Consider the following 57,671-nt stretch of genomic DNA (forward strand, 5'->3'; position numbering starts at 1 on the left):
CGGGAAGCCGACACGAAAGAGCGTTTTATCGGAATCGCCGACGAGCTGGTACATATCTATATGGATACGACCGCCGTTCGCGGCGGAGCGTTTATCATTGCGCGGGCAAAGCTCAATACGTATTTCGACGAGCCGTTCCTATTCCTGCTTAAATGCGATTTCGAACCAAAGATCGCGAGAATTTCCGATGAACGGAGCCTGATATCGCATGTCGAGATGGCGATCAGCGCACGCGGGATGAAGTCGATTCAATATCCGCATATGCCGGAGGAAGGCTCGCTTGACCATTGGGAGCTGAAAATCCATCAGGCTTCGCACGCCCGTTATTTCGAGGATTTTCTGAAGTTTGTGTCCTATGAAAAGCCGCTTCCCGAAGTAATGGGCGAACAGGTGCTTGGCATGGTTCAGCAGTATATGGAGGATAAGTGGCAGGCCGAGCCGGAAAGCGCGGAAAGACGCGAAGAAGAGAATGCGATCGAGGTATGGGCTGCCAGCGAGAAGCGCGAGCTTCAGGAATATTGGACGCATGAACAGGTAAGTACGGCTTCGGCTGCGCTTGTTGAACAAAAACCGGATTTACCGTTTTCGTTCAAGCTTGGCGGGGTAACGGTTAAAGGGCTGCTCGCTGACTTTGGGATTACACTGCATTTCGCTAAACATAACGGACGTTACGTTGCGGTTATTGAAGGAGACGCGTTCCAATTCGAGAAAGGGGTTTCGCCTGTCGAATTGCTCCTGCCTCCGGATTTAGAGCAGCTCCTGCCGATTATCGGCACTAACGTCAAGGAAGAAGAACCGGCTATACAGCCGTATGTGGAGGAATCGTCCGCTCAGGATGATGACGTACCTTGGTAACGGAGGGAAAGACGATGGACAAATTATTTTTTATCGAGATTGGCATGGGCTGTGATTTGCACGGTCAGAACGTAACCAAAGCCGCGGTAAGAGCGGTTCAGAATGCGATCCATCATAACTCGATGCCAGGATTGCGTTCGGTTCTGCCGGGCGGGACGCTCGACAATATGAGGGTTCATGTCAAGCTGGCGGTTCCTTGCGACAAGGAGCTGCTTGACGTGGAGCAGGTGAAGGCCGTATTGCCATACGGTCAGGTCACCGTGGAAATTATGGATGGCGGGATGATGACGACAAGCGGAGTTTTACTGCCGGACAAGGACGACAAAAACGATCTCATCTACATTGTTAACGCTTCCGTCGAAGTTGGATATTAATAAGTTGGAAATGAATAAGAAACGTTAAATAACCGTGTCCGGATCTTACTGATTCGGATACGGTTTATTTTTTCAGGATTCACAAACGGACGGGAAGGGTAAAATACATGTAATTACGAACAGTGCCGAGGAGAGACGCTTATGGTTCTGAAACTGATCTTGTTTGCGGTGCTGCTGTTTTGTTCTGCATTTTTCGTTGCAACAGAATTCGCAGTCGTCCGTCTCCGTCCCAGCCGCGTGAACCAAATGGTCGCGGAAGGCGTCCGAAACGGGGCAGCGGTGCAAAATGTGATTACGCATTTGGACAGTTATTTGTCAGCATGTCAGTTAGGCATTACGATTACCGCGCTCGGCTTGGGCTGGCTTGGCGAACCAACCGTCCATGACCTGCTGGATCCTTTGTTTCACAGCCTGCATATCGGCGGGAATCTGGTTAATGTGCTTTCTTTTATTTTATCCTTTGCGGCCGTGACTTATCTTCATGTCGTGCTTGGAGAGCTTGCGCCAAAAACGGTTGCTATCATCAAGCCGGAGCAAATCAGCTTAACCGCGGCTCCAATCATTATCGTATTTTATAAAGTAATGTTTCCGTTTATTTGGCTGCTTAACGGCTCCGCCAACAGTATCGTCAGATTGATGGGCTTCAAGCCGACGGGCGAGCATGAAGCTCATTCGGAGGAAGAAATCAAAAGCATCATGTCGGAGAGTTTCGAGAACGGTAAAATCAATCAAAGCGAGCTAAGCTACGTCAACCGGATTTTCGAATTCGATGAACGGCTAGCAAGGGAAATCATGGTGCCGCGAACGGACATGGTTTGTTTGTTTATCGAGAATTCCAAAGTCGACAATATCTCGATCATCCGGCGTGAGCAATATACGCGGTTCCCGGTTGCGAAAGGCAGCAAGGATAATATAATCGGCATCATTAATACGAAGCAGTTCTTCATGCAGTATTTCGGCAATGACGAGACCGATGTTGCGACGCTGCTGCAGCCGGTTATGTCGGTGCCGGAAGTGATGCCCATCAAGAAGCTTCTCCGGAAAATGCAGCAGGAGCGGGTGCATATCGCTATTCTGCTTGACGAATACGGCGGGACCTCGGGATTGATCACCATCGAGGATATCCTTGAGGAAATAGTCGGAGAGATCCGTGACGAATTTGATGCCGATGAGGTAAAGGAAATTGATGCGATCGAGCCGAATCGTTTTATAGTGGACGGCAAAGCATTAATCAGCGAGGTGAATGAAGCGCTTGGCTCCCGCCTGGAAAGCCATGACGTGGACTCGATCGGAGGCTGGTTGTTTAACCAATATCCCGATTTGCAGGTTGGGGAGCCTCAGGATTACGAAGAGCTGACCTTTATTATTCGCGAGAAGGAACGGCATCGCATCCGCAAGATCGAAATCATCGTTAATATCGTTAACCTCGTTAATGAATAAGGACCAACGAGCCGTATTCCGGTTGCAGGGATGCGGCTTTTCTCCTAAAACGTTGGTTGCTTTCGCTTGTCTCAACCTTGTGCTATGATAATAAGGTTGGTTAAATCAGAAAATAAGCGAAAGAAAATTTAGGAGATGGAGGACTACATTTGGGAGATTTATTTAATGCCATTATAATGGGCATCATTGAAGGCCTTACGGAATTTTTGCCTGTCTCTTCGACGGGCCACTTGATTCTGACAGCAGATTTGTTAAACTTCCAGGATGACCGCGCGAAAGTCTTTGAGGTTGTTATCCAATTCGGCGCCGTACTTGCCGTCCTCGTGTTGTACTGGAGAAAGTTTCTAGGCCTGCTGAAATTCGATTTCAGAAAAGGCTCGGGCGTCAACGCCCTTCACTTTGTGCTTGCCATGATTCCTGCCGGATTAGTGGGCGTCTTGCTTCACGGATTTATCAAAGATTATTTATTCAGCCCCGAAACGGTGCTTATCGGTCTCGTAGCAGGCGGTATCCTGATGATCGCAGCAGACCGGATGAAAAAGAAAATTACCGCGGAAGAGCTAGATGACATTACATACAAGCAAGCTTTTGCAATCGGTATGTTCCAGGTTCTCGCTTTATGGCCGGGCTTCTCCCGTTCCGGTTCGACGATCTCGGGCGGCATGTTCTTCGGCGCAAGCCAAAAGGCGGCAGCCGAATTTACGTTTATGGTATCGGTGCCGATTATGGCGGGAGCGAGCGGCATCGACTTGATCAAGAGCCGCGATTTCCTTACGGCATCGGATGCCCCGCTGTTTATTATCGGTTTCGTTGCTGCATTTATTGTTGCGATGATCGCGATTGTAACCTTCCTGAACCTGATCAAGCGTCTTAGCCTGTCGTGGTTCGCGTATTACCGATTTGCTCTTGCCATTGTATTTGCCTTTATTATTTTGTAAACAACAAAAGGATGCTCTTCTGGCCTTGCGCCAGTGTGAGCATCCTTTTTTGCGGTTAGACCAGAAACATGGCTACAACCGTAGTAACGCAGAGACCGATAATAACGGGCTTCAAATTACGGCGTGCCAGCTCGAACGGGCTTACACCGCAAATTGCCGCGGCGGGAATAAGTGCCCAAGGCACAAGCGTACCGCCGCCTACCCAAATCGCCGCAACCTGACCGAGAGCGGTCAAGGTGGCAACGCCGGAACCGATGGCCCCTCCGAACAGATGGGCGATGGAGCCGGCAAGCGATATACCCGAGAAGCCGGAGCCGTCTAGACCGGTAACAGCGCCTACCAGCGTCAACGTAACGGAGCCTACCTCGCCATTCACGGGTACATTGTTCGCAAGGGCGACGCCAAGGTCGTTGACGATGCCTTGTGAACCGGCTGGAAGCGTATCGCCGAAGATGGCGGTGAAGCCGGAGTCGCCCAGGTAGAAGAATGCCGCGATTGGAATGACGGGACCAAATACTTTAAAGCCGAACAGGAAGCCTTCAATCAGATAATTCGTTGTTTTCTCCAGGCCTTTGTTCTTGTGGGCAAGCATTGTGATGATGAGCAGGATGAAAATCGCGGTTCCGCCGACAAGCGCGGTTGCATCGCCGCCTTGCAGGTCCAGTATAAACATGGCCACCACATCTGCGGCAAACAGTAAAGGGATCAAGATCGCAAGCGTCAGCTTAGTACCGTGTGACAGTACATTTTTGAAGGCGAGATCATCTTCGCCGGTCAGCTCTTTATCGCCCTCCACTTTGGAGATGATGCCGTCATTCCATTTCCCGGTTTTCATATCGCGGCGCATCATCCAGAAAGCCGTAACCGTCGTCACCAGACCCATTACGATTACGAGCGGAATGCTTGCTTCCATAACATCGCTAACCGGCAAGCCGGCCGCATCGGCCGTCAGCTTTGGGGCGCCTTGAATGATGTAGTCGCCGGACAACGCAATGCCGTGGCCGAACAAGTTCATCGCCATCGCGGCTCCCAATGCGGGAAGGCCGACTCTCAGCGCAACCGGCAGCAATACGGCGCCAATCAGCGCTACGGCAGGGGATGGCCAAAAAAACCACGACGTGACCATCATGATCAGGCCGATTCCCCAGAAGGCCAGAGTAGGCGTTCGCAGGAAGCGGGCAAACGGGGAAATCATCACTTCATTTATGCCAGTCCGGATCAGCACCCGGCTCATTGCGACAATTATGGATATAATGAGAATAGTGCCCATTAGTTCTTTAATGGCGTAAATAAAGCTGTTAAACACACCGCTGACGGAGTCGCTCAGCGATTCGGTTGCCAGTAGGCCAAGCACAAAGATGCCGACGATACAAATGAGCGACGTATCTCTGCGCATCACCATAAAGCCGATAATGGCGACGATGAAGACGAGATACACCCAATGCAGCGCCACTAAATCAATGGCCATAGAATCACCCTCTCATGGGATACACGGCCTCGGTAACCGCTGCCGTATTGTACAGTATGCAAAGCCGTCTATAGGCGTTCATCACGGCGTCCATGAGAATGTGCTTCACCGCCTTGAACATTTGTTGACGAATGCGGCAAACCGTATACAATTAGAGGACAGGCTTTTTTTAGCCATTTCAATCGCCAACTCGAATGATCGGAAGGAAGTATAGAACAAAATGGATAATGTTAAAATTTTGGATGCTTCGATGACTTACACGAAGGAAGAAGGGTATGTAGGCCGCATTCAATTCGAAATGCTTGGCCAGCCCAATCAATATGAAATGACCATTCACAGCCGGAAGAGAACGGAGTGGGGATACGGCCTCTTTTTCCTTCACGAATCGGGCGACGAGGATCAGCTGCTGGCGGTAGAGGACATGCTCGAGGAGGATGACGAGCTGTTTGATTATCTGGTGAACGCGGCGGAAGAGAAATTGGATCCGAAGTACAAATAAGAAAACTCCGGTTTCCCCGTATTTCAGGGTTCCGGAGGTTTTTTTGCGTTACATCGGCCGTCCAGCCTTCTCGTTTTTCTTCGCCGTGCGGCTGCGGATGTACAGCCAGGCTGCCGCGCCAGCCGCTACGGCAAGCAAAGCGTAGACAACAATCATGCCGTTATCGGCAATCGAGTCGCCAATCGCCTGCACCCGGTCGCCGACAAACGTACCGAGGATAAAATAAATGAGCGTCCAGACAAAGGCGCTTGGATACGCAAACAGCGCGAATCGTTTGTACGTCATCTTGTTGGTTCCTCCGACAAACGGCATCACATGCCGAAGCACGGGAAGAACAAGGCCAATGCTTAGCGCAAAGCCGCCGTATTTTTCGCTCATGTTCTGAGCCTGATGGATGAATTTATCCATATTCTTTTTTCTCATGAACCAGTCGAATACTTTGCTGCCCGCGAACCGGCCAATCGTGTAATTAAAAGTCATCGCCGAGCATATTCCAAGGAATACCATCAAATAGGCGGGAACAGGACTCAACAAGCCCGATGCAACAAACGCGCCGCCCGTCATCACGACAACCTCGTTAGGAACCGGAAGTCCGATTAAGCCAAGGCACAGTACCAGAAAAAGAGAGACGTAGCCGAACTGATCAATAATGGATATTAAATAATCGTAACCCATTTGTTTATTCATCCCTTACATCATCAACGTATTTGAGCCATAATCGCTTCATTTAGGCTAACATAAATCATTGCGTTCCGGTAGGTCGAATTAACTGTGTTCTTTCCCATAAACCTGAAAAAACATTGATCTTTTCCGCGGACAAGGATCATAATAGAGTGTTTCGCATTTTTACCAAGTCATAAGACGTACGGAAAGGAGAAATAATGAATACAACAACCAACAGACGTACCGTAACCGTTGCTCTGTATGTCGCGACCTTCCTTGCAGCGATCGAAGGAACCATTGTAAGCACGGCGATGCCGAGCATTACCGGCGAATTGCACGGGATCCGGCAGTACAGCTGGATTATCTCGATTTATCTGCTCGCTACGGTGATCACAACGCCGATTTACGGCAAGCTGTCCGACCTGTTCGGACGCAAAAAAATGTTTATTGCGGGAGCTGCCATATTCCTTCTTGGCTCCATGCTGTCCGGCCTTGCGGCCGCCATGCCGCAGCTGATTGCGTTCCGGGCGGTTCAAGGACTTGGAGCGGGGGCGTTGACCACGATTCCATATACCATTATCGGCGACTTATACCCCTTCGAGCAACGGGCTAAAGTCCAGGGCTGGATGTCGAGCATTTGGGGGATAGCCGGCATTACAGGGCCGCTTGCGGGAGGACTTCTCGTCGATTACGTGTCCTGGCGGGCGATTTTTTATATGAATCTTCCGTTTGGCATTGTAGCGCTTGCTCTTCTGATGATATCGATGAAAGAAGTGTCCGTGAAGCAGAAGCGCCATATCGATTATCCCGGTATCGCGGCTTTCGCGGCAGGGATGTTTGCTTTTCTGTACGCCTTGACCATTCTTCGCGAGCCGGATGCTTCCCGATCCGCCACCGAGATTATTTTGCTTTTAGCGGCTGCGGCGATTCTGCTGACGTTGTTCTACTATATCGAAAAACGATCGAGAGAGCCCATTATTCCTCTGCAGATCTTTAAAATCCGGACCATAAGCGCCGTCAACGCCATCAGCTTTTTGCTCTGCGTGATCAATGTCGTTGCAATCTTTTACCTTCCTCTGTGGATCCAAGGCGTAGCGGGAAAGAGCGCAACGTACTCCGGTATGGCGATGATCCCGCTGTCCATAGGTTGGCCCCTTGGAGCTATTCTAGCCGGCAATTTTATTGCCAAGTATGGCATGCGCCGCATTGCGGTAACGGGCTCGGTGTTCCTCATTGCCGGCAGCGCCGGGTTTATGCTCATGAATGCCCATACCCCCATCGCGCTGTTTATGATCTATACCTGCTTGTCGGGCTTGTCATTTGGCCTGTCGTTAACAAGCTTTACCGTGGCGGTAACCTCGGCCGTAAGCTGGGAGCTGCGCGGAGCGGCGGTTGGCAGCAATAACTTTATCCGTACGCTAGGACAGACGGTGGGGATAGCCATGTTTGGCCTGCTGCTCAACACCGGAAACTCGGAATCGATTGATGCGCTTAAGCTGGAGCATAGCCTTCACCGGATCTTCCTGATCCTTGGCGTCATGTCCGTCGCGGTGCTGCTGTCCATGCTTATGCTGCCGAAAGCAGGCACGGAAGGCGGCCATGCCGCATCGGATGCTGCGGATGCATCCTCATAGAACCGGAAAGGCGGATGAATGGCATGACAACTTTGACAACCTTGACAGATGATCCTTATTTGCGTTTCGTTGCGCCTTCGGCTGCTGCTTTGGATGAATCGAAGCTGGAGGGAATGAAGGAACGGCTGGAGGCTTGGAAGATAACATCGGTCATTATAATGCGTGAGGATGCGATAGCCTGGGAGTGGCATACCAGGGGGGAGGATGCGATAGGACCGCTCTTATCCTGTACGAAAAGCGTGTTATCCGCGCTTATCGGGGTTGCCATAGCGGAAGGGCGTATCCAAAGCGTAGACCAGCCCATTGCGGATTATTTCGAAGGAATGCCGGACTCGTCCATTCAAATCAAGCATCTGCTGACGATGACCTCCGGGTGGGATTGGCCGGACTTCGATAAGCCTTATAAAGCGATGAAAAAAGCCGCGGATCCCATCCGGTTTGTCTTGGAACGCTCGATGATCAGCGAACCCGGGAATGCCTATCTGTATAATTCCGGAGGCTCCCATCTCTTATCGGCTATTCTGACATCGGCCACGGGCCAGAGCGCTCTTGATTATGCCACGAGCCGCCTATTCAGGCCAATGGCCTTTCGTCAAGCGAAATGGACCTCTCATAAAGGGATCAATGAGGGAGGTACGGGGCTTCAGTTATTCGGCCGCGATTTGGCCAAGCTTGGTCTTTTGCATTTGCGGGAAGGAGAATGGTTTGGGCGGAGGCTGCTGCCTGCCTCATGGGTACAGGACTCCACGAAGAGGCATCATCGAGGACTTCTTCACTATGAACCTCCTATTTACGGGGCCTACGGATACCATTGGTGGCAGTCGCCGGCCGAACATAACGGAGCGTTTGACTGCTATTTCGCCTTTGGGCACGGCGGGCAGTATCTGCTCGTTGCGCCTGAAGAACGACTGGTTATCATGCTGCGAAAAGCACTTGCCGGAAGGAACGAAGCGGTCAAATCTCGCAATCTGATATTTGAACATATTGCGGGAGCCTTAAAAAAGTAGGCTGTCCGGTGCAACCTTTTGCTCCGGGATGCGTTTAATCTATGTCAGTTCAAACCATCCCAAAGAGAAAAGGAGAATCCAATGTTTAAGAAAGTCAGCTTAGTAGTCCTTGCTGCGCTCTTGCTGTTTGCCATTCCCGTAGCGGCGCAAGGTGCTTCCAGCGGTCAAAATCAATTGATCCTTCTTCAGAAAACAAAGCAGATGTACCATAACGGCAAGCTTTACATGGCTGCACAGCCGCTCACCGAATTGAAAGGCACGACTTATATTTCCGCTACCGCCATTGCGGGCAGACTCGGGGGATCCGTGCTCTATGATGCGAACAAGAAAGAGTATGTCCTTCGCAGCGCGACTAACGAACTCCGTTATGCGGTAAACAAGTCTTCCTATACGGTAAATGGTACCCGCGCAACGTTTACGGGTGCGCCTTTTGTGCAAAACGGAAGTCTGATGATCCCGCTTCGTTCGGTGCTTCAGCCGTTCGGAATGACATTGTCGACGATTCCGGCTCAGAAGAAGATTGTCCTGACCTGGACAACTAAGCCGGTAGCCAAATTCAACATTGTCGGCGGAGTTATTTACGCCGGCCAAACCGAAGTAACATATGGCGATATGTCGTATTCCCCAAGCGGCGCTGCCATCGTGAACGAACGTTGGGAAGGCAAACAAACCGTATTCGAAGCAGCTGGAACGTATACGGTAACCAAATGGGTCCAAGATGTGAACGGCGTATGGAGTGATCCGTATTCGGTAACGTTTAACGTGCTCCCGCCGAACCTTCCGCCCGAAGCGCGTTTCGCGACGGACAAGTCCTATTACAAAATGGGCGAACTTATTCAATACAATGACATCAGCACCGATGACGAGAATAAGATTACGAAACGCGAGTGGGTCAATAACGCCAAAGCTTTCTTTGAACCGGGCGACCAGACGGTAACGCTGAAAGTGACGGATGTTCACGGCCTTACAAGCGAGTTCTCGCAGACGATTACGATTACGAACGATTCGCTGTATACGAAGCAGGAATTCGATCAGCTGTACACCGATCAAGGAGAGAAGTTCTCGATTGACGGCGCAAGCGTGCTTAAGCTTCCTACGCAGCCGTATACGGTTGTTTCGAACGGTCAGCAAACGTTTATCCGCAGCAATAGTCCCGAATTGATTAACGACGAGGGGATTTATTACCAGGATACGGCAAACGGCAATGTCCGTTTCTTGATCCACAACCAGAATAACCGTCCTAATCCGGTTAAGGTCTATATTGTCGCAACAAACGAAAATTCCACGGCAGCTACCGTAACCGATGAGCGTATCGGTCTTGGGGGGCCAGCCCCTTACGTAACGCAAGCAGGCAAGGCCGCTACGGCGAACTACCTGCTGTCGAGAACCGTTAATCCGGTTGGAACGGTGACAACCATTCCCGCGGGACAAAGCCGTGTTGTACTTAGCCCGTTAAGCAGCAAGGAAGTAGTAAATGGCCGTGTCATTACGATGTATGCCGACGTAACGACTTCCGCGCCGATCAAATTCAGCGTTATCGTGGTAGATGCAAGCAAAGACGTGCTGCAGGCGCTTCCGCAGCTTCCGATTCTGCCTCGCGACGGCAAGCACGTACGCGGCACCTTCGAACAGGCGAACCGCAGCATCAACGTTCTGCAGACGATTGGCGACGTTCCTTCCCGCATGATTTTGGCCGACAAAGTGGTAGATACCCGCTTGTCCGGCTTTGACGTTCTGACAGGGGACGCCATGTCCAACGACGGCAACAACGGTGCTCTGTACGTCCTGAACCTGTGGCACGTTAAGCCTCACACGCTTATTGCCTTGAATCCGCGCGGTGGCCATTACGGCGGCGCATTCTTGGTAAACAACAAGCTGGTCTACGCGACAAATACAACTATTCTGAGCAATGCGAACGAAGCAGGCGTCCTTTACAGGACGGGAGATACCGAAGAATCGGTGTCGATCGTATTTACGCCGGCATCCGGCAGTAACCTGCCGATTAACCTTCTGTTCCTGCCATTGCCGGAAGTGAAGCAATAATAAAACGCAATTTTAAATGCCGATAAGAGCGAATTTGCTCTTATCGGCATTTTTTCGGCCAAATGCGTTATATATATGTTAGTTATATAAGATCTACAACCAGAATATGGAGATTTTAATAGATGAACTGATAGTTTGAGAGTTTATATGGTTAATTATATTTACATAACTATTGATTAAAGGAAATCTCTGATTTATGATGTTATATAAAGTAACGTCGGAAGATGTTTACATGGTGAGCGGAGGTGCGCTATGCATTTGACAGTGGAACAGGCGCTGAACGTGTTTCCTTTATCGGAAGGGAAGCTGGTTGCCGGAACAGCAGGGCGCAATCGGATCGTGAAATCCGTCAATGTGATGGATGCCCCTGATATTACCGATTGGATCAAGGAAGGGGAAATGCTGTTCACGACTGCCTATCTGATCAAGGACCACCCGCAGGACGCAACGGAGCTGCTGGCTAAGCTGAATCAGCGCGGATCGTCGGGTCTCGGGATCAAGCTTGGCCGATTTTGGGACGCGATTCCGGAGCAGATGATTGCTTTTGCCAATGAGCTTGGGTTTCCTCTAATTGAGCTCCCTTATCAATTCACGTTCTCCGACCAGATGAGCGGTTTGTTTAAGGAAGAGCTGCGCCGTAATACCGGCGTGCTGCAGGATATATTCGATAAGCAGGTCCGGCTGATGAGGATGGCTCTCAAGACGGATCATATCAACGAATTGTTTGATGCGGTTGCGGATATTATCGGGTTCCCGATGGCGATCGTGGGGTCGAGAGGCCAGATCGTATACAACAGCTCGCAGGTAGCCGATACTGAATTAACGGGCAGCTGGCCTTGGCCGCAGCAGCAGAAGTGGATGAAGAGCAAGCAGTGGCAGGCATTCCGCATTCCTCTTATGAAGCAGTCCCGCTGTACGGGATTTGTTCTGTTTTTTAATCCGCAGCTATTCCTTTCTACTATTGAAGAAAGTCTCTACCTGCAGGCGGCGGAGCTATTATCCTACCAAATGAATTTTAATTACGAGGATTATTTCGAGCTGTCGGTGCAGAAGGACTTCGGCGTGTTGATCAAGCGTTACCTGAGGAACGGTCTGCCGATTGATAAGGTTGTGGAGTATGCGGACCGGTGGGAGCTCGAGGTGTTCCAAAGCCATTACGTCTGCGTGCTGAGCGATGTCCCTCATGCATCGGCGCCCCAAAGGGCCGAGAAGCTCGAGAAGCTAAAGACGGATTTTTTAAGCCATGCGAAACTTCAGGAATTGAGAGGCATGCATATGGTAATGGAGGAAGGGTTATTGTCGGTATTCCCGGAGTTGGAAGGGCAGGCGGACGGATGCCTGGAGTCCGCGTTAACGATTTGCTTTGCTTCCATCCAGCGGGAGGGCGGCGGGAATCCGCGGGCGGCGGTCAGCAGCCGGAAGAAGCGGGCAGACCAGCTTTACGAGGCTTTCGACGAATGCAGGCAAACCCAAAGACTTGCTTCCGAATGGGGAGTCGCGCAACCCATTACCTCCTTTGATACCATGGACTTGGCAATCGTGTTCGAGCATGTGTCGAGGGACAGGATGGAAGCATTCTGCAACCGCTGGCTGGGCGGACTCGTAAACAAGGATCCGGACTACGCCAACGAAATGCTGCGCACGCTCGAGACTTATTTGGAGCAGGACGGCCAATTAAACGAAACGGCAAAGAAGCTCTATATCCACCGTAACACGGCAACTTACAGGATCGAGAAGCTAAGCGAGATATTAGGGGTGGATTTCAAGAAAATGAATGATCTTCTCAGGCTCAAGATCGCATTCTTATTCCGCAAGCTGTTAATGAACGAACAAACCTAACCAGCCATCCTATAACGATTCGGGCTGCAACAAAGGAGCGGTAAACATGAATTCGACCTTGATTCGCAATGCCGTCATTATGACGATGAATGCATCGGATGAGATTTTAATCGGCGATGTGCTTGTGAAAGACAACAAAATTGCTCAAATTGGTCCGAATATTCAGGATATTGAGGTAGACCGTATCATAGATGCCCGGGGGAAAGTGCTTCTGCCCGGCTTCATCCAGACGCATATTCATTTGTGCCAGACCTTGTTCCGAGGAAGAGCGGACGATCTGGAGCTGATTGATTGGTTGAGACAGCGCATCTGGCCGCTAGAGGCAGCGCATAATGAGGAATCCGTCTATTATTCGGCCTTGCTGGGTATCGGGGAACTCATCCGAAGCGGAACAACGACCATTCTCGATATGGAGACCGTCAATCATACGGAGTCGGCATTTCAAGCCATTCTCGAAAGCGGGATCCGTGCCGTCTCCGGCAAGGTGATGATGGATTACGGAACGGAGGTTCCGCTTCCTCTACAGGAGAAGACGGAGCAATCGCTCAAGGAAAGCGTGGAGCTGCTGGAAAAGTGGCACGGAGCTGCGGGCGGACGGATCGAATACGCTTTTTGCCCGCGGTTTGTGGTCTCGTGTACGGAAGAGCTTCTTGTCGGAGTACGAGATTTATCCGCTCAATACGGCGTAAAGGTACATACCCATGCGTCGGAGAACCGGGAGGAAATCTCGATCGTCGAAGCCGAGCGCGGCATGCGAAACGTGATTTATCTGGATCATATCGGTCTCGCTCGTCCGAATCTTATTCTCGCGCACAGCATTTGGCTGGATGAAAAGGAAAAACGGATTATCAAGGAACGGGGCGTGAAGGTTACGCATTGCCCGGGCTCGAACCTGAAGCTGGCATCCGGCGTCGCGCAGGTTCCCGAGCTGCTGCGGGAAGGGATCGATATCGGTATCGGAGCAGACGGAGCGCCTTGCAATAACAATCTCGATATGTTCCAAGAGATGCGCCTTACGGCCTTTATCCAGAAGGTGAAGCATGGTCCAACCGTCATGAACGCAAAGACCGTTCTTCGCATGGCGACGATGGGCGGTGCTCACGTGCTTGGCCTGGAGGACAAAATCGGCAGCATTGAAGTCGGAAAGCTTGCGGATTTGCAGCTGCTTGATCTGGAAGACTTCCATGTCTATCCTTCGTTTGATGCGGACTGGTATTCCAGAGTGGTTTACGCAGCTACGCGCGGCGATGTAGATACAGTGATGATAGACGGACAGATCGTTATGGAAGGCAGAATCATGAAGACGGTAGACAAACCGCTTGTGCTGCGCGAGGCAGACCGGACCTTGAAGGAGCTTCTGGCAAGACTCTAATCGGCTGTTCGCGCAAAACTTAAGAGAAAGCTTACGAAGCCAGTTTTGCTTCGCAAAACTTAAAGCGAAAGCTTACGAAGCCAGTTTTGCTTCGCAAAACTTAAAGCGAAAGCTTACGAAGCCAGTTTTGCTTCGCAAAACTTTTAGGAGGGGTTGTCGATGGACATGATTAACATCCTGCGTACGATCCGGTTGCAGGATCAGCCGGCAGTCCTGGCAACCATTATCGGAGTCGAAGGGCATGCCTACCGCAAGGCGGGAGCGGCCATGCTGCTTCTGTTAAACGGAGATGCCGTCGGCACGGTTAGTCCGGGCTGTATCGAATCCGATCTCGGGGAGCGTGCCCTCTCCGTCTGGGAAGCCAAGCGTTATGAAGTGGCGGAATACAACATGGAGCCGGGCGACGATCCCATCTGGGGAGAGTCTGTCGGCTGCGGCGGAGTCATCCGCGTTCTGCTGGAGCCGGTAGAAGGAAGGCTTCGGCGGATATTGATGGATATTCTGGACCTGTTGGAAGAAGGCAGGAACATTTGGTTTGTACGCGGGCTGAAGGGGGAGGAGCTGAGTTACGAGCTTGCGACGGAGGAAATTGCGCCTCCTTCTTCCGATCCGTCCTATGATTGGCAGTTTAGTCTCCGCGTAACGAACAGGCAACGAGTCATTTTGTTTGGCGCCGGTCCGGATGCCGTTCCTATCTATCATCTCTTGACGCAAAGCAGCTTTCATGTCGTTGTCGCGGACTGGCGTCCTCGTCTGCTGGCTGCTTTTCCGTACGCGGAGCATTATATCGGCACGCCGGGGCAGCTTCGCGAAAGGCTGCAGCCGAGCTCCGAGGATGCCGTAATCGTCTGCAGCCATCGTCTTCATTACGACCGGGAAATGATTGAATGGGCATTGGCTTCGCAGTCAAAGTATATAGGGGTTATGGGCTCTGTCAAAAGAATAGGCATGCTGTTTAACGGGGAAGTTCCGCCGGCTAATGTCAAGGCGCCTATCGGCTTGTCCATCGGGGCCGAAGGTCCATACGAGATTGCGGTCAGCATTGCCGCTGAATTAATCGCTTTGCGTTACCAATGGCGGAATAAGCAAAAGGCCGATCGGCAAAAGGAGGAACTCCATGAACCTATCCGCAATTTATTTGGCGGCGGGACAGAGCAGCCGAATGGGCAAGCCGAAGCTGCCGCTCGAGCTTTCGCCGGGCGTTACGCTCGGCAGCATGGCGCTTCGTGCTCTCTTGGCTAGCGGAATCGGACGGATACACCTTGTGATCCGTCCGGACGATCCGCTTGCTTGGCTGCGGGATATAAGAAGAGATAAGCTATACGTTTCCCAATTGAATATCGTCGTCTGCGAAGAAGCAAGTCTTGGCATGTCCTATTCCATTCGTGCCGGGGTAGACGCCGCGCTGTCCAGCTCCCCGAATCCCGATGCGATCGTGATCGGGCTAGGTGACCAACCTTTTGTCACGGCTGCTATGGTGCGGCGTCTTCTTGCTGTTATGGAGGAGAATCCCGCATTGGACTTTGCCGCATCCTCCGCAGATGGAATCATTATGCCGCCTGCGATTATCCGGCAGAGCATGTATCCGGCGCTTCGCGGCTTGAGAGGCGATATGGGGGCTCGCAAGTTGTTTGGATCGCCGGAGTATAAGGGGAAAATCATTGAATTCAGAGGAAAGGATGCTGAATGGCTGCTTGATGTAGATGATGAAGCTGGCTTTGACCTGGCGGTTAGACGTTTCGACCAAGCTCTTAACCATGGATGATGCGTAACCTTTTGTTACGTATTTTGCGGAAGACGTGCATCGTGCACAATGAATTTTCGTTATTTTATACCTCTTCCCAATCTAATGTCAGATATATTGACGCAATAGTAACGCGCAAGTATATTGAGACTACATCATCCGCTGCGGCATGATGATGATAGAGAGTTGGGGAGGAACGATATGAAACAAGTTGCAAAAGCACGTACAGTGGGGTTGGCATTACTCGTTTTTATGGTCGTTATATTGTCGGCATGTTCCAGTAACGGCAACAACAAAACAAACGAAACGGCAAATGGGGGCAATACACAGACATCGCCCGAACCGGCAGCAACGGACAGCGGGAAGAAGCTGCCGCGAGTCGCATTCGTTTATATCGGGCCTCCCGGAGACGGCGGTTGGACCTTCGAGCATGACAATGGCAGGAAGTACATGGAAGAGAAGCTTGGCATTAAAGCTGACACGGTAGAAAACGTACCTGAAAGCGCGGACGCCGAACGCGTTATTACCGAGCTGGCTCAAAATCATGACATTATTTTCACAACAAGCTTTGGATACATGGATCCTACGTTAAACGTGGCGAAGAAATTCCCGAAAGTGAAATTCATGCATACGGCAGGTTACAAAACAGCGGACAATATGAGCACTTACTTCGGCAAGAACTATGAAGCCAGCTATCTGACCGGCATTGCGGCAGGGAAAATGACGAAATCGAACGTCATTGGTTACGTTGGCGCATTCCCGATTCCTGAAGTGATCTATAACATCAATGCGTTTGCGCTGGGTATCCAAAGCGTGAATCCGGACGCGAAAGTAGACGTCGTATGGAGCAACACCTGGTATGATCCAACCGCGGAGCGTCAAGCGGCAATCAGCTTACTGGATAAAGGCGCGGATGTCCTGCTTGCTTACCAGGATTCCCCGGCAACCCTGCAGGCGGCTGCCGAACGCGGCGCGCTCGCAGGCGGCAACGACTCCGACATGACCCGTTACGCACCGGAAGCATACTTAACGAACCCGACTTGGAACTGGGGCCCATATTACACGAAAGTGGTTCAATCCGTGATCGACGGAACTTGGAAGAGCGAGCAATACTCCGGCGACATGGTGGATGGCATGGTTGGCCTCGCTCCGCTTGGGCCTAGCATTCCTGACGATGTGAAAAAGCTGGTTGAGGATGCGAAAGCGAAAATCATCAGCGGAGAGCTTGACGTATTCAGCGGCCCGATCACGGATGCATCCGGCGCTTCGAAGCAGGAAGCCGGTCAAACGATGAGCCTGGAGCAAATTCTGGAGATGAATTGGTTCGTCAAAGGCGTGGAAGGAACGATTCCTCAATAGCCTTGAGCCAGCCAAACGGCCGATCAACAAATCCCTTGCTTAAGGGATTTGTTGATTTATTGGCCGCCATCCAATCTTTCAGCGCAAGAATCATCACAAGCGGCCAGATAGATGGCGGCTTGTGTGACAATTCTTTTTAGGAGGAAGCGCGAATGCTCGAAACCTACTCCGTGGAAATGCAGCGCATCGTCAAGCAGTTCGGCTCCGTTGTCGCGAATGACCAAGTCGATTTCAAAGCGAAGGCAGGAGAGATTCACGCCTTGCTAGGGGAGAACGGAGCCGGCAAAAGCACGATGATGTGCATGCTCTCCGGCGTTTACCGTCCAACCAGCGGCGAGATCTATATTCACGGCGAGAAAGCCAAAATCCGCTCGCCCAAGGATGCCATGAAGCTTGGCATCGGGATGGTATTTCAAAACTTCCGTCTCGTTCAGACCTTAACGGCTGCCGAGAACATTATTTTGGGCGAGAAATCATCCTTCTGGCGCGGTCCGGGCTGGATGAAGAAAAAGCAGGGAGAGATTGAGGCGATAGCCGTCAAATTCGGGCTGACCTTCCCGGTTGACCGGCCGATCTGGCAGCTGTCGGTCGGGGAGCAGCAGCGGGTCGAGATCGTCAAGACGCTGTATCGCGGCGCCGATCTGATTATTCTCGACGAACCAACCTCGGTTCTTACGCCAGGCGAAGCGGAGCAGCTGTTCATCACGCTTGGGCAGATGAAGGCGGAAGGCAAGACCGTAATTATTACGACTCATAAATTAAAGGAAGTCATGGCGATCTCCGACAGCATCTCGATCATGAGGAAAGGCAAACTCACTCATACGATGGCGAAAAGCGAAACGAACGAACGCGAGCTTGCCAGGTTGATGGTTGGCAAAGAGCTTGCCGTGCAGAAGCCGCTTGCGAGCCGGCCGAAGGGCAAGCCGCTCCTTATCGTCGATCAGCTGGACGTATTCGCGGATCATGGGCGGAAGGCATTGAACCGGATGGAGTTCCAGGTGCATGAAGGCGAGATCGTGGGGGTTGCCGGCGTAGCGGGCAACGGGCAGAAGGAGCTGGCGGAGGTGCTGACCGGACTTCGTCCATGGCGCAAAGGCAGCATTACTTTTAACGGCGGCCCGCTGAAGAACGCTTCGGTTCGCGGAGCCATTGAAGCCCGTATCGCCCATGTTCCGGAGAACCGGATGAAGAGCGGCCTTGCCGGAAGCTTGGGCATTGTCGATAATCTGCTTTTCAAATCCTATCGCACCAGCGATCGCTCCCGCTTCGGCTTCCTTCGCTCGCGCGCGAACCGGAGCTGGTCGCAATCGCTGGTGGAACAGTTCGACGTAAAGACTCCCGGGCTGGACGCTCCCGTAAGGCAGCTATCCGGAGGCAATCAGCAGAAGCTGCTTTTTGCCAGGGAAGTTGAGCAGGACCCGCTCTTTATGGTGGCCGTTCACCCCACGCAAGGGCTGGATGTGGGAGCGACGGAAGGCGTTCACCGGCTCTTGACGGAGATGCGCGGGCAAGGCAAAAGCATCCTTCTTATTTCGGAGGACCTGGATGAGGTTATGCAGCTGTCCGACCGCATATTAGTAATCTATAACGGCCGAATGGTCGGCGAATTGGCGCGAGGGGAAGCGACCCGCGAACAGATCGGCTTATACATGGCCGGCGTTCGGGATGGGGATGACTCGGAGGAGGAGAAGGTCGTATGAGCAAGCAGCCGGTACAAAGCACTCTAACCATCGAACAACCGGATACAGCGCCGCGCCGCAGCAAGCTGCTGTCTCTTCGGATCGAACTGGATCCATCGAGAAAAGAAAGCCCGTGGTGGATGACGATCGTCTCCATTCTGCTAGCTTTGGTCTTCTGCGGCATCTTTATCGCCGCTAACGGCATGAACCCGATCACGGTTTATACGAAAATGATTACCGGAGCCTTTGGAACCTCATTCGGCATTACGGAAACGCTCGTAAAATCCATTCCGCTTCTTTTGTGCGGAATCGGTGTAGCGATTGCTTACCGCATCTCGGTCTGGAATATCGGGGCGGAGGGGCAATTTCTGGCAGGAGCGATGGCGGCGACAGCGGTAACGGTTTATTTTCCGAATATGCCCGCGTACCTCGTCATTCCTGCAATGATCGCGTTCAGCATATTAGGGGGCGGCATCTGGGGGCTGCTAACTGCAATCCCGAGGACGTATTTCCAGGTAAACGAGCTGATTACGTCACTGATGCTTAACTATGTGGCCTTACTCGCCTTGAACTACTTCGTCTTTGGTCCGTGGAAGGATCCGAAAGGCTTTAATTTCCCGGGTACTCCGGTATTTACGGACGCGCAGTCTCTTCCGGTGCTGGGGGATACAAGGCTGCATCTTGGTCTCGTGTTTGCCGTAGTTGCAGTTCTGCTGTATGCCTTCCTGATGAAATACACCCGCTGGGGTTACGAGCTGCGCTTGATTGGGGCCAACCCGGAAGCGGCTAAAAATGCGGGGATCAAAATCAGCCGCCATATCCTGCTCGTGATGCTGATCAGCGGAGGCATGGCCGGCCTTGCCGGGATGGCGGAAGTATCGGGCGTCACCCACCGGCTCATGTACGGAATATCCCCGGGATACGGGTATACGGCGATTATCGTCGCTTGGCTTGCGAAGCTGAATCCGGTAGGGCTAGTCATCTCTTCATTCCTGTTTGGCGGCCTTATCGTCGGCGGCTTCAGCGTTCAAACGATTGGTCTTCCGTCCTCCATCTCATCGATGATTCAAGGGGCGATCCTGTTCTTCCTGATTGCAGGGAGCATGGCCAGCAAATTCCGTATCCGGAGAAACGCATAGAAGGGATGGTGTAGACCATGGATTTATTCGTACAAATCATTGTAGCTGCCATCTCTTCCGGCACACCGCTCCTATTCGCCACGCTTGGAGGCATTCTGATCGAACGGTCAGGCATTATCCAGCTCGGGGCGGAAGGTCTAATGCTGATGGGAGCCGTCATAGCCTGTATGACATACCTGCACACGGGCAATCTTGTCCTCACCTTGCTGGCTGCCTGTGCGATAAGCGCGGTGCTTGGTATCGTGCACGCCTTTATGTGCGTGACGCTTCGGGCCAATCAGATTGTCAGCGGCTTGGCTCTAACGTTATTCGGCACGGGGCTTAGCGCTTATCTTGGCAAAAGCATAACCGGACAGCCGGTAGCGGGCGCGGTTCCGAAGGTGAACTTGAATGGGCTTGACGATGTGCCTGTAATTGGCGGAATATTCGCTCATCTCGATGTTTTAACCTGGTTCAGCTTTATTCTGGTTATCGTATTGCATTTATACATTCACCGCACCTCATGGGGACTTCATCTAAGAGCGATTGGGGATAATCCGCCAACGGCCGATGTGATGGGGATCCGGGTTCAAACGTTCCGTTATGGCTATATCATCGCCGGCTCCATGCTGATCGGCCTTGCGGGCGCAGACCTGCTGATGGTGTATTCGCCAACATGGATTGAAGGCATGACGGCGGGCAGAGGCTGGATCGCCGTTGCTCTCATTATTTTCGCAAGATGGAATCCGATCCGCGCGTTGTTCTGCGCTTATTTCTTCGGCGCACTCGATACGATCGGTTTCCGCATTCAATTGATCGGCAGCGAGATTCCGTCCTATTTCCTCAAGATGATTCCTTACCTTGTAACGATTCTGGTGCTGATGTTCCTCGGGTGGCGTAACCGCAATAAACCGTCGGGCTCGCCGGAGTCGCTCGGCACGCCGTATATTCGCGAACAAAGATTTTAAAGGAAGGGGATGGCGTTATGGCTGCAAATGCACAAGGAGTGGCTGAAGCACCTTTCGTCTGGCATCCGGCAACAACCGCGGAGGCCGTGCAGCTCAAGGCATCGCTTGGCGCGGAAGGCGTATTCGCCGCAGGAGGCACGCTGCTGCGCACGCAATGGGAATCGGGTCTGGCGGCCATGCCGAACCATCTGATTAATATCGGGGCAATTGTGGAGCTTCAAGGCCTTCAATTGGACGTCGGGAGCGGAAGAGGCTCCTTCGGAGCCATGATGACTCTATCGGATATACGGACCAGCCCGATAGTAAATACGAGGTTCCCGCTTCTTACGGAAGCTGCGCGCAGTATCGCCGCTCCGTCCATCCGCAACCTGGCCACGATCGGCGGCAATGTGCTGTCTATGGTAGGCGACTCTTTACCGGCCTTGCTTATCTATGATCCGGTTTTGCATTGGCATGACGGCTCAAGCGGACTGGAGGAGCCTTTATCGGATTGGCTGTCCACCGCGGCGGCGCATCCGGCCTGGAAGGAACGGCTGCTCCTGTCGGTTTCCCTGACCGAGCCTGCCTTGGATTCGAATACGAAGCGATTCGTCGCTTACCATAAAGTCGGCAGAAGGGATGCTTTTACGCCTTCGGTCGTAACCGCCGCATTCAGCATACAGCTTGATCCGGACAATCGGCTGAGAGACGTTCGGCTCGCGTTTGGCGGCGGGCAGACGATCCCGCATCGTCTGGAGACGGTGGAACAGTTTTTGATTGGGAAGCCGGCCGACAAGAAGATCATTACGGAGGTTTATTCCATGATTGTCGAGCATTACGAGCCCAAAGGAGATGCATTCGTTCCGGTCAGCTACAGGAAGAAGGCAGCGGCGAATCTGATTGCTTCGGAACTATGGAAAGCGGCAAGGTGAAACTTCCGGCGTCGCAGCAAAAGAGAGGACGGGTGGTCAACTATGCTCTTGAACAGAGAAGGAAGCGGGGATCGCTGGCGTGTTCGTCCTGACGGGCCTGGTAAAGTAACCGGCAAGCTGGCTTATCTAACCGATATGACAGCACCGGATATGCTGATTGGCCGCGTGCTGCGAAGTCCTCATGCGCATGCGCGGATTACGGCAATCCGAATCGAGCAGGCCGCGGCTTTGGAGGGCGTGCATGCCGTCATTACCCATAAAGACGTACCGGGGCTTAACCGGTTTGGAATCGCGCATCCCGATCAGCCGGTCCTATGCGAGGACCGCGTACGGTATGTCGGGGATGCGGTCGCAGCCGTAGCGGCGGATACCCTTGAAATTGCTGAGCAGGCGATTCGGTTAATCGAAGTCGAATATGAGCTGCTGCCGATTGTGGAGGATGCGGAATATGCGCTTACGGACGAAGCGCCGCGGCTTCATCCGCAAGGAAATCTGCTTCACCGGAACGGATTCCAGCGCGGCGACGTTGCCGCAGGCTTTGAGAGCTGCGCCCATGTCGTGGAAGAAACCTATTATACGCCGCGGCAGATGCATACGTACATGGAGACGGAAGGCGGCCTGTTTATACCGGGCGAGGACGGACGGCTCACCGTTTATTCGCCAACCCAGCATGGCTTTATGGACCGCATGCAGCTGGCCCGCATTCTTGCGATTCCGCAAAGCGAGATTCGGATCGTGTCCAGTCCAATCGGCGGTTCCTTCGGCGGAAAAGACGAGCTGAACGTTCAGCCTTACGGAGCGCTGCTCGCGCGGATAACCAATCGACCGGTAAAGCTGCATAACTCCAGATGGGAATCGGTTCGGGCCGGCCTCAAGCGGCATCCGATGAAAATTACGATGAAGACCGGCGTGGACGGAGACGGCCGGCTGATGGCCCACCAAGTCCGAATTATCGCGGATACGGGTCCTTACGCCACGCTTGGCGCGGAAGTGCTGAACTTCGCCGTTGAGCATGTGATAGGTCCTTACCGGTACGAGCATTTGGACGTGGAAGGCTTCTCGGTCTACACGAATAACGGGATGTCGGGCGAGTTCCGGGGCTTTGGCGGCAACCAGGCGATATTTGCCCTGGAAGGGCAGTTCGACCGGCTGGCGGAAAAGCTAGGCATGGATCCCTGGGAGCTCCGTCTCCGGAATATGCGGAGAACCGAGGACCCCGGTCCGTTCGACCAGCCTATCGCCATGACGGAAGGCGCGAAGCAGGTCTCGGCCGCGATGACTTCCAGTCCGCTATGGCAGGAGCGGTGCAGTCCCGCGGCCAAGGCAGTCCCGGATGAACCATGGATCCGGACCGGAATCGGAGCGGCATTTACGATGCATGGAGCGGGACTAGGCTTCGGCATTCCCGATCCGGCCGGCGGACGGTTGACGCTCGCCGCGGACGGCAAGATCGAAGCGGTATTCGGCTACGAGGAATTCGGGCAAGGCCTGATCGCTTCACTTGAGCAAATGCTGATTGAGCAGTTCGGCTTCGCTGCCGAGGACATCCGAATCATTATCGGCGATACGGACGTGGTGCCGGACAGCGGATCAACCACCGCATCCCGCGCCACGAGCATGATGTGGAAATCGCTGCAAAATCTGCGTCCGCTGTTCGAGGAAGCGATTCTCGGCAAAGCCGCGGATATCCTGCAGCTTCCCGCAAGCCGGCTGAGGTTTGGCGAAGGCGGCATTTACGCCATTGAAGCCAGCCCCGGGTGCCCCGAATCTGGCCATTCTGGCCATGCGCAATGTCTGATGACCTATCCGGCACTTGCGGCAGCTGTCGGAGAACCGATCACGAGCACAACGCAGTTCCATTTCCCAACCTCGGCAACGGAAAAGGTAGGCGCCCATTTCCTGTATACGTATTCGGCGGTTGCCGTCAAGGTTGAAGTGAACCAGCTGACCGGGCGGGTCCGGGTGCTGCATCAATACCACGCGGTAGCCGCCGGGCCGGTGATCAATCCGCAAGGCTTTCTTGGGCAGATCGAAGGCGGCAGCAGCATGGCCATCGGCTTTGCCCTTACGGAAGACGCTGTGATGATCGGCGGGCAATATTTGACGAAAAACCTGGATACGTACCTGGTCCCAACGATAGCGGAGCATCGCGGCACTATTGACGTTCATCCCATTGAAGAGCTGCCGGAAGAAGACCATTTCGGTCCCCGGGGCATTGGCGAGGTAGGATCGGTAACGCTGGCACCGGCGATCGCCGCAGCCATTTATGACGCGATCGGCGTTCGGGTAACGAAGCTGCCGATCGATTCGGAGCTTCTGCTCGCGCAATCTTTTGAATCATTCCTAGACAAGGCGGTGAGCGGAGAATGAAAGATTCGGCAAAGTCCATGACTCCGCTTACGGCAAGTTCGATAACGTGCACGATTAACGGTCAGGAAGTCAGCTTGAACGTACCGCCGGCCAAGCGGCTGCTTCACGTGCTGCGCGATGACCTGGCGATGACGGGAACGAAGCGTTCCTGCGATATCGGCCGATGCGGCGCCTGCATGGTTATGGTGGGCGGCGTTCCCGTTAACTCTTGTCTTACGATGGCCTATCAATGCTCGGGCAAATCCATTACAACCATCGAAGGGGTCTCGGCGGCAGCCGGCGGCATCGACCCGATCCAAAGAGCCTTTCTCGAGGAAGGCGGCTTCCAATGCGGCTATTGCACGCCGGGAATGATTATATCGGTCAAGGCGCTGCTCGATCATACGCCGGATCCGACGCCGCTGGAGATTGAAGAAGCGTTGTCCGGCAATATATGCCGGTGCACCGGTTACGGAGGCATTAAGAGAGCTGTGCAAAAAGCGATAGAGTGGAGGAAGGAAGCCTATGAATCTGAATCTATCGGCGATTAACGAAATGCCGAAGGAAGCCTTTGTTGAAGCCCTTGGCGCTATCTTCGAGCATTCCCCTTGGGTTGCCGAATTGGCTTTTGAAGCCCGCCCCTTCCGATCGGTGGAGGAGCTTCATGACGCGATGGTGAAGGCTGTCGTTCACTCTTCGGAAGAGAAGAAGCTCCAGCTGTTCCGGGAGCATCCGGATCTGGCTACCCGCATCAAAATCGGCGATTATTCGACGAAGGAGCAGCAGGGAGCGGGACTCGACAGGCTGACGCCGGAGGAGTTCGAGGTGTTCTCGGTCAGGAACCGGGCATACACCGGCAAGTTTGGCTTTCCTTTTATCCTGGCCGTCCGCGGCAAGGACAAATCCGATATTTTAGCCGCTATGAAAGCTAGAATGAATAACAGTCCGGAAGAAGAAGCCGACGAGGCCTTATGGCAAATCGCCCGCATTACGAAATTTCGGTTGCACGACCTCATTACAGAATAGAAGGGATTGATATTCATGCTTAAACTCCGCAGCGGTCGTACTCTTTATTACGGAAAAGGCGACGTTCTTGCTTATCGCACTTATGCTAAACCTTTATCCGTTACGTCAGTTCCCGAATCCGCCTATACCGGTGACAGCAATGTCATCTTTGCCCATAACATGACGTTTGCCGTAAGCAGCGAACAGCTTCTCACTTCGTTTACCGAAGGCGACAACTCGCTGGTCGTGGCTACCGACTCGATGAAAAACTTCATTCTGCGCAACACGGCCGCTTACGAAGGAAGCACGACGGAAGGCTTGCTGGCGTATATCGCCCAGAAGTTTATGGACAGGTACCCTCATATCGATGCCGTGGAGCTGAGCGCGGACCGGATCCCGTTCCATACGCTCAAGGTTGCCTCTCCGGCAGGAGAAGGACTGGAGCAAAGTCCGCTTGTCTACCGCCGATCGCATAACGATCATGCCAGCGCCTCGATGAAGCTGGGCCGGAAGGACGGAGCGCCAATGATCGAATCGCATGAATGCGCCATTACCGACCTTCAGCTGATCAAGGTAAGCGGCAGTTCGTTCTATGGTTTTGTGCGAGACGAATATACCACGCTGCCCGAGAGCTACGACCGTCCGTTATTTATATTTCTGGATATCTTCTGGAAGTACGAGCAAGCCGGCGATGCCGTTGATGCCGGGCTTGGACGTTATGTGCCTGCCGAGCAGATCCGGGACATCACCCATAACGTCTTCCATGAGATGAAGTCGCCTTCCATTCAATACCTGATCTATCAAGTCGGCCGCCGCATACTTTCCCGCTTCCCGCAGCTCGCCGAAGTCCGCTTCGAGTCGAATAACCGGACCTGGGAGACTATTGTGGACAACACGGAGAATGATCCGGCCGGCGTCTATACCGAGCCTCGGCCGCCGTATGGCTTCCAAGGCTTTACAATGACGCAAGAAGATCTAAGAACGGACGGAGAGTGAGCCTATGAGCGGCGGACGCTTAACAACCCATGTGCTCGACACGTCGAAAGGCAAGCCTGCCGTGGGCATCCAGGTTGAACTTTATTTGATTGAGTCAGCCGCAAGCTCCGCGTTGCCGGAGGGCCGCGTCTTATTGCGGACGGCAGCCACCAATGAAGATGGACGGCTGGATGCTCCGCTGCTGGGAAGCGAAGAAATGCTGGCCGCCGTTTACGAGATCGTTTTTTGCGCGGGGGACTACTTCCGTGATGAGAAGAGGCGACATATTCTCGATGCGGAACCGGTGTTCGACCGGATTCCGATCCGATTCTCCGTCACGGACGCGAATTCCCATTATCATATTCCGCTGCTTGTCGCTCCAGGCGGCTACAGCACCTACAGAGGAAGCTGAACAAAAGGAGGCTGCAGGATGAACCTGGCCTATGACCGCATCATCCGAAACGGGCAGGTTGTTCTCCCGGACGGTACCTATCGATTGGATATTGGCATTTTCGGCGGGAAAATCGCGGCGCTCTCCGAATCGCTGGAAGCTTCCGCAGCGGACGAAACGCTGGATGCCGACGGTAAATACGTCCTTCCCGGCATGATCGATATCCATGTTCATTTCAATGAACCTAATTTCGGCCATTGGGAAGGCTTCGCAACCGGTTCTTCGGCCCTTGCCGCCGGCGGCTGCACCGCTTACGCGGATATGCCGCTTAACGGCAATCCGCCGACGGTTACCCCGGAGGCTCTTGCCTTGAAGGGAGAGCTGGCCAAAGGAAACTCCGCTGTCGATTATACGTTCTGGGGCGGTCTCGTCCCGGGCAAGCTGGATCAGCTGGAGAAGCTGGCGGCGGAAGGCGTACGCGGCTTTAAAGCTTTTATGTCCAATCCCGGAGGAGAAGGCGAAGGCCGCTTCCGCGAGGTCGACGACTTGACGTTATATGAAGGAATGAAGAAGATCGCGGCATTGGGAGGTTTTGTTGCCCTCCATGCGGAGAGTGACGCCATTACCTCCGCGCTCGCGGAACAAGCCGTACAGGAAGGGAGGACCGATGCCCGCGCTTTTGTAGCCTCCCGCCCGGTTATTGCCGAGCTGGAGGCCGTCAACAAAGCGCTCCTGTTCTCCGAGCAAACGGGCTGCGAGGTGCATTTTGTCCATATCAGCAGCGTGGAGGCAGTTGAGCTGATCGACCGGGCGAAGAAGCGAGGGGTTCCGGTCACGGTCGAGACATGCCCGCATTATCTCCTGCTGACGGATGAAGATATGGCGGAAATAGGTCCTGCCGCCAAATGCGCGCCTCCTCTTCGCAGCGCCGAACAGAAGGAAGGGCTCTGGCGCCTGCTGGCGGCCGGCAAGCTGGATGTCATCGCGTCCGATCATTCCCCTTGCCCGCCGGAGCTGAAGCTCGGCGAATCCCTTACCTTCTTCGAAGCTTGGGGCGGAATTGCCGGCGCGCAGAGCAGTCTGGAGCTTATGCTTGACGAAGGTTTTACCAAGAGAGGAATCCCGCTTCACAAGCTGGTTGATCTCTTGTCCGCAGGACCCGCGAAACGTTTCGGTCTTTATCCGCAAAAAGGTCGGATAGCCGTTGGTTCGGATGCGGATCTTGTCCTCGTGGATGCAAAACGTTCTTATACCCTAACGGAAGATCGATTGCGGCAAAGGCATAAAATCAGCCCTTACCTTGGGCGGGAAATAACCTGCAAGGTGACGGCAACGCTAGTACGCGGGGTAACCGTATATACCGAAGAACATGGCGTTAATCCGGTGTATCAGGGTCAGCTCTTGCTGCAGCCTGTTCAAGCGGCTCAACAAACCCCATAACAGGAGGCTGTAACGATGAGGATACCGATGGAACAAGAAGCAGCCTCTTTTGTATCCCGCCTTCTGGATGAGCTTGCCTCCTTTGGGGCAGACGAACAAGGGGGCGTTACGCGGCTGTTATATACGCCAGAGTGGCTGCAGGCCCAGCTGTTCCTGGCAGGGAAGATGAGATCGCTCGGCATGGATGTAAGGTTCGACCGGGTAGGCAATCTGTTCGGGAGGTTGGAGGGCAGCAGCAAGGATGCGCCGGTTATTCTGACCGGCTCGCATGTCGATACGGTGCGTTCCGGCGGCCATTATGACGGCGCATACGGCATAGCGGCCGGAATTGCGGCAATCACCTATTTGAAGGATACGTACGGTCAGCCGGTTAACACGCTGGAGATCGTCTCCTTCTGCGAGGAGGAAGGCAGCCGTTTTCCGCTTACCTATTGGGGCTCCGGCAATATGACCGGCGTCTACGATTGGCAGAGCGGCGGGATCGTGTTCGATTCGGACGGCGTCAGCCTTCAGGAAGCGATGGAAGCAGCGGGCTTCGGCAAGCCGGAGCAGGATGCTAGCAAGCGGGAAGATATCGGAGCTTTTGTCGAGATTCATATCGAGCAGGGTCCGGTTCTTGAGCGCCAGCGCAAGCGTATCGGTATAGTTGAAGCGATAGTCGGGCAGCGGCGTTACGTCGTAACGGTGAGAGGGGAAACCAATCATGCCGGCACAACGCCAATGTCCATGCGTCATGACACGCTCGTTGGAGCCGCCGAGATGATCCTTCAGCTTGAAGCCGATGCGCTCGTGTGCGGAGAACCGCTTGTCGCTACGGTCGGACGGATTGAATGCATACCGAATACGCCAAACGTCGTGCCTGGCGAAGTAAGCTTTACGGTGGACGTTCGTCATATCGATGAAGACGTCATTGCGAAGTTCTGCGATAACGCCATCGCTAAATTCAAGGAGATTGCCAAATGGCGGGGTCTCGAGCTCTCGATCGTGCCTTGGCTGGAGGCAAAGCCCGCGCCGATGAACAAGGAGCTGAGCGATAAGCTTGAGCGGATCTCCAATGACTTGTCTCTTCCATACCGCCGGATGGTCAGCGGAGCCGGTCATGATGCGCAGATGTTCACCGCCCATTGTCCTACCGCGATGCTGTTTGTGCCAAGCCAATCCGGCATCAGCCATTCGCCGCAGGAATATACGTCGCCTGAAGAGCTGGCCGAAGGGGTATCCGTATTGGCCGCTTTATTATACGAGTTAGCATACGAGGGGATATTGCCATGAAACGATACGCCGAACTAGCCCCATCACAGCGAACGATTATGACGCCGGGTCCGGTGGAAGTGGATCCAAGAGTGCTTCGGGCACTCTCTTATCCGATTCTGGGCCAATTCGATCCTGAATTTACGTCTTATATGAACGACACGATGGAGATGCTCCGTTCCTTGTTCCGTACAACGAATCATTGGGCCTTCCCGATTGACGGAACCTCCCGCTCCGGGATTGAAGCGGTGCTTACCAGCCTGATCGAGCCGGGAGACAAGGTGCTTATTCCGATTTACGGACGCTTCGGCAATCTGCTGTACGAGATCGCGGAGCGGGTTGGCGCCGAAGTCGCTTTTATCGAGACGGAATGGGGAACCGTGTTCGATCCGGGGGACGTCATAAACGCCATACACAGGGAAAAGCCGGCGCTTGTGCTAATGGTACACGGGGAAACCTCGACCGGACGTATGCAGCCGCTTGCCGAGATCGGCAAGGCATGCCGGGAGCTCGGTATTCTCTTTGTCGTTGATGCGGTAGCAACGATCGGCGGCGTTCCGGTGAATACGGATGAATGGTTCATCGACGCGGTCATTGGCGGAACGCAAAAATGCCTGTCCGTACCTGCCGGAATGGCTCCGATTACGTACAATGACATCGCGGCGGCCAAGATTAACGCCCGCAAGTCTATTGAACGGGGACTGCGGACAACGCAAGCGTCTAGCCTCGATAACAGCTCTGCATGCCGCCCTGTCATTCGGAGCAATTACTTCGACCTCGCCCAGCTGCAGGATTATTGGAGCCCGGCCCGGCTTAATCATCATACCGAGATGACCTCCATGCTGTATGCGCTGCGCGAGGGGCTGCGCCTGGTGCTGGAGGAAGGTCTGGAGGAGCGCTTCGCCCGCCACCGGTTGAACGAATCCGCTCTTATAGCCGGATTAGAGGCGATGGGCCTTGCTTTGTACGGCGACCCGTCCTGTAAGCTGCCGGTTGTAACCTGCATTACGATTCCAGGCGGGGTCGACGGCGAATCGGTTCGCGGTATGCTGCTGAACGCCTTTGGCATCGAAATCGCCAGCTCCTTCGGCAGTTTGAAGGGGAAAATATGGCGGATCGGCACCATGGGCTATAGCTGCCGCCGGCAAAATGTCCTTCAATTGCTAGGCGCGCTGGAAGCGGTATTAACCCGTCACGGAGCAAAGCTTCACGCGGGAGCGGGCTTGCAGGCCGCGCTGGATGTTTACGATCAAACATAGTAAAATGACGGAACAACCTACGTTTCGCGAGCTGTAATATAATTATATTTTGAGAAACGGTGTCCACCTTTTTGCGTTAAGCAGAGAGGGAGATGCCGTTTTCACATACCGTTATCCATAAACGTCCCCGGAAGGAAGGTGTACATCATGAATCCGCAACAAACCGAACGAAACGAACGCATGAAGGAACTGCCCAAGATCGATCTGCATGTGCATTTGGACGGCAGCGTAAAGCCGGATACAATCCGGGAGCTGGCGAAGGAGCAAGGAAAGCCGCTTCCGGCAGGCGCGGAAGGCGATCTGACCCCATGGATGCAAATTGATGAAACCTGTAACAGCCTGGTTGAATATTTGAGCAAGTTCAATTTCGTCCTGCCGTTTATGCAGACGGCCGAATCGCTTGAGCGCATTGCGGAGGAGGTGGTCGAGCAGGCGGCGGCTTCCGGGTGTCTCTACATTGAAGTTCGATTTGCCCCTTTGCTTCATACCCTTGAAGGCCTATCGGCAGGCGAAGCGATTCTGCATACGATTGCCGGACTGCAGAAGGGCGAACAAACGTTTGGCGTCAAAGCTAGAGTGATCGTCATCTGTATGCGCCATGATTCGGTAGAGAGAAACCTTGAGGTTATCGAGGCGGCCCATGAATATTACGGAAAAGGCGTGGTTGCCGTCGATCTGGCTGGCGACGAAGCGGGATTCCCTCCGGAACTCCATCAAGAAGTGTTCGAGCTGGCGAATCGCTACGAGCTGCCGATCACGATTCATGCCGGCGAAGCGGGCGGCGCGGCTAACGTAAAAGAATCCATTACCAGACTAGGTGCCCGCCGGATTGGCCATGGCGTTCGCATTACCGAGGATCCGTCGGTTATCGAGTTGGTAAGAACAACCCGAACCCCGCTCGAAATGTGTCCGGTCAGCAATATTCAGACCAAAGCGGTAACGGGCTGGGATGCTTATCCGATCCGCAGATTCCTGGAGGAGGGACTTCTGGTTACGGTGAATACGGATAACATGACGGTGTCCGGCACTACGATGAATTACGAATTCGAGATGCTTGCGGAGCATTGCGGCTTTACGATCGAAGAGCTTGCGCAGCTGACCGTTAATAGCGCTGAAGCAACCTTCCTTCAAGGCGAGGAAAAGGAAGAGCTTAAAACGGCAGTTCATAACGCATTGCAAAAGCTAGGCTATACCCTCTAATCTTTTTTTGCGCTTAGCGGCAGGGATCATAGAGAGAATGGCGAACCTCCCAATATAGGGAGAAAACGTTTTCTATTCAGCCAACTCCTGCCTATTACAGCGTCCGGAAAAGAAAGGGGTATAAGTATGAGTCAGTCGGCAATCGGAACAAAGATGATCACCCAAATCGGGATTCTTGTGCATGATATCGAGGCGGTAAGCGAAGCGTATGCGAATTTCTTCGGAGTAGAAAAGCCGGGGTGGAGCTGGACGGATACCCCGGACAAAGCCCAAACCGAGTTTCAAGGCGAACCTTCCGAAGCGCGGGCGAAGCTGGCCTTTTTCGATATGGACTCCCTTCAGCTCGAGCTGATCGAACCGGATATGCACCCGAGCACCTGGCGGAATTATTTGGAGGAGCACGGGGAAGGACCGCATCATATCGCGTTTGTGATTGAAGGCATGAAAGAGAAGATTGCCATCATGGAGAGCAAAGGCATGAAGCTGCAGCAGAAGGGCGAATATACCGGCGGGCGTTATGCGTATTTCGATACGGTTCCGCAGCTTAAGGTATTGGTCGAACTGCTGGAGAACGATAAATAACAACGGGGGGAGGACGGCACGATGCATAAATTGTTAGCGGTAGTCGGGGATTACTATCATCCCGAGGCGGTTGTTAAAGAAGGACTTGAGGAAAGCCTGGCATCCTGGCTGGCTAGCGGCAACGTAAGTCTTGCTTACACGACGGTCGACCGTCTGACGACAGCGCTTCGGGATAAGCCGGACGCGGTCATTCTCTTCAAGGACGATAAAATCAATCCGGCCGACGAGAACCCGGCGCATTGGCTGGATTCCGAGACGGAGCAAGCGATGCTCCAGTACGTCTATGAAGGCGGCGGCTGGTTCTCCTGGCATTCCGGGCTTGCGTCTTATCCGGAGGACGGCGCATACATCTCGATGACACGCGGATATTTCAAGTACCATCCCGAGCAGAAGCCGGTTCGCTTTGAACCTGTGGCGAGCGATTCCTCGGGTTCAACCGACCATTTTGTCATTAACCCGGCGTTAGGCTTCGAATCGGTGGAAGAGCACTATTTCGTCTATTGCGACGAAGCCAATACCCATGTGTTCATGCGAACCTTCTCGGAGGACGGAGAATCGATCGGCGGCTGGTCGCATCCTTACGGCAAAGGACGGGTATGCTGCCTGACCCCGGCCCATAATCTTCACTCTCTCATCCTAAGCGAAATGAAGCAATTGGTTGAGGCCTGCATTCGATGGTGCGCACGGGCATAAAACCGCATATCCGCGATTAAGCTCCTTCTATAGAGGAGCTTCTTCTTTTTCTGCTATAATGTCGGTATGTACATAAGGTGGTGCTCGTAATGGAAAAAATGATCGATGATCAATGCGACGATTCGTGCCATGGCACGGAGCTTCACAGCGATAGTCTGGCAAATGCCAGAATGGAAGAGCCGACCGCCATTGACCTGGCGGAGATGTTCAAGGCGCTTGGCGACCCGACCCGGGTGAAAATGATTTACGCGCTGCTTGACCGGGAGCTCTGCGTGCATGATTTATGCCAGGTGCTCGACATGGCGCAATCGGCTGTCTCCCATCAGCTGCGGTATTTGCGCAACGTCCGGATAGTTAAACGGCGCAAGGCCGGCAAGACGGTCTATTATTCGCTGGACGATGACCATGTGAAGGAAATCTTTATTCAGACGCTCCAGCATGTGCAGCATTATGCCTGATTGACCCCAAATCCGGAAGGCTTAAGGAGTGTTGTGCGCTATGAAAATCGTGGTTGTCTCGGATACCCATATGCCGCGTATGGCGAAGGCTCTTCCGCCCAGGCTTCTTGCCGAGCTTGCGAACGCCGATCTCATTCTTCATGCGGGCGATTGGACCAGCTTAGACGTATACAGGGAGCTGTCAAGGTTTGCACCGGTTAAAGGCGTCGCCGGCAACAATGACGGGGAAACGATCGTCAAGAAGCTGGGCTATAAGAAAATCGTAAACGCCGGCGGGAAGCGGATTGGCCTTGCGCACGGCCATCTTCCCTACGCAAGCAAGAAGGCGGAGCAGAACGCCGCCTTGTCATTTGCCGCGGGACAGGTGGATGCGATCGTATTTGGCCACTCCCATGTTCCATTCCTGAAGGAACAAAGCGGAATTCTGCTGTTTAACCCCGGCTCGGCGACGGCAAAACGCAAGCAGCCTCAATATTCGTTTGGCATTATGAGCATTACGGAAGGCGAACTGAAGGCACGGCATATTTTTTACGATAACAAAGTCTGAAGTGCCGCAAGGGAGGCTGGTATAATCGTCTACATCCTAATCGGGCTGGCGGCCCTAATTGCGCTGATCTACGGTTTGTTTATTCTCCCTACGCAATGGCTGAAGGTCGAGAGAGTCCGTTATAAGACGGGAGCAGGTATAAAAGTTCTTCAAATCAGCGATATTCATATCGAGCATATTCGTATTCCGGCCAGCCGGTTAACCCGTTTAATAAAGGCGGAGAAACCCGCGTATATTGCGATTACCGGTGATTTTACCGAGCTTGCCCCGTATCTTCACAAGCTGCAGCGCTACATGAAAGAGCTGGCATCCGCAGGCGTACCCATCCTGGCGGTCTACGGGAATCACGATCATCATCTGGCTCCCGACGCGCTGAAGCAATTAACGAAGATACTCGAGGGCGCCGGGGTCCGCCTGCTTCACAACGAAGTGCTGGATCAAGGGCATTATCAGTTTATCGGCATTGATGATTGGACCAGCAAAAAAAGCGATCCCGAACGTGCGTTCGCGAAGGCTGATTCCGGCAAACCATCGATTGTTTTAACGCATGATCCGAATGTTGTCCTGCATATCAAGGATTCGTTCGCTTACCTGATGGCAGGGCATTTTCACGGGATGCAGTTTCATCTTCCGTTCCTGTTCAAGTATTTGAAGAAGGGCGCATTGCCTGCGGCGGGAATTTATAAAGGGATGCACAAGATGGAGAACGGCATGATTTATATTTCGAAAGGAATCAGCCAGACCGGCACGAATGCCCGATTCCTTATTCGAAGCGAGGTCACCATCCATCAATTGTAGCAGACGGGGAGCGGGAAGCGTGACGGACCGGGAGCAACAGCCGAAATCTTGCAAAATCGAACGCATCGCATCCGTAGCAGGCCTTACGGACGATCTGGTGCGGCTCGAAGTAGAAGGAAAGTTTGTTAACGTCCCCCGAAGCAAGACTTCGGAAAACCTGGTTCTTGGCGATCGGGTGAGCTGGAGCGGGACAGTCTGGGTGAAAATACGGGAAGAGGAGGTGAAGAACCGATGAAAATGAGCGTTACTTCTGCCGCAACGGCACTTTTCAAACAAGAATGGGGTTTCCAGAACAACGACAGCGTGCGGATCTTTGTCCGTTACAGCGGCGGCGGAGAAGACGCCTTCGCATTTGGCATTATGAAGGATACCGCCCGTTATCCGGCCGTATCGACGGTGGAGGACGGCATTACGTTCTACATGGAGGAAAATGATGCGTGGTATATGGAAGGAAAGGATCTTACCATCGACTGCCGCAATGACAATATCGTATTTCTTCGTTAAGCTCTCGCTTAAACGATACAAAGAAAGACGCTTCAACCCTGTAACCACATGGTCTTGAAGCGTCTTTTCTTCATATTGCCCCGGCCCGATTGCTATAAGGGCAGCTATAGGAATGGAAGCTTGAAGGGTTTCTTGACGAGCGGATACAGCCACTTCACTCCGCTGGGCGTTAACGTGTCCGCAATCAAATGCGATAAGTACCCGGCGACGGCAATCTGCATAACGCCTTCCAGCTGAAGCTGCTGCTCCAATCCCCACGCAATGGCGCCCCACGCGACAACCGCCCATATCGTATGGGTTAATCCGCGGTGCTTCAGCCAAGGCACCCAAACGACAAAGATGCCAAAACCGATTAACCAGGTCATGCCCATCGTTATTCCGCCATAGATCAATGCGGCGCCTACCGCGCTAACCAATGCGTTGCGGATCGTGCCGCTGCGTACGACAAGTCCTAACAGCAGAAGGGCGGCGCAGGCAATGCCAAGAGGGATGTTTATGTAATGATCGCTCAAGTATAGATACGCCGTGACGGCGGTCAGCAGCCAGCCGCTTCCGAGAAGCAGGCCGTGCAGCCATTTGGAAATTTTGCTTGCTTTCGAGCTTAATAGGCTAGGCCCGTCAAGATCGGCGCTTAAGGCTGAGAATGCGGCTACGGCAATATAAGTTGCTGCATTAACGAGAGTAAACGGATAATGAGCCGCTGCGGCTGAGCCAATCGCAACGCCGATAGTAAGATGAGTCGTGCCTTTCATTGGACCTCCTGTGACTGTTTTGCAGTGATCAAACATATGTTCGCATAACCATTATAGCGTATATGTTCGGCAATTGCCACATGAGTTAACATAAATATTCATACGTTAACTCATCGTCAAGGAGCGATCCTAATTCAATTGTACGTCCATCGTAAAAACCTGCACGGAGACTGCGATACGTTTTGTATATTTTTCCATATAACAACCTCCTTTATTTGGATGCCGTAATGTATGCGAATGCTAACGGTCCTTCCGCGGACGGCGGTCAATCTCTTCCGATACGACAAAGGCGAGCTCTTCATTGCCAAACAGCGACAACACCTGCAAAACGGTAGCATCGTCAATATCGCCCGCTTCTTCCTTAGGCGCGGTTAATGGTAATGCTGCAAGCAGGCGGGGATTTCCGTCCTGATGCGGATACGCCCGGGAATAGAGTTCTACCGCATCCAGACCATAATTCACGCACCACTGGGCGAACACAAGAATCATCGTATCTTCATCCCGTTTATATCTTTCTATGATAATCTGTTCCATTTCTTTTGAATTCATTGCTATTTCTCCTTTAAGAAGGTAATATAATTTACGAAAAAATATTCATAATAGACGGATTGTAATATGAAAATAGCCAGATTACAAATGCTATTCTTATGGAGGAATCTATTATGCCTTCCTGCTATTTAACGGATCTGGACGGCACGCTGCTTCGTTCGGATCAGACTTTATCGGCTTATACGATAACTCAGCTTAAGGAAGCGCTGAATGCGGGCGTAATTATCAGCTATGCGACAGCTAGAAGTTATGCGAGCTCTCATAAGGTTACTTCTTCCATTCCCTGGCGTTATCCGGTTGTGCTGTATAACGGCGCCGTTATTTTCGATCCTGAAGGGAAGCGGGTGTTAGGCGGCAATTGGCTTAGTCCTCAATTATCGAATGATATACTGGAAGCGGGACGGCAGCATGGACTCGCTCCGCTCGTATTCGCGTTGAATGAAGACGATCAGGAGAAAGTGCTGCATGAGAAGCTAACCCGGCCGGGAGACCTTTCCTTTTATGAGAGCAGACCCCAAGACCCGCGTTTTACGGAACTAGAGCATCTTCATGTCGATGATTCCTTCCGTTCTCTTATCATCAGTTACATCGGACTGTATGAAGAGCTTGAGCCGTTGAAACAGACGGCAGAGCGATTGTTTGGCGGGCTTGTTCACATGGAGTTCATAAAAGACGCGTATATTAAAGATCATTATTTTCTCGAAATGAGTCATCCCTTGGCGAATAAAGGCGAAGGGGCGAGGTTATGGGCAAAGCTCGTCGGAACGGAGCTGTCGGATGTTACGGTATTTGGCGACAATCTGAATGATCTAGGCATGTTCCGAGCGGCAGGAACCCGAATAGCCGTCGCGGATGCGCATGAACAAATCTTGCGATTGGCGGACCGCATCGCCGGCACCAATAATGAGGATGCGGTCGCCCGATATATAGCAGTAGAACGGTCTCGATTGACTACTTGGGAATAAAGAGGGGAATTATGAGAAGACTTCAAGGCCTGATTGCAATGATGTTCATTATTCTCGTTTTGCTGGCACCTATGCCCGCTTTTGCCGAAGAAACCTTGCAGACGCCAGGGGAACAAACCAGGCAGCCCACCGATCAGACGGTAGAGCAGCTGCCGGAAACGCCTCATTCCGAGGCGGCAATCTTGATTGATGCCAAATCCGGCGCCGTGTTGTTTGCCAAGAATGAAACGGAACGCTTGTACCCGGCCAGCATAACCAAAATTGTAACCGGCATCATTGCGCTGGAGCAATCGGATCCTTCCGACATCGTAACCGTCTCCAAGACGGCGCGGGGCGAAGACGGCACCCGGATCTACCTGGCGGAAGGCGAGCAGAAGCCGATGCTGGATCTTATCGAAGGTATGCTCATTAACTCCGGGAACGATGCGGCCACCGCGATAGCGGAGCATATCGACGGTACCAAAGAGCAATTTGCCGTTCGTATGAATGAATTTGTGCGCAAGCTTGGACTCTGGGATACGAATTTCGTCAATCCAAGCGGCTTGCCGGATGATAATCAATACACGACAGCGAGAGATATGGCCAAGATTGCGCAATATGCGATGCAAAACGAGCAATTCCGGCAGGTGGTGGCAACCAAATCGAGGCCGTGGGTCGGTCAAGAATGGGTCTCCAAGCTAGAAAACCACAACAAGCTGCTGGGCAGCTACGATGGCGCCATTGGCGTGAAGAACGGCTTTACGCAGGCGGCGGGCTATACCTTGGTTTCCGCGGCGCAGCGCGGCGATATGGAGCTTATTGGCGTTATTCTGAAAGGCGCTACCGATTCGGGCGTTTATAAGGATATGACGCAGCTGCTTGATTACGGGTTTGCCCATTTTTCGAGCATGCAGGTTATGGCCGCCGACGAGAAGCGGACGTTCGTAACGCGGGACACAGGGAAGCCGGCGGAATTTATGGCCGACAAGCCGCTATACGTGACGGTCAAGGACGGGGTTGTTCCTGACGTAGTTGTAGACTCAAGCGGCAAAGCTTACGTTCAATCTTCGGAGGTTTATAATCCGGCCGAAACAGCGGGGACTTTGGTTCCGATCATTCCGCTTGCCGAACAGGCAGAGGTTCAGATTGCCTCGGTTAAGAATTCGGATCCCCTCAAAGGCAGCGGACAATCCGATAATTTCACAGGCTGGCATCTGGGAGTTGCGATTACCTGGTCCGTCATGCTTCTATTCATGCTGTTAGCAGGAAGAATCATGTATGTAAGGCAACGCAGAAGAAGACTATATAAATAAAGCGTAAAGAGCCAGGACTTATAAGAAGTCTTGGCTCTTTTTAAATTCCAGCCGTTTCACTTAGGGTAGGCAAAATTTGTCGAATTCGATTACAATAGAGGTATTCGGACAGGAGGAATAGCAATATGAACGCAAAGACACGCATTATTTTGGATGTAGACACGGGGATTGACGATGCACTGGCCATTTTGTATGCCTTGCTCTCGCCGGATATTCATGTGGAAGGACTAACAACCGGCTTTGGAAATATTCATGTGGAACAAGCTACGGAAAATACGCTCAGGCTCATTAAGCTGGCGAATTGCGGCTACGAGGTGCCGGTCGCGGCAGGGGCTTCCGGTCCGCTGAAGCGTGAATATGCCGGTCCGGTGCCGCATATTCACGGCTATAACGGGATTGGCGACGCGGAGATTCCGCCAACGGAGCAGCAGCCTCTGAAGGAATCGGCAGCGGAATTTATCGTCCGTAAAGCCCACGAACTGCCGGGCGAGCTGGTTGTGATTACCGTCGGCCGCATGACCAACCTGGCTCTGGCCTTGTCGCTGGATCCATCCATTGCGGGCAAGATCCGTCAAGTTGTCGTAATGGGCGGAACCGTCTTCGCTCCGGGTAACGTCACTCCGGTCAGCGAAGCGAATCTGTGGGGCGACCCGGAGGCGGCTCAGCAAGTGTTCCGTTCCGAGGTGCCGCTTACGATTGTAGGTCTGGACGTTACGCTGGAAACGAGATTATCCAAAGGTCATCTGGCCCAGCTTCGTCAGCTTGCACCGGATAACAAACAGCCAATCGTCGATTTTTTACATACATCGCTCGAGAAGTATTTCGATTTCTATCTCCAAACCAATCAATACCTCGGCGAATGCCCGATGCATGACCCGCTTGCGGTGCTGGTCGCGGTTAATCCGTCTCTTGTGAACACAAGAGTCATGCATGCGGATATCGATTGCGGACACGACTTGACGGCAGGCATGATCATTACGGACCGCCGGGTCATTCCGGCAATTGGAAGAGAGATTACATTCTGTCTGGAAGTGGATGCCGACCGTGCTCTGCGGCAAATGCTGTCCGTGTTTCTTGCACCTTAAGAACGGATAAGTTGATATCGACAAGGAAAGAAGATGGCTCATATGGAACAACGTTATTCCCGCGAATCCAGATGCTACAAGACGTCCAGGATTTTCCCGACGGATGTGAATAACCACAACACGTTATTTGGCGGCAAGCTGATGGCCTATATCGATGATATTGCGTCTATTGCCGCGACCAAGCATTGCCGGCGCGCCGTCGTAACCGCGTCAACCGACTCCGTCGATTTTCTGCAGCCGATCCGGCCGTCGGATTCCGTATGCCTGGAGTCCTTTGTTACTTGGACGGGCCGTACGTCCGTGGAGGTGTTTGTTAAGGTCATTAAAGAAGATCTATTAACCGGGGAGCGCATCGTTGCGGCAACCTCTTTCCTGACGTTTGTCGCTCTGGATCAGAATAAGCACCCGGTACCCGTGCCCAAGGTTATTCCGGAGTCCGAGGAGGAATTCAAGCTGTACGAGACGGCTCCTCATCGTGCGGAGATGCGGCGGATCCGCCGCGAGGAGAGCAAGAAATTCGCGAACTTTTTGACGGTTGCCCATCCGTGGGATTAATAGAGGACAGAAAAAATGCGCATTCAGCTCGAATGCGCATTTACTACATAGTGGATACAGCCGTATACGAATAAGGCTAAAACCACGCATAATCCAATGATAATGAATACTGCTTTACGACCATTCATTTAAGCACCAGCTTTCTTATGCACATCGATCTTGGGTCTATTATATACGAATATGGTAGTAAAGTCATGGCAAGGCAAGTCTTGCTTCATTCCGCGATGTTACATATACTTTTAGAATCGGGTTATGCTTGACCCGGCTTTAAGGAAGTCTGGCAAGAGGGGAATGACGACAAAATGGAGCAAGCTTCCAAACCGCAGCAGGATGCCACAAACATTCCGCAGGAGGAGTTTTTCGCTGCTGCCGCATTATTTTGCCGCGCATATCCAGTATTCGTCGCGGAGATTGACCGTGTAGAAGCCGAACGCGGAAGATTAAACGACTTCCAGCTTATGCGTGCGGTGAACAAAGCCAAAGAAGGTCTTGTTATTTTGGGCTGGGATTGCCGAAAAGCCGTTAATGCGCTATTTGATACGTATGTGGAGATCTATAAGCATAGCAGCAAGGATGACGCCAACGAATGGGCGGAATCAACCTTCGGCTGCAGCAAGACCCTAATCTACGAGCCTCCTCTTGAAGAGGAAGAGATACTGGAGCAAGGCTTGTCCCTGGAATTTCGCATTGAGCAGCTTACGGCACTTATTCATGAACAAGAGGCAACTCTGCTGCAAAATTACAGGGATCTCTACCGGCTTAAGATCGCTGCCGCCCATGAGGCGGAAGCCGATAACAGCCAGGGAGAATCGGAGCAAAACAGCAATCAGCTTGAAGAGTAAGGAGAAAAACCGCTGTCGGCTCCGGCAGCGGTTTTTCCTATCCGGTTTGCGTAAACGATTTCATGCGAAGGGTTGTATGCTATACTTAGAAAGCGATACCTGCTCAGACTTGGTTGAAAAAGATTAGGAACGGACAGTCAGGGAGAGGAGACGGGAAACATGATCAGAACTATGCTAGTGACAGGCGCGGATCGCGGGGTTGGCTTGGCGCTTGCCGCCAAATGGCTGGAGGACGGCAACCGCGTATTCGCGGGACAATATGCGGACAGCCCCGGATTGCAAGAGCTGCTGCAGCAATACGGCGAGCAGCTGACGGTGTTCCCGCTGGATGTGGCAAGCGACGCAAGCGTGAAGCAAGCTCATGAATGGGTACGGTCCCGGACGGATAAGCTTGATGTTCTTATAAATAATGCCGCGATCCTGGGAGATATTCGAAATACTATTCTCGGAGAGCTCCAATATGAAGAAATGCTGAGTGTATTTAACGTGAATGCTCTAGGCAGCTTGCGCATAAGCCAGACGTTTACGCCTCTTCTGCTGCAAAGCGATTCCAAGCTGATCGCCAATATTTCATCGGAAGCAGGCAGCGTTACTGATTGCTGGCGCGATGCCTGGTACGCGTACTGCATGTCCAAGACGGCGGTGAACATGCAATCGAAGCTTATACATAACGGACTCAAGCCGCAGGGAGGACGCGTGCTGGTCATTCATCCGGGCTGGGTGAAGACGTTTATGCAAGGCAAGCTGGATGAAGCGGCCGAGCTGACACCCGAGCAATCCGCGGCAGGAATTACGAAGGTGATCCAGTCGGCATTAGCAAGAGATGCGGCTGAAATGGAATGCGAATACGTAGATTACGAAGGTAGGAAATTGAATTGGTAAAGACACTTTTAGAAGCGTTTAACGCAGCGGAATACCCGGTAGTCGGACATGGAAAACGCAATGTTCAGGTTCTTAAGGATACCTTTGACCATCTGGACGGCGAGATGGATAGCGATATTTACGGTACGGGAAAAGTGATCGAAGATTTTCAAGCGAAAATAGCGGCTTTTCTAGGGAAACCTTCGGCAGTCTTTTTTCCTAGCGGTACGATGGCCCAGCAAATCGCGCTTCGGCTATGGTGCGAGGAGAAGAGCAGCCGCAAGGTTGCTTACCATCCATTATGCCATCTGGAGATTCACGAGCAGGATGGTCTGAAGGAGCTTCATCATTTGGAACCCGTACTGCTGGCCGATAAAGACCGCTTAATCACGCTTGATGATGTGAAGAGCATGGATGATGACATTGCTTGTATGCTGCTTGAACTGCCCCAAAGGGAAATAGGAGGACAGCTGCCCGCCTATGAGGAGCTTGAGGCGATTGCGGACTATTGCCGCGAGAAAGGCATCAAGCTTCATCTTGACGGTGCTAGACTTTTTGAGATTTTGCCTTATTACGGGAAGACGGCGGCAGAAGTGTGCAGCTTGTTTGATAGTGTTTACGTGTCCTTTTACAAAGGCATCGGCGGTATTGCGGGAGCAATTCTTGCGGGCGAGGAAGAGTTCACGAAGCTATCGAAGATCTGGAAACGGCGCCATGGCGGAGATCTGATCAGTCTCTATCCGTATATTCTAAGCGCGGATCAGGCGTTTGACGAACGGCATCCGAAGATGGAGCAGTATTACCTTTCTGCCATAGAACTAGCCGGCCTGTACAATAGCGGAATTGAAGGCATTAGAACACGCCCGATAGTGCCGGTATCGAACATGTTTCACGTTCATGCCGCCATGCCGAAAGAAACCTTTGAGAGGATCTTGCTTGAGATATGCGAAGAGTCCGGGATTGGCTTGACGGGCAATGTCCGTGACGCAGGGAAAGGGGCCTCCTATTATGAAGTAAGCTTGGGAGACCGTTATCCCGCGATACCGAAGGAACGGTTGAAGCAAGCCTTTGAGCTGCTTCACGAGAAAGTAAAACAAACGGCGAAATGAATATGTTACTATTTTCTATATAGCGGTGAAGGAGGAAGCGAGAATGTCGGATTATGATGAGCTCTCGGAAAGACGAAGGAATAAGCTGAAGCTGATGCAGTTCGATAAGGATGAGCATTCCTTGGTCGAATCGGACAAGCCGAAGGAAACCTTCGAGGATGTTGGCGGACTGGAAGAAGTAAAGAAGAAGATCCGCATGAACTTTATACTGCCTTTGCAGCAGCCGGAAATCTTCAAGGCTTACGGCAAAGAGGCCGGCGGCAGCCTTCTCTTGTTCGGACCTCCCGGATGCGGCAAGACGTTCCTTGCCCGGGCGGTCGCCGGCGAGATTGACGCGAATTTCATTCATATCGAGCTGCAGGCGATCCTGTCGATGTATGTCGGTCAAAGCGAGCATAACCTGCACGACGTATTCCAGAAAGCCCGGGAAAATAAGCCATGCGTTATCTTTATCGATGAGCTGGATGCAATGGGCGGCAGCCGTCATCAGATGAGGCAGCATCACGAGCGCATGCTCGTCAATCAGCTTCTGACGGAGCTGGACGGACTGCAATCCGGCAACGACCAGGTATTCGTCATTGGGGCAACCAATACGCCTTGGTATCTGGATTCTGCCTTGCGCCGCCCCGGAAGGTTCAATCATCTAGTGTTTGTACCGCCGCCTGAAGAGGAGGAGCGTTCCACCATCTTGCAGCTGAAGCTTGCAGGCAAGCCTACGAGCTCGCTCAATCTGGGCAAGCTTGCCGCAGAGACGAAGCTGTTCTCCGGAGCCGACCTGGAGCAGGTTGTGAATGATGCCGTAACCTCTGCGATGGAGAGAACGTTCGAGACCGGCGACATTCAGCCGATTACGCAAGATGATCTCCGGAAAGCGCTGAAGGAGCGGAAGGCGACAACGATCGAATGGTTTGCGACAGCGAGAAACTATGCCACCTTCAGCGACGTGAACGGGGATTACAAGATTGTGCTGGATTACGCGAAAAAGCATGGGATAAAATAAACGATTCGGGAGGAGGATGAAGTAGTGGAAGAAGAGACATTAACCCCATCCTCTCTTACTGGCTATACGAGCGTGTACCAGCTGATGTCCTGGAAGAAATATAAGGAAGCCTTGCTTGAAACGGAGAAGCTGCTAAGGGAAGATCCTCATAACCCGGATCCCTACGCCTTATATGCTCAAATTTGCATGTTAATGGGGGATTACGAGAAAGCCCGTCATTGGGTGGAAGAAGCGTTAAAACGGGACCCCGAGCATCATCTAGGCTGGTATGTCCGCGTTTCGTTGTTTTATGAGACCGGCAACGAGGCTGCTTTTCACGAGGCAGTCCATGAAGCGCTGCGAATTGATCCTTACGAGGCTCATTATTATTACTTGCGGGCTAATCAGCTGAACAAGAAGGGCAAGTTCAAGGAAGCGAAGGAGCAAATCGAGGTTGCTCTGGAGCTCGAACCCGAGAATCCGCAATATCTGTCCATTCTTAGTTACACGGAAGCTTTGCTCGGGAATGATGCCGTATCCAGAGATGTCGAGCGGGAAGCTCTCCGTTATGGCGCGGAAGAACCGATTGTGCTGATGTACTTGGCCTGGTCTGCCGCCAGGCGAGGGGATTACAAGCTGCATGAGACTTATATGCGGAGCGCGGTGCGGTTAAATCCGGACGAGAAGCAGTACCAGGATGAGTACCTGGAGTCGCTTCAGAATCAATATGTGCTCTACCGGATTTGTTTGTGGCCTAATAAATTATTCCGTAAAATGAAGCCTTGGCAAATTTTCGTGCTGTGGGCGGTATGCTGGTTATTGTTCAAGCCGCTTGTCCTTGTCTTTATTATCCTTCATCTCGTCGCCCACTGGTCGACCAAAGCAATCGTTCATGTGAAGATCTTTGGCTGGCGCAGACGGCGGACATAAGCCTAATACGGAACCCGTGCAAAAACCGGATCGATTCTCTAAAGGAGAATGATCCGGTTTTTTTTAATTTCCGGTTAGATCTAGTTGCTTGTGGGATCTCAAAAATTCCAGATACTGCCTTGATGCGCGGGATAAGTATCGTTTTTCATTCCAGGCGATGGAAAATTCGCGTACGCAGACCGGATCTTGAATGTTCAACAGCTTAACATTGGGATCCTCATTCGTATTGCGCGGCACAAAGGCTATGCCAAGTCCCGCTTGGACAAGGCTCCATAATGCAGAGGGTTCATCGACCTCGCAGATGATAGTTCTGAATATACCCGCGGCTTCGCAATAAGCTTCGTTAATTTGCCGGAACGGATGACCCGCATGATATTCGATATATGCCTCATTCGCTGTTTCGATCAAAGTAATCGTGTCTCTGTCCGCGAGCGGATGAGTGATTGGCACGGCAAGGCAGACTTCCGCCTTCAATACGATTTGCTCTTTGATCCAAGATTGGTTCAGAGGCGCCGCAATGAAACAGAGGTCTACGTCGCCGCGCTCCAAGAGGCCGATCATGTCGCCCGAAGAGGCTGGAGGGATCTGGGTCACGCGAAAAATAATGTCCGGATTCTCCTTGCGAAATTCGCTAATGGTGGAAGAGAGTCGATTAAGCGTTGGGGTAGCAAGCCTTATGGTTCCTTGCTCCGTGCCCAGCATATCTGCCAATTCCCGACGTCCTTCGTCAAGCGCGCCAAGCGCGATTTCAACCTGTTGCAGAAATGCCTTGCCGTAGCGATTTAACCGGATTTGCCGGTTATTTCGGTCAAACAGGGGGACGCCGACATCCTCTTCGAGTCGCGATATGGTCTTGCTAAGCGCGGGTTGAGCGATTCGAAGCACTTCGGCAGCTTTGGTCATATGCTCGTATTTCGCAACCGTACGGAAATAATGAAGCTGCAACAGTTCCAATAAGTAAACCTCCCAGTCCTTTATCCTCTTTTTTTCCATATACCTGAGTATATAATAACATACAATATTATATATTATCCTTTATCGATTGGCAGGGGTATATTGGTAAATATAAAGAGAAACAGGAGGGAAATGCCATGTCAGCGGAACAACCTGATGTCACGCAACCAGCAATAGGAAACGTACTCATTAAGCTTCTTGCGTTCACCCTGATTTTATCTTCCATGAGCGCGACGATGTTCAATATTGTTCTTCCCGAGATCCGGACCGACTTTGAACTCTCCGTCGCTCAAGTCAGTTGGGTATCGACAGCCTATTTACTCATCTATGCAGTAGGTTCCGTTATTTACGGCAAGCTGCTCGATCGGTATCAGGCTAGAAATTTGATTACCTTTGGACTCCTCGTATTTGCTTCAGGCTCATTGCTAGGGCTGCTTGCGGTATCATTCCCATTCGTACTGATGGCCAGAATACTGCAAGCGGTTGGAGCATCCGTTATTCCGGCACTAGCCATGTTAATTCCCGTCCGTTATTTTCCGCCGGAAAGAAGGGGGCATGCCTTGGGAATTTCGGCTACCGGATTAGCGCTTGGCAATGCGATTGGACCCATTGTCTCTTCGCTCTTGGTGTCATTCGTTCATTGGAGATGGTTGTTCGCGATACCTTTGCTCATTCTGATCACCTTGCCGTTCTATCGTAAGCATTTGAGCTCGGAACTAAAAGAAGGCGGCCGTATGGATTGGCTTGGAGCAGGCCTGCTTACGGGGACGGTAGCCCTGCTGCTGCTGGCCATTACGCAAGGGAACCTTTGGCTGGGCATCGGAAGTGCCTTGATGCTTATCGGTTTCATCTGGCGTATTCGTACAGCGGCTGATCCGTTCATCTCCAGGGCGCTTATGAGGGATCGCATCTATTTAATGGGGTTAATGATCGCGGCGATCGTGATGAGCATCAGTTATTCATTGCCGTTCCTAACCCCTCAATTGCTGGCGGATATCAATCGGTTGGAGCCCGGCGTAATTGGCTTTGTCATGGTTCCCGGAGCATGCTTGTCCGCTTATTTAGGTCGGAAAGTAGGGAAATTGGCGGATTCCAAAGGCAATTCCTTCGTTTATCACACAGCGTCGATATTATTATTCAGCTGTTTCCTTCTGTTATCGATATTTGTTGGGAGTCCGGCGATTCTGATCGGATTCATTTTCACCATTGGCAATGCAGGCCAGATGTTTATGCAAATCGTACTATCCAATACCATCTCGCGCAGCATTCCTAAGGATCAGATTGGAGTTGGAATGGGGTTGTTGACGCTGTGCAATTTCCTGTCCGGTGCGGTCTCTACGGGGATATACGGCAAAGTGATGGATCACAGCGCCCGGTCGAGTTGGATACCTTGGCATTCCAACGAAGCTTCTTTTGTATTCAGTAATTTATATCTTGTACTGGCTCTTCTTCACATTGGCCTGCTTTTTCTGTATCGAAGTGTATATGCAAGCGGGAAAAAGACGAATTCGGCTGGACGAATGCTTGGTAATCACCGATAAGGAATTGACGGATCGATCTACTTGAGGGACCGGTTCGCTTTTTATTGAAAAAAGCATTGACTCTCCTCTTAGGGGAGACTATAAACTTCATGATGTGAACGGCCGTTCCAAAAGTTAGGGAAACAGGAGGTTGAGCATGTTATTGTCGGTGAAAGAGGTCTCCGAGATGGCCCATGTGACCATCAAAACGCTGCATCATTATCATAAAATCGGTCTCCTTAAGCCAACTGAAATCAGCGAAGCCGGTTACCGGTTGTACGGTGAAAAAGAGCTGCAGCGCCTGCAGGAAATTCTATTTTACCGCGAGCTGGAATTTTCATTGGATCAAATTAAGGAAATTATGAATTCCAACCCGGATCGCAAGAGCATTCTCGAGAAACAGGAAGCACTGCTAATCAGCAAGAGTCAAAGGCTTCATACCCTTATTGATACGATTAAATTAACGATAACGTCGATGAAAGAAGGAATAACTATGGAGAACAACCAATTATTTGCCGGCTTTGCTAACGAGCGGCAATGGAATGAAGCCCTTGAAGAGCAGAGTAAATACCTGGAGGAAACCTACGGCATGGAGCCGTTAAAGGTTCAGGAGGCTGATGTTCAAACGATGAATGAGCAGGCTGCCGAAGCGGTGACCTTCATGAGCAACATGGCTGAATCGTTAAGAGCCGGATTGAAGCATAACGAAGCGAAGATAGCTGATTATATAAAGAATCATTTAGATTTCCTGAATAGACACGGGCATAAACTCTCAGCCTTGGATTTTGCTTCGCAAACGAAATTTTTCCTGCAGGATGATTTCCATTTGAGTATGCTGGAGGCTCAACAAACCGGGCTGGCCTATTATCTTGCCGCTGCGGCAGAGGCCTATCAAGCACAAAGCAAGCGATAAAAGGGAAAAAACTGTAAGCGTTTACAATAATAAAAAACCAGGTTGAATCAGATAATGATTCTGCTTGGTTTTTTTTTGCGCGTTATACGGAATACGCGTTTAAACGTGGAAACAAACAATGATTACATTGATATTGATCATCAAACTTTTAATGATTGCAATGACAAGTTTAGCAAAATCAAACCAGATTGATTAATCAAGAATCAAATCTAACAAGAATCAAATCTAATGATCAAAATCTAAAGATCAAAATCTAAAGATTAAAATTTAAGAGCAAAATCTGAAGATTAACATTTAAAGAGCAAAATCTGAAGATAAAATTAAAAAGATCTAAGCAAAATCTGAAGATAAAATTTAAAAGATCTAAAATAGCGCAGACAAGCAACTGGCAACTAAATAAGAGCAAACTGGCCCAGCTTTGGTTTTCCTTATTATCTTTTTCACAAAACCCGTATTTTATACATATGTCTTAAATCCGCAATATCTACAATTTCGTAGTTAACGCCCGCTGATAATGCCCCCATCGAAACGTTTCATTCCACTCTAAAGTCTGAAACGTTCTACCTCGAAGGTTTAACCTATACAACGACGGCCATCGTTGAACAGACCGTTCGAGACTACACTTACTATAACTCAATTCGAATTCAAACGAAACTAAACAACCAGTCGCCGGTTGATTTCCGACGACTGGCTGCTTAAACTTGAAAGGTGTTTTGATCCCTGTCTCAAAAACGGGGGTCAGTCCCTTTGTGACTGATGCTTTTTTTTATGCCCTTTTAAGGGTAAATCTGGAGACATCACTCTTCATCAAACCGGTAAACACAAATATGAATAATTTTCTTCACATTTATTAACGATACTAGTTTTGAAAATAAGCCCGCTGATGAGCGGACTTATTAGGTTTATTTCTTCATTTCATCCTCTTTATCTTCATCCAGTAGCATTCCTTCCCGTGTTCCTTTGCGAAATTCCGAAAAAGTGGATCCAATGGCTCTTCCAAGCTGAGGCAGTTTGGAAGGTCCGAACAGTAGCAAGCCTACGACAACAATAAGGATAAATCCTGTGACTCCAATACCGTATGGCATATAAATTCCTCCTCGTGTTTTCGTTAGAAGTTCATCTTAAATGCAACGTTTTTCTTATCACAACGATTCTTAGAAGCCCCTGCCTGATCCATCGCTAAGAGAAAAAGGAAACTAAGGATAGCTCCAAACCATACAAGACCTAGTCCCTGAAATACAGCGATACAGCGGGTACCTCTCTTCCCAGTTCCTGACCTTCCAAAAACGTATCGATTACTAGAAATAAGAGAAGTCCAACTGTGAAAAATCCATAGGCGTTGTAAACCTACCCTGGCAACAAGCGTTCATACAGAAAATCTACCACATGAACGGATTGTGTCTTGCGGTAATCACCATGCTTCGCTATGCCGAGCTTCATTTGCAATAAACATCCTGGGTTGCTGGTCAGTATGAATTCAGATTCAGTGGCATTGGCATGTTCCATCTTGTGTTCGAGTATTTGTCCGGCCATTGCGGGCTGCGTCAAATTATAGATACCTGCCGATCCGCAGCAGCGGTCGGCTTCCTTCATCTCGGTGAAAACCGTGTTCTCCACTTGCCGGATCAGCTCTCTTGGCGCCTTGGAAGCTCGCATCACGTTGCGCAAATGACAGGAATCCTGATAGGTCACACGCACGGAAGTCATTTCGCCCTGATCAGCATAACGTAATTGACGACCATGCAATACAAGTATTTCCGATATGTCGATTACCCTCTCCGCGAACCAAGCCGCGTCCTCCCGCCACTGCGGATCATCATGCAGCAAATGATCATACTCGACAAGCAACGCGCCGCAACCTCCGGCGTTGGTCACAATATAATCAATTCCAGCTTCCTTAAAACAACGTATGTTACGGCGGGCAAGTGCTCTGGCTTCCTCCGATTCCCCGCTATGTGCGTGAAGCGCGCCACAGCAATTCTGGGATTCGGGAATGATAACCTCGAACCCCGCTTCATTCAGCAACTGGACGGTCCTGACGTTCGTCTTCGTAAACAGCACATCCATGATACAACCCCTGAACAAAGCGACAGTCGCGATTTTATTCCCCTTGGCTGGATGAAGTACGCCCATCTGCTCTATAACGCCGCGAATAGCTGCTTTCGGCAGGATAGCTTCCATCTCACGAATATAGGCAGGAAAAAGCTTCATGACCCCCGAAGTGCGTGCCATCTTGGGTATGCCTGACTTCTGATAAATTCCCATGACATTGCCGAGCAGCTTCATCCGGCTTTGCTTTGGGAATATACTCCGGAATGCAGTACGGCGTATCGCCTTAACCCACCACCGATGGCTTTTCGTATGGTCCTCAATCGCATCCCGTGCCTGCTCAATTAGTTGCCCATACTTCACATCGGCAGGACATGCGGGTTCACACGCACGGCATCCAAGACAATGGTTCATCTGCTCTTCGAAAAGGCGATCCGGTTCAATCACACCATCGACTACCGCTTTCATTAGTGCGATCCTTCCTCGCGGCGATTCGGCCTCGACACCCGTCTCCCGGAATGTCGGGCATGCAGGCAAGCAGAAGCCGCAGCGCATGCAGTTGGTGAGCTGCTCGTAATCGAGCGTAAGCCGCAGCTTCTCTGTCATCGAAATACTGGCTTCCCATGCCACAGGTTTCCGATGGTTCGAGTTATCCACGGTCAATCACCACCCTTTTGCGTGTTTCTTTGGCGAACATTTTGCCCGGATTCAGGATGTTGTTCGGATCGAACACCTTCTTGATTCCTTTCATCATGGTTAGACCAGCATCACCCACTTTCCATTCAAGGTAAGGTGCCTTTACGATACCGACACCGTGTTCACCTGTTATCGTTCCGCCGAGCCTGATAGCTGCTTCGAAAATTTCTTCAAAAGCCTCCTCTACCCGGTGTACCTCCTCCGGGTTTCGGGCATCCGTCATCGCGGTCGGGTGAAGGTTTCCATCGCCCGCATGTCCGAAGGTGCAAATTTGTACGTCATATTTTTTCGCGATCCGATTGATTTCTAATACCATTTCGGCGATTTTCGAGCGAGGGACGGTAGCATCCTCCAATATCGTCGTCGGCCGCAGTCGAGCGAGCGCCGTGAAGGCACTTCGCCGCGCAGTCAGCAATTTGAGCGACTCTTCCTCATTTTCCGCTACACTAATTCGGTCTGCCTGCTCTGCCCGACATATCTCCTCAATCCGAGCTATATCCCTTTCCACCATCTCCGCATCGCCGTCCTGCTCAATTAACAATATCGCCTCCATATCCCGGGGAAGCCCTAGTTTAGCATAATCATCCACGACTCGAATCGTTGGGTTATCAAGAAACTCCAAAGTCGCCGGAATAATACGGTTTTCGATGATTTTCGAAACCGTCCTAGCCGCTTTATATATATCCTTGTACATGGCAAGCATCGTTTTTTTATATTTCGGAGGAGGAATGAGCTTTAAAGTCGCTTCTGTAATCACCGCAAGCGTCCCCTCTGAACCGACAAGCAACTTGGTCAAGTCGTATCCTGCCACGTCCTTCATAAGTTTTCCGCCAGTGCGGATGATGTCGCCATTCGCCAAAACGGCTTCCAGACCGATAACATAATCCTTTGTTGTCCCATACTTCAAACCTCGAAGTCCACCGGAGGATTCCGCAATGTTGCCACCAATCGTCGAGATGACCATACTGCTCGGATCTGGAGGGTAGAAGAGCCCAAGCTCTTCTATCCGGGTGATAAATTGCTTGGTAATCATTCCGGGCTGAACAGTTGCTGTCAAATTTTCCAAGTCCACTTCGAGCAAACGGTTCATTCTGTGCATGACCAGGACTATTCCGCCTTGAACAGGTACGGTGCCTGCGCTAAGATTCGTCCCAGAACCTCTGCTCACGATTGGGATACAATAGTTATTCAGCACCTTTATAATACGGGAAACTTGTGCCGTATTTTCGGGATACATAACGGCATTCGGTAATGCTTGCAGCATAGGCGTCCCATCATAGGAATGTGTCACCAACGAATGAGAGTCGTCTTTGAAATAGGCTTCTCCAACAATCTCAATTAATTGTCTTCTCACCTCATCATTAAGCATTGTTAAGCCACCTTCACGGTTAAAATTAGTCAGGTTATGTTCCAGAAAAAAATTAACCCCTGCAAACTAATACGTAGGGCTTAAGACAGCTTGATGAGCTGGCCGCCGTCTATGACCAGACAGTGTCCCGTCATGTAACGGGACTCGTCGCTCGCCATGAACAGGGCCGCATCGGCAATATCTTCCGGCTGGCCGACCCTTCGCATTGGAATCGTCTTTACATAGGTCCCTATCGCCTGCGGATTCTCTATTAGCGGCTTAGTCAGCCTCGTTTCGATAAAGCCGGGGCACAGCGAATTGACGCGGATGCCGTATTCGGCCAGCTCGAGCGCCATCGACATCATTAGTAGATTTAGACCGCCCTTCGACGCATTGTAATGGGCTTGATCAGACTCAGCTGCCAATCCGTTCACACTCGACATCTGAATAATCGAACCACCGGTTCCTTGATGCACCATATCCCTTGCCGCACGTTGAGATACGAGGAAGGCGCCCTTCAGGTTCACGTTCAAGTGCCGGTCCCAATCCTCCTCCATAATCTCGAGAAAAGCGGATGGCTTGCAAATGCCAGCGTTATTCACAACAATATCGAGCTTGCCCCATTGAGCGGTCACTTTATCGATCATCGTATCAACCTGGGACTTGCTTTGAACGTCCGTAACGACCTCTAACACCTCTGCACCTTCAGCGCGAAGCAATGCGCTTATTTCCTCCAGTGCCTCCGTTTCATTGTCCGCAATCGCCACCTTCGCGCCTTCCCGTGCAAAACGCAGGGAGACGGCACGGCCGATGCCGTGCGATCCACCTGTAATTAAGGCTACTTTATCATTGAGGCGCATGTCCTTGCCTCCTCCCTTAACTAAAGACGGCCTAAAGCCCGATCTACGGCTAGCAGTGTTACTTCGATATCCGGCAGGCTGTGAGCCGTCGAAATGTACCATAAGCCGTTCGGTCGCAGCAGTACGCCTTCGCTAAGCATAAGTTCAGCAAATCGGGCATACTTGCCTGCATCTCTTTTATTGAAGGTGTCAAAATCCGTAACCTCCCGCTCATCGGTAAACATCAGATGGAAGACCGGACCGAGCTGATTGATCACGCCTGGAATACGATGCTTGCTCAGCAACGCGCGAATACCGGCAGATAAGGTGACTAACAGCTCTTCCATACGCTTGTAGGCGGTCCCCTCATTACTTGCAAGCTCTCGGATCGTAGTCAACGCAGCGGTAATGGCCACACCGTTCCCGTTCAATGTTCCCAGATGACTGACATCGGATGAGTCGATATATTTCATAAGCGCGGATGTACCGGCTACAGCGCTGATTGCAATCCCCCCGCCCATCGCTTTGCCGATAGTGACCAGATCCGGCTTGATGCCGAACCTTTCATGCGCGCCGCCAAGACTTAATCGGAAGCCTGTAATGACTTCATCCAAAATAAAAACGATCCCCAGCTCCTTCGTTAACCGGGCGATGAGCTCCAAATAACCGGGCTTTGGTTGAATACAGCCCGAATTACACATAACCGGCTCCGAAATAACGGCAGCGATCTCGGAGGCTCGGGTCCTTAACGTCGATTCCAGCGCGGCCGGATCGTTCCATGGAAGCAGGATGATATCATCCAGACTGTTATCGCTTTGCCCCATCGTGCCCGGAGGTACTGCGGAAGTCTCTCCACCGGCGGCCGGCCCGCTTAATCCGGCTCCGGGAAAAGAGGTAAAAATCGAATCCGACCAGCCATGATAATGCCCATGAAAACGGACAATCTTACTTTTCCCCGTATGGGCACGGGCGAGGCGTAACGCAAGCATAACCGCTTCGGTGCCCGAGCCGCTGAATGCGACCTTCTCCGCGCAGGGAAGCACTTTCACCAGCAGATCGGCCAGCTCGATCTCGCCTTCGTGCTGCAATCCGTACGTGTACCCTTTGCGCATCGAGGCTAAGATCGAATCTGTTAATCCGTCATGAGCATGCCCGAGAATCAAAGGGCCGTAGGCAAGTAAATAATCGATGTAGGTATTCCCGTCTACGTCCTGCAGGCGGGCGCCTTTGGCAGATTCAGCGTACAACGGAACCGGCTTCATCGAAGCGCGAAGCGAGCTCGCGACGCCTCCGGCAAGATGCCGCTGCGCTCGCTGGTAGTTGGCTTTGGAACGTTCAATATTTAACATATGGGATTTACCTCCCTAACTAGATATAGACGAATCCAAAGGAAAGATAGGACGTTTGATATGTTTATATGGAAAATGGGACAGGTTGGAGCTGCAGCAGCCCGGCGTATCGACGGGTAAGACAGCCTTGCAAATGGACCCGAATGCGGTCTTCCAGGCTACGGCCGATTTGACGACAATCACATGAAAATCCTCTGCTTGTAGCCCCACTGAGCGGACATGCCCCGGATCCCAAGGGGCGGTTCGCTTCTCGGTTACAATGAGAGTAAGTTTACCAGCTTCGATCACGGCCGTTTTCCCCATATCCGCCCACTGGCCGGTCATATAAGGACCGATATGCGTATATTTGCCGTCGAACAGTGTCCGGACGATCCCGTGTATCCGAACGGGCTCACCGTGCAGGCGGTCGCTTCTTCCTCCGATACGGCCGTCGTAAACGGCTCCGACCCCGAGGCTGTACGCTTCTGCAGCGGCCTCTTCGTCATGCATGACGATAAGCGTTTTTTTCGAAGGGACGGTCAGAAGAGCCAGGGTATGGGTCGCGTCTGCAGGCGCTCCGCCACCGACATTATCCGAGCCTTCCACCAGAATGACGGGGCCTTCCGCGATCTCCATCGCTTTGGACACCGCTTCCTCCACCGGCAGATCCGCGTAGGCGAACCGTTCCCTGCAGTCCCAAGCCATCCGCTTTAGCTCATCGGCATAACGTACCGCCAATTCCGGATCCTTATCGGTTGTCACCACGAAGGATACACCAGCGTCCGGCACGTCACAGTAGGGGAATCCCCCTGCCACCGTAACATTTAATACCCGCGGTTCAAGCTCCATGGCAAATGCCCGGTTCATCCATTCCTTCATCGGACCTTCTTCATGAGTCAGCATCATCTGAGGAACAACCAACATGCCAGGCTTCGCCATTGCAAGCGTAGGTACGATTTCACCGCGGATCGTCCGGATCAGAAGTGCAGCCGCTTCAACCGCCCTCTCATACGCATCGATATGCGGATACGTATCGTAGCCCACGAGAATATTGGTATTGCGTACCATTTCCGGACTTATGTTCGCGTGCAGATCCAGCGTCGCCGCAATCGGCTTAGTTAGCCCGAGCCGTTCCCGCACCCGCCGCAACAGCTCGCCTTCCACATCAGGAAGCCCCTCAGCTGCCATAGCTCCATGCAGAATAACCAGCACGCCGTCCGATGTGGTGTCGAGCGAACCGGCGACTGCTCCGATCAGGTAATCTGCCGCATCCGCTGCTATCATCCCGCTCGGTACTGCTCCTGCATACAATCCGCAGGCAAGCTCTATACCCTCACCGCAAACCGCATCGATTACGCCTCCCATCGAAGTGCGTGTGTCCCTGTATCGGCTAAGGAATTCATCATTGCCGAGCACCCATTCGGTGCTGAATGCCTCCAATCCCGTCCTGCCCGGGGCAAATGTATTCGTTTCATGATACATCCCAATTACTGCAAGCTTCATGCTGATTCATCCTTTCTTAAGGAAGCAGTCCGCACCAGTCAATGAGAATTTCCGCATACCAGCGGATCAAGCGCTCGTAAGAAACAAGTTCAAGGCATTCGTCTGCCGCATGGGCATTCTTCCCGCTCGGACCTAATATTAATGCCGGCGTACTGCTGTATAGATTAAACATAAAGCCGTCACATGCGAACGGAGAACCCTGAGGCGGACCGATGGGAGCCCCAAGCACCGCTTCGCCGGTTCTGGCGGCAATCTTCATGAAGCTGTCGGTGCTGTCATCCCTGCGCATTTCACTGCCGCTTAAGTAACGAATCAGCGGCTTAATCTGCGGACGGCAATTGACAAGCGTCGGGTAATGAACCAGCTGGGCCTCGTAATAATCCCATAATTCAGCCAATATATCCTCTCCGGTCACTCCTGGATAAGCTTCGATCCAAAAATTAAGCTCTCCCGTTGCGGGAAGCTTCTCCTGCAGCTCGCGGCTTGCATCTCCGGAGTTAATGCTAAGCAGCGTTACCTCGGGTTCCCGGCCGCCTTTCCATAAGGGATGAGGTGTCAATCTAGTGAGATGGTATTCTCCGAATGCTTTCAGCATGGCGGCGAACTCGACCGTTGCGTCCAATGCGCTTACGAGCTCCTCCCCTGAGAAGCCGATCCCGCTTTTCCCTTCGAAACGCGCTTTCCAGATGCCTCCGCCCAAATGTGCCGTATACAGCCGCATATTGGAGGGCTCTGGAATGATCGCCATATCGGCATTTAATCCCCGCAGTCTGCCGGCCAGTGACCCGTTTGCTCCCCCGTGCTCTTCATCAACGACGCTCTCGATGTGTACCGCCCCCGCAAGGGGAACGTTCAGCGAGATCAGACACTTCACCGCCATCATGGCGGCTGCCATGCCGCCCTTCATGTCATATGCGCCGCGGCCGTACAGATAGCCGTCATGCACTTCACCGCCAAAAGGCGGGTAATTCCACCGCTCTGTACCCTGGTAAACCGTATCTGCATGCCCTGAAAATAGCAGCGATCTGCCAGTACCGCCAAAAAAACTCCCCGCTACATTTGGACGGTTCGTATACACCCTGCTGTCCATATAAGCGGGATGAACCTTTAAGGCGGGCACCTCCATAAGCGAGTACCTATCTACCTCAGCCCCTGCTTCTTGTAACCACTCGGCCAGAAACCGCTGATATTCCGCTTCATCCCCATCAGGAGGGTGGTTAACGCTTGGTATTTGAACTA

At 52.0% G+C, this 57,671-nt stretch carries 56 protein-coding genes and 1 pseudogene (2 of these 57 only partly in view); 45 read left to right on the forward strand and 12 right to left on the reverse strand.

The window, feature by feature from the left end; translation table 11 throughout:
* The 4 genes from FHT67_RS11660 to bacA all read left to right on the forward strand — a co-directional run.
* On the forward strand, window positions 1–855 hold the 3' portion of the coding sequence (locus FHT67_RS11660; protein ID WP_167198229.1) for a DUF3900 domain-containing protein. Its footprint begins 282 nt before the window's first position; only the last 855 of its 1,137 coding nucleotides appear in the window; the start codon falls outside the window, past its left edge; its stop codon occupies window positions 853–855.
* 14 nt (window positions 856–869) lie between these two features.
* Window positions 870–1,229 (forward strand): Lin0512 family protein, encoded by a 360-nt coding sequence (locus FHT67_RS11665; RefSeq protein ID WP_132305452.1) that lies wholly within the window; start codon window positions 870–872, stop codon window positions 1,227–1,229.
* A gap of 141 nt (window positions 1,230–1,370) precedes the next feature.
* Entirely contained in the window at window positions 1,371–2,669 is a 1,299-nt protein-coding gene (locus tag FHT67_RS11670; RefSeq protein ID WP_132305450.1) for a hemolysin family protein, read from the forward strand.
* Window positions 2,670–2,818: 149 nt separating this feature from the next.
* A complete protein-coding gene (gene bacA, locus FHT67_RS11675; RefSeq protein ID WP_167198232.1) occupies window positions 2,819–3,607 on the forward strand; it encodes an undecaprenyl-diphosphate phosphatase in 789 nt (262 codons plus the stop codon).
* 55 nt (window positions 3,608–3,662) lie between these two features.
* Here the strand turns inward: bacA and FHT67_RS11680 are convergent, their stop codons facing one another.
* Window positions 3,663–5,075 carry a hypothetical protein gene (locus FHT67_RS11680; protein ID WP_132305446.1) on the reverse strand — a complete coding sequence of 471 codons (1,413 nt, stop codon included), beginning with the start codon at window positions 5,073–5,075 and terminating at the stop codon, window positions 3,663–3,665.
* Window positions 5,076–5,295: 220 nt separating this feature from the next.
* On the opposite strand from FHT67_RS11680, the gene FHT67_RS11685 reads away from it, so the two are divergent.
* A complete protein-coding gene (locus FHT67_RS11685; RefSeq protein ID WP_132305444.1) occupies window positions 5,296–5,574 on the forward strand; it encodes a hypothetical protein in 279 nt (92 codons plus the stop codon).
* A gap of 48 nt (window positions 5,575–5,622) precedes the next feature.
* On the opposite strand, the gene FHT67_RS11690 is transcribed toward FHT67_RS11685, so the two are convergent.
* A complete protein-coding gene (locus tag FHT67_RS11690; protein WP_243711594.1) occupies window positions 5,623–6,261 on the reverse strand; it encodes a DedA family protein in 639 nt (212 codons plus the stop codon).
* Window positions 6,262–6,455: 194 nt separating this feature from the next.
* Here FHT67_RS11690 and FHT67_RS11695 point away from each other — a divergent pair, with 194 nt between their 5' ends.
* The 28 genes from FHT67_RS11695 (at window position 6,456) to FHT67_RS11825 (ending at window position 35,363) form a co-directional block, all read left to right on the forward strand.
* Window positions 6,456–7,871, forward strand: coding sequence for an MDR family MFS transporter (locus FHT67_RS11695; RefSeq protein ID WP_167198235.1), 1,416 nt, complete (start codon window positions 6,456–6,458; stop codon window positions 7,869–7,871).
* A gap of 23 nt (window positions 7,872–7,894) precedes the next feature.
* Window positions 7,895–8,878 (forward strand): serine hydrolase domain-containing protein, encoded by a 984-nt coding sequence (locus tag FHT67_RS11700; RefSeq protein ID WP_243867061.1) that lies wholly within the window; start codon window positions 7,895–7,897, stop codon window positions 8,876–8,878.
* 81 nt (window positions 8,879–8,959) lie between these two features.
* Window positions 8,960–10,921, forward strand: coding sequence for a stalk domain-containing protein (locus FHT67_RS11705; protein WP_167198238.1), 1,962 nt, complete (start codon window positions 8,960–8,962; stop codon window positions 10,919–10,921).
* Between the two features lie 252 nt (window positions 10,922–11,173).
* The gene (locus FHT67_RS11710) at window positions 11,174–12,760 is read left to right on the forward strand and encodes a PucR family transcriptional regulator (protein WP_132305438.1); all 1,587 of its coding nucleotides are present in this window, start codon (window positions 11,174–11,176) and stop codon (window positions 12,758–12,760) included.
* 46 nt (window positions 12,761–12,806) lie between these two features.
* Window positions 12,807–14,132 (forward strand): 5'-deoxyadenosine deaminase, encoded by a 1,326-nt coding sequence (locus FHT67_RS11715; RefSeq protein WP_167198241.1) that lies wholly within the window; start codon window positions 12,807–12,809, stop codon window positions 14,130–14,132.
* Between the two features lie 159 nt (window positions 14,133–14,291).
* Window positions 14,292–15,374 carry an XdhC family protein gene (locus FHT67_RS11720; RefSeq protein ID WP_167198244.1) on the forward strand — a complete coding sequence of 361 codons (1,083 nt, stop codon included), beginning with the start codon at window positions 14,292–14,294 and terminating at the stop codon, window positions 15,372–15,374.
* The gene (locus FHT67_RS29965; RefSeq protein WP_243867130.1) at window positions 15,295–15,897 is read left to right on the forward strand and encodes a nucleotidyltransferase family protein; all 603 of its coding nucleotides are present in this window, start codon (window positions 15,295–15,297) and stop codon (window positions 15,895–15,897) included. Before FHT67_RS11720 ends, FHT67_RS29965 begins: the two co-directional genes overlap by 80 nt.
* Window positions 15,898–16,077: 180 nt before the next feature.
* Complete coding sequence (locus tag FHT67_RS11725; RefSeq protein ID WP_132305430.1) at window positions 16,078–17,235, forward strand: BMP family ABC transporter substrate-binding protein; 1,158 nt, start codon at window positions 16,078–16,080, stop codon at window positions 17,233–17,235.
* A 152-nt stretch (window positions 17,236–17,387) separates the two neighbouring features.
* Window positions 17,388–18,935 (forward strand): ABC transporter ATP-binding protein, encoded by a 1,548-nt coding sequence (locus FHT67_RS11730; protein ID WP_167198247.1) that lies wholly within the window; start codon window positions 17,388–17,390, stop codon window positions 18,933–18,935.
* The gene (locus FHT67_RS11735; RefSeq protein WP_132305426.1) at window positions 18,932–20,053 is read left to right on the forward strand and encodes an ABC transporter permease; all 1,122 of its coding nucleotides are present in this window, start codon (window positions 18,932–18,934) and stop codon (window positions 20,051–20,053) included. Before FHT67_RS11730 ends, FHT67_RS11735 begins: the two co-directional genes overlap by 4 nt.
* A 17-nt stretch (window positions 20,054–20,070) precedes the next feature.
* Window positions 20,071–21,000, forward strand: a complete 930-nt coding sequence (locus tag FHT67_RS11740) for an ABC transporter permease (protein ID WP_132305424.1) — start codon at window positions 20,071–20,073, stop codon at window positions 20,998–21,000.
* 17 nt (window positions 21,001–21,017) lie between these two features.
* A complete protein-coding gene (locus tag FHT67_RS11745) occupies window positions 21,018–21,911 on the forward strand; it encodes an FAD binding domain-containing protein (RefSeq protein ID WP_167198251.1) in 894 nt (297 codons plus the stop codon).
* A 42-nt stretch (window positions 21,912–21,953) separates the two neighbouring features.
* The gene (gene pucD, locus FHT67_RS11750; RefSeq protein ID WP_167198255.1) at window positions 21,954–24,281 is read left to right on the forward strand and encodes a xanthine dehydrogenase subunit D; all 2,328 of its coding nucleotides are present in this window, start codon (window positions 21,954–21,956) and stop codon (window positions 24,279–24,281) included.
* On the forward strand, window positions 24,278–24,811 hold the full coding sequence (locus FHT67_RS11755) for a (2Fe-2S)-binding protein (protein WP_208403222.1): 534 nt from the start codon (window positions 24,278–24,280) through the stop codon (window positions 24,809–24,811). Before pucD ends, FHT67_RS11755 begins: the two co-directional genes overlap by 4 nt.
* Window positions 24,786–25,286, forward strand: coding sequence for a 2-oxo-4-hydroxy-4-carboxy-5-ureidoimidazoline decarboxylase (gene uraD, locus FHT67_RS11760; protein ID WP_132305416.1), 501 nt, complete (start codon window positions 24,786–24,788; stop codon window positions 25,284–25,286). Before FHT67_RS11755 ends, uraD begins: the two co-directional genes overlap by 26 nt.
* Before the next feature lie 15 nt (window positions 25,287–25,301).
* Window positions 25,302–26,261 carry a factor-independent urate hydroxylase gene (gene pucL, locus FHT67_RS11765; RefSeq protein ID WP_167198257.1) on the forward strand — a complete coding sequence of 320 codons (960 nt, stop codon included), beginning with the start codon at window positions 25,302–25,304 and terminating at the stop codon, window positions 26,259–26,261.
* A 4-nt stretch (window positions 26,262–26,265) separates the two neighbouring features.
* Window positions 26,266–26,652, forward strand: coding sequence for a hydroxyisourate hydrolase (uraH, locus tag FHT67_RS11770; RefSeq protein ID WP_167198260.1), 387 nt, complete (start codon window positions 26,266–26,268; stop codon window positions 26,650–26,652).
* Between the two features lie 18 nt (window positions 26,653–26,670).
* On the forward strand, window positions 26,671–28,071 hold the full coding sequence (locus FHT67_RS11775) for an allantoinase (RefSeq protein WP_167198262.1): 1,401 nt from the start codon (window positions 26,671–26,673) through the stop codon (window positions 28,069–28,071).
* Window positions 28,072–28,086: 15 nt separating this feature from the next.
* Window positions 28,087–29,343 (forward strand): allantoate deiminase, encoded by a 1,257-nt coding sequence (gene allC / locus FHT67_RS11780; RefSeq protein ID WP_167198264.1) that lies wholly within the window; start codon window positions 28,087–28,089, stop codon window positions 29,341–29,343.
* Window positions 29,340–30,581, forward strand: a complete 1,242-nt coding sequence (locus tag FHT67_RS11785) for a pyridoxal-phosphate-dependent aminotransferase family protein (RefSeq protein WP_167198266.1) — start codon at window positions 29,340–29,342, stop codon at window positions 30,579–30,581. Before allC ends, FHT67_RS11785 begins: the two co-directional genes overlap by 4 nt.
* Window positions 30,582–30,728: 147 nt before the next feature.
* Window positions 30,729–31,781 (forward strand): adenosine deaminase, encoded by a 1,053-nt coding sequence (gene add, locus FHT67_RS11790; RefSeq protein ID WP_167198268.1) that lies wholly within the window; start codon window positions 30,729–30,731, stop codon window positions 31,779–31,781.
* Between the two features lie 126 nt (window positions 31,782–31,907).
* Window positions 31,908–32,363, forward strand: coding sequence for a VOC family protein (locus tag FHT67_RS11795; protein ID WP_132305402.1), 456 nt, complete (start codon window positions 31,908–31,910; stop codon window positions 32,361–32,363).
* A gap of 21 nt (window positions 32,364–32,384) precedes the next feature.
* The gene (locus tag FHT67_RS11800) at window positions 32,385–33,056 is read left to right on the forward strand and encodes a ThuA domain-containing protein (protein ID WP_167198270.1); all 672 of its coding nucleotides are present in this window, start codon (window positions 32,385–32,387) and stop codon (window positions 33,054–33,056) included.
* A gap of 89 nt (window positions 33,057–33,145) precedes the next feature.
* Window positions 33,146–33,514: an ArsR/SmtB family transcription factor gene (locus FHT67_RS11805; protein WP_132305398.1), complete on the forward strand. Its 369-nt coding sequence runs from the start codon at window positions 33,146–33,148 to the stop codon at window positions 33,512–33,514.
* 40 nt (window positions 33,515–33,554) lie between these two features.
* Window positions 33,555–34,061: a metallophosphoesterase family protein gene (locus FHT67_RS11810; protein ID WP_132305396.1), complete on the forward strand. Its 507-nt coding sequence runs from the start codon at window positions 33,555–33,557 to the stop codon at window positions 34,059–34,061.
* Window positions 34,062–34,136: 75 nt separating this feature from the next.
* On the forward strand, window positions 34,137–34,859 hold the full coding sequence (locus FHT67_RS11815) for a metallophosphoesterase (protein WP_132305394.1): 723 nt from the start codon (window positions 34,137–34,139) through the stop codon (window positions 34,857–34,859).
* A 19-nt stretch (window positions 34,860–34,878) separates the two neighbouring features.
* A complete protein-coding gene (locus FHT67_RS11820; protein WP_132305392.1) occupies window positions 34,879–35,094 on the forward strand; it encodes a DUF3006 domain-containing protein in 216 nt (71 codons plus the stop codon).
* The gene (locus FHT67_RS11825; RefSeq protein WP_132305390.1) at window positions 35,091–35,363 is read left to right on the forward strand and encodes a HesB/YadR/YfhF family protein; all 273 of its coding nucleotides are present in this window, start codon (window positions 35,091–35,093) and stop codon (window positions 35,361–35,363) included. The genes FHT67_RS11820 and FHT67_RS11825 overlap by 4 nt, the downstream gene beginning before the upstream one ends.
* Window positions 35,364–35,467: 104 nt before the next feature.
* Here the strand turns inward: FHT67_RS11825 and FHT67_RS11830 are convergent, their stop codons facing one another.
* The gene (locus tag FHT67_RS11830) at window positions 35,468–36,115 is read right to left on the reverse strand and encodes a metal-dependent hydrolase (RefSeq protein ID WP_132305388.1); all 648 of its coding nucleotides are present in this window, start codon (window positions 36,113–36,115) and stop codon (window positions 35,468–35,470) included.
* 240 nt (window positions 36,116–36,355) lie between these two features.
* Entirely contained in the window at window positions 36,356–36,664 is a 309-nt protein-coding gene (locus tag FHT67_RS11835) for a hypothetical protein (RefSeq protein ID WP_167198272.1), read from the reverse strand.
* Window positions 36,665–36,762: 98 nt separating this feature from the next.
* Between FHT67_RS11835 and FHT67_RS11840 the strand changes: the two genes are divergently transcribed.
* From FHT67_RS11840 to FHT67_RS11880, 9 genes are all read left to right on the forward strand, one after another.
* Window positions 36,763–37,629, forward strand: a complete 867-nt coding sequence (locus tag FHT67_RS11840; protein ID WP_243867062.1) for an HAD hydrolase family protein — start codon at window positions 36,763–36,765, stop codon at window positions 37,627–37,629.
* A gap of 11 nt (window positions 37,630–37,640) precedes the next feature.
* The gene (locus FHT67_RS11845; RefSeq protein ID WP_167198273.1) at window positions 37,641–38,921 is read left to right on the forward strand and encodes a D-alanyl-D-alanine carboxypeptidase family protein; all 1,281 of its coding nucleotides are present in this window, start codon (window positions 37,641–37,643) and stop codon (window positions 38,919–38,921) included.
* Window positions 38,922–39,046: 125 nt separating this feature from the next.
* Complete coding sequence (locus FHT67_RS11850; protein WP_167198275.1) at window positions 39,047–40,006, forward strand: nucleoside hydrolase; 960 nt, start codon at window positions 39,047–39,049, stop codon at window positions 40,004–40,006.
* Between the two features lie 42 nt (window positions 40,007–40,048).
* A complete protein-coding gene (locus FHT67_RS11855; protein ID WP_167198278.1) occupies window positions 40,049–40,561 on the forward strand; it encodes an acyl-CoA thioesterase in 513 nt (170 codons plus the stop codon).
* Between the two features lie 302 nt (window positions 40,562–40,863).
* Window positions 40,864–41,403: a hypothetical protein gene (locus FHT67_RS11860; protein WP_132305376.1), complete on the forward strand. Its 540-nt coding sequence runs from the start codon at window positions 40,864–40,866 to the stop codon at window positions 41,401–41,403.
* A 159-nt stretch (window positions 41,404–41,562) separates the two neighbouring features.
* Window positions 41,563–42,285, forward strand: a complete 723-nt coding sequence (locus tag FHT67_RS11865) for an SDR family NAD(P)-dependent oxidoreductase (RefSeq protein ID WP_167198280.1) — start codon at window positions 41,563–41,565, stop codon at window positions 42,283–42,285.
* Complete coding sequence (locus tag FHT67_RS11870; protein ID WP_167198438.1) at window positions 42,273–43,373, forward strand: beta-eliminating lyase-related protein; 1,101 nt, start codon at window positions 42,273–42,275, stop codon at window positions 43,371–43,373. The genes FHT67_RS11865 and FHT67_RS11870 overlap by 13 nt, the downstream gene beginning before the upstream one ends.
* Before the next feature lie 43 nt (window positions 43,374–43,416).
* Complete coding sequence (locus tag FHT67_RS11875) at window positions 43,417–44,373, forward strand: ATP-binding protein (RefSeq protein ID WP_132305370.1); 957 nt, start codon at window positions 43,417–43,419, stop codon at window positions 44,371–44,373.
* A 24-nt stretch (window positions 44,374–44,397) separates the two neighbouring features.
* Entirely contained in the window at window positions 44,398–45,282 is an 885-nt protein-coding gene (locus FHT67_RS11880) for a tetratricopeptide repeat protein (RefSeq protein WP_167198283.1), read from the forward strand.
* 63 nt (window positions 45,283–45,345) lie between these two features.
* Here the strand turns inward: FHT67_RS11880 and FHT67_RS11885 are convergent, their stop codons facing one another.
* Entirely contained in the window at window positions 45,346–46,236 is an 891-nt protein-coding gene (locus FHT67_RS11885) for a LysR family transcriptional regulator (protein ID WP_167198286.1), read from the reverse strand.
* 137 nt (window positions 46,237–46,373) lie between these two features.
* Between FHT67_RS11885 and FHT67_RS11890 the strand changes: the two genes are divergently transcribed.
* From FHT67_RS11890 to FHT67_RS11900, 3 genes and pseudogenes are all read left to right on the forward strand, one after another.
* Window positions 46,374–47,777 carry an MFS transporter gene (locus tag FHT67_RS11890; protein WP_167198288.1) on the forward strand — a complete coding sequence of 468 codons (1,404 nt, stop codon included), beginning with the start codon at window positions 46,374–46,376 and terminating at the stop codon, window positions 47,775–47,777.
* A gap of 136 nt (window positions 47,778–47,913) precedes the next feature.
* The gene (locus FHT67_RS11895; protein ID WP_167198291.1) at window positions 47,914–48,669 is read left to right on the forward strand and encodes a MerR family transcriptional regulator; all 756 of its coding nucleotides are present in this window, start codon (window positions 47,914–47,916) and stop codon (window positions 48,667–48,669) included.
* A gap of 501 nt (window positions 48,670–49,170) precedes the next feature.
* Window positions 49,171–49,368: pseudogene (locus tag FHT67_RS11900) on the forward strand (IS3 family transposase); the annotation flags it as partial.
* 203 nt (window positions 49,369–49,571) lie between these two features.
* Here FHT67_RS11900 and FHT67_RS11905 read toward each other — a convergent pair.
* The 7 genes from FHT67_RS11905 to FHT67_RS11935 all read right to left on the reverse strand — a co-directional run.
* Window positions 49,572–49,754: a twin-arginine translocase TatA/TatE family subunit gene (locus FHT67_RS11905; protein WP_132305360.1), complete on the reverse strand. Its 183-nt coding sequence runs from the start codon at window positions 49,752–49,754 to the stop codon at window positions 49,572–49,574.
* A 262-nt stretch (window positions 49,755–50,016) separates the two neighbouring features.
* On the reverse strand, window positions 50,017–51,324 hold the full coding sequence (locus tag FHT67_RS11910; protein ID WP_167198294.1) for a (Fe-S)-binding protein: 1,308 nt from the start codon (window positions 51,322–51,324) through the stop codon (window positions 50,017–50,019).
* Between the two features lie 43 nt (window positions 51,325–51,367).
* A complete protein-coding gene (gene glcD, locus FHT67_RS11915) occupies window positions 51,368–52,783 on the reverse strand; it encodes a glycolate oxidase subunit GlcD (protein ID WP_167198296.1) in 1,416 nt (471 codons plus the stop codon).
* Window positions 52,784–52,863: 80 nt separating this feature from the next.
* Window positions 52,864–53,622, reverse strand: coding sequence for an SDR family NAD(P)-dependent oxidoreductase (locus tag FHT67_RS11920; RefSeq protein WP_167198299.1), 759 nt, complete (start codon window positions 53,620–53,622; stop codon window positions 52,864–52,866).
* Window positions 53,623–53,642: 20 nt separating this feature from the next.
* The gene (locus FHT67_RS11925) at window positions 53,643–54,950 is read right to left on the reverse strand and encodes an aspartate aminotransferase family protein (RefSeq protein WP_167198302.1); all 1,308 of its coding nucleotides are present in this window, start codon (window positions 54,948–54,950) and stop codon (window positions 53,643–53,645) included.
* Window positions 54,951–54,965: 15 nt separating this feature from the next.
* Window positions 54,966–56,432 (reverse strand): M81 family metallopeptidase, encoded by a 1,467-nt coding sequence (locus FHT67_RS11930; RefSeq protein WP_167198305.1) that lies wholly within the window; start codon window positions 56,430–56,432, stop codon window positions 54,966–54,968.
* A gap of 16 nt (window positions 56,433–56,448) precedes the next feature.
* Window positions 56,449–57,671: the 3' portion of a M20 family metallopeptidase gene (locus FHT67_RS11935; protein ID WP_167198308.1), read on the reverse strand. Its footprint extends 82 nt past the window's final position; 1,223 of the gene's 1,305 nt are visible here — the last part of the coding sequence; its start codon lies off the right edge, out of view — the gene reads right to left on this strand; the stop codon is at window positions 56,449–56,451.

The organism is Paenibacillus sp. BK720 (assembly GCF_011761545.1).
Lineage (GTDB): Bacteria > Bacillota > Bacilli > Paenibacillales > Paenibacillaceae > Pristimantibacillus.

Excerpts from the sequence above, each read along its gene's own strand:
- FHT67_RS11865 (WP_167198280.1), top strand. The coding sequence starts at position 41,563 with ATGATCAGAACTATGCTAGTGACAGGCGCGGATCGCGGGGTTGGCTTG.
- FHT67_RS11735 (WP_132305426.1), top strand. The coding sequence starts at position 18,932 with ATGAGCAAGCAGCCGGTACAAAGCACTCTAACCATCGAACAACCGGAT.
- FHT67_RS11825 (WP_132305390.1), top strand. The coding sequence starts at position 35,091 with ATGAAAATGAGCGTTACTTCTGCCGCAACGGCACTTTTCAAACAAGAA.
- uraH (WP_167198260.1), top strand. The coding sequence starts at position 26,266 with ATGAGCGGCGGACGCTTAACAACCCATGTGCTCGACACGTCGAAAGGC.
- FHT67_RS11795 (WP_132305402.1), top strand. The coding sequence starts at position 31,908 with ATGAGTCAGTCGGCAATCGGAACAAAGATGATCACCCAAATCGGGATT.
- FHT67_RS11725 (WP_132305430.1), top strand. The coding sequence starts at position 16,078 with ATGAAACAAGTTGCAAAAGCACGTACAGTGGGGTTGGCATTACTCGTT.
- FHT67_RS11875 (WP_132305370.1), top strand. The coding sequence starts at position 43,417 with ATGTCGGATTATGATGAGCTCTCGGAAAGACGAAGGAATAAGCTGAAG.
- uraD (WP_132305416.1), top strand. The coding sequence starts at position 24,786 with ATGAATCTGAATCTATCGGCGATTAACGAAATGCCGAAGGAAGCCTTT.
- pucD (WP_167198255.1), top strand. The coding sequence starts at position 21,954 with ATGCTCTTGAACAGAGAAGGAAGCGGGGATCGCTGGCGTGTTCGTCCT.
- FHT67_RS11920 (WP_167198299.1), bottom strand. The coding sequence starts at position 53,622 with ATGCGCCTCAATGATAAAGTAGCCTTAATTACAGGTGGATCGCACGGC.
- FHT67_RS29965 (WP_243867130.1), top strand. The coding sequence starts at position 15,295 with ATGGGCAAGCCGAAGCTGCCGCTCGAGCTTTCGCCGGGCGTTACGCTC.
- FHT67_RS11805 (WP_132305398.1), top strand. The coding sequence starts at position 33,146 with ATGGAAAAAATGATCGATGATCAATGCGACGATTCGTGCCATGGCACG.
- FHT67_RS11685 (WP_132305444.1), top strand. The coding sequence starts at position 5,296 with ATGGATAATGTTAAAATTTTGGATGCTTCGATGACTTACACGAAGGAA.
- FHT67_RS11910 (WP_167198294.1), bottom strand. The coding sequence starts at position 51,324 with ATGACAGAGAAGCTGCGGCTTACGCTCGATTACGAGCAGCTCACCAAC.
- FHT67_RS11720 (WP_167198244.1), top strand. The coding sequence starts at position 14,292 with ATGGACATGATTAACATCCTGCGTACGATCCGGTTGCAGGATCAGCCG.
- FHT67_RS11705 (WP_167198238.1), top strand. The coding sequence starts at position 8,960 with ATGTTTAAGAAAGTCAGCTTAGTAGTCCTTGCTGCGCTCTTGCTGTTT.
- FHT67_RS11755 (WP_208403222.1), top strand. The coding sequence starts at position 24,278 with ATGAAAGATTCGGCAAAGTCCATGACTCCGCTTACGGCAAGTTCGATA.
- pucL (WP_167198257.1), top strand. The coding sequence starts at position 25,302 with ATGCTTAAACTCCGCAGCGGTCGTACTCTTTATTACGGAAAAGGCGAC.
- FHT67_RS11830 (WP_132305388.1), bottom strand. The coding sequence starts at position 36,115 with ATGAAAGGCACGACTCATCTTACTATCGGCGTTGCGATTGGCTCAGCC.
- FHT67_RS11810 (WP_132305396.1), top strand. The coding sequence starts at position 33,555 with ATGAAAATCGTGGTTGTCTCGGATACCCATATGCCGCGTATGGCGAAG.
- FHT67_RS11785 (WP_167198266.1), top strand. The coding sequence starts at position 29,340 with ATGAAACGATACGCCGAACTAGCCCCATCACAGCGAACGATTATGACG.
- FHT67_RS11835 (WP_167198272.1), bottom strand. The coding sequence starts at position 36,664 with ATGAATTCAAAAGAAATGGAACAGATTATCATAGAAAGATATAAACGG.
- add (WP_167198268.1), top strand. The coding sequence starts at position 30,729 with ATGAATCCGCAACAAACCGAACGAAACGAACGCATGAAGGAACTGCCC.
- FHT67_RS11665 (WP_132305452.1), top strand. The coding sequence starts at position 870 with ATGGACAAATTATTTTTTATCGAGATTGGCATGGGCTGTGATTTGCAC.
- FHT67_RS11925 (WP_167198302.1), bottom strand. The coding sequence starts at position 54,950 with ATGTTAAATATTGAACGTTCCAAAGCCAACTACCAGCGAGCGCAGCGG.
- allC (WP_167198264.1), top strand. The coding sequence starts at position 28,087 with ATGAGGATACCGATGGAACAAGAAGCAGCCTCTTTTGTATCCCGCCTT.
- FHT67_RS11775 (WP_167198262.1), top strand. The coding sequence starts at position 26,671 with ATGAACCTGGCCTATGACCGCATCATCCGAAACGGGCAGGTTGTTCTC.
- FHT67_RS11710 (WP_132305438.1), top strand. The coding sequence starts at position 11,174 with ATGCATTTGACAGTGGAACAGGCGCTGAACGTGTTTCCTTTATCGGAA.
- FHT67_RS11680 (WP_132305446.1), bottom strand. The coding sequence starts at position 5,075 with ATGGCCATTGATTTAGTGGCGCTGCATTGGGTGTATCTCGTCTTCATC.
- FHT67_RS11930 (WP_167198305.1), bottom strand. The coding sequence starts at position 56,432 with ATGAAGCTTGCAGTAATTGGGATGTATCATGAAACGAATACATTTGCC.
- FHT67_RS11890 (WP_167198288.1), top strand. The coding sequence starts at position 46,374 with ATGTCAGCGGAACAACCTGATGTCACGCAACCAGCAATAGGAAACGTA.
- FHT67_RS11905 (WP_132305360.1), bottom strand. The coding sequence starts at position 49,754 with ATGCCATACGGTATTGGAGTCACAGGATTTATCCTTATTGTTGTCGTA.
- FHT67_RS11740 (WP_132305424.1), top strand. The coding sequence starts at position 20,071 with ATGGATTTATTCGTACAAATCATTGTAGCTGCCATCTCTTCCGGCACA.
- FHT67_RS11730 (WP_167198247.1), top strand. The coding sequence starts at position 17,388 with ATGCTCGAAACCTACTCCGTGGAAATGCAGCGCATCGTCAAGCAGTTC.
- FHT67_RS11700 (WP_243867061.1), top strand. The coding sequence starts at position 7,895 with ATGACAACTTTGACAACCTTGACAGATGATCCTTATTTGCGTTTCGTT.
- FHT67_RS11860 (WP_132305376.1), top strand. The coding sequence starts at position 40,864 with ATGGAGCAAGCTTCCAAACCGCAGCAGGATGCCACAAACATTCCGCAG.
- FHT67_RS11840 (WP_243867062.1), top strand. The coding sequence starts at position 36,763 with ATGGAGGAATCTATTATGCCTTCCTGCTATTTAACGGATCTGGACGGC.
- FHT67_RS11715 (WP_167198241.1), top strand. The coding sequence starts at position 12,807 with ATGAATTCGACCTTGATTCGCAATGCCGTCATTATGACGATGAATGCA.
- FHT67_RS11670 (WP_132305450.1), top strand. The coding sequence starts at position 1,371 with ATGGTTCTGAAACTGATCTTGTTTGCGGTGCTGCTGTTTTGTTCTGCA.
- FHT67_RS11895 (WP_167198291.1), top strand. The coding sequence starts at position 47,914 with ATGTTATTGTCGGTGAAAGAGGTCTCCGAGATGGCCCATGTGACCATC.
- FHT67_RS11745 (WP_167198251.1), top strand. The coding sequence starts at position 21,018 with ATGGCTGCAAATGCACAAGGAGTGGCTGAAGCACCTTTCGTCTGGCAT.
- FHT67_RS11845 (WP_167198273.1), top strand. The coding sequence starts at position 37,641 with ATGAGAAGACTTCAAGGCCTGATTGCAATGATGTTCATTATTCTCGTT.
- FHT67_RS11800 (WP_167198270.1), top strand. The coding sequence starts at position 32,385 with ATGCATAAATTGTTAGCGGTAGTCGGGGATTACTATCATCCCGAGGCG.
- FHT67_RS11695 (WP_167198235.1), top strand. The coding sequence starts at position 6,456 with ATGAATACAACAACCAACAGACGTACCGTAACCGTTGCTCTGTATGTC.
- FHT67_RS11690 (WP_243711594.1), bottom strand. The coding sequence starts at position 6,261 with ATGAATAAACAAATGGGTTACGATTATTTAATATCCATTATTGATCAG.
- FHT67_RS11850 (WP_167198275.1), top strand. The coding sequence starts at position 39,047 with ATGAACGCAAAGACACGCATTATTTTGGATGTAGACACGGGGATTGAC.
- glcD (WP_167198296.1), bottom strand. The coding sequence starts at position 52,783 with ATGCTTAATGATGAGGTGAGAAGACAATTAATTGAGATTGTTGGAGAA.
- FHT67_RS11855 (WP_167198278.1), top strand. The coding sequence starts at position 40,049 with ATGGAACAACGTTATTCCCGCGAATCCAGATGCTACAAGACGTCCAGG.